At 60.4% G+C, this 56,467-nt stretch carries 59 protein-coding genes and 1 riboswitch (1 of these 60 only partly in view); of the genes, 11 read left to right on the top strand and 48 right to left on the bottom strand.

What is annotated here, in order from left to right:
• From AAA069_RS02050 to AAA069_RS02110, 13 genes are all read right to left on the bottom strand, one after another.
• A protein-coding gene (locus AAA069_RS02050) for an RNB domain-containing ribonuclease (protein ID WP_349127427.1) crosses the window boundary here: on the bottom strand, nt 1–76 show its 5' portion. Its footprint begins 2,060 nt before the window's first position; 76 of the gene's 2,136 nt are visible here — the first part of the coding sequence; its start codon is at nt 74–76; its stop codon lies off the left edge, out of view.
• Between the two features lie 139 nt (nt 77–215).
• Nucleotides 216–1,136, bottom strand: coding sequence for a permease-like cell division protein FtsX (ftsX, locus tag AAA069_RS02055; protein ID WP_217108032.1), 921 nt, complete (start codon nt 1,134–1,136; stop codon nt 216–218).
• Nucleotides 1,123–2,343 carry a cell division ATP-binding protein FtsE gene (gene ftsE, locus AAA069_RS02060; protein WP_349127428.1) on the bottom strand — a complete coding sequence of 407 codons (1,221 nt, stop codon included), beginning with the start codon at nt 2,341–2,343 and terminating at the stop codon, nt 1,123–1,125. The genes ftsX and ftsE overlap by 14 nt, the downstream gene beginning before the upstream one ends.
• A 504-nt stretch (nt 2,344–2,847) precedes the next feature.
• Nucleotides 2,848–3,789 (bottom strand): transketolase family protein, encoded by a 942-nt coding sequence (locus AAA069_RS02065; RefSeq protein WP_349127429.1) that lies wholly within the window; start codon nt 3,787–3,789, stop codon nt 2,848–2,850.
• Between the two features lies 1 nt (nt 3,790).
• Complete coding sequence (locus AAA069_RS02070; RefSeq protein ID WP_099432020.1) at nt 3,791–4,621, bottom strand: transketolase; 831 nt, start codon at nt 4,619–4,621, stop codon at nt 3,791–3,793.
• A gap of 207 nt (nt 4,622–4,828) precedes the next feature.
• Nucleotides 4,829–5,719: a YitT family protein gene (locus AAA069_RS02075; protein ID WP_349127430.1), complete on the bottom strand. Its 891-nt coding sequence runs from the start codon at nt 5,717–5,719 to the stop codon at nt 4,829–4,831.
• A gap of 130 nt (nt 5,720–5,849) precedes the next feature.
• Complete coding sequence (gene prfB / locus AAA069_RS02080; protein ID WP_349127431.1) at nt 5,850–6,998, bottom strand: peptide chain release factor 2; 1,149 nt, start codon at nt 6,996–6,998, stop codon at nt 5,850–5,852.
• Nucleotides 6,998–9,805: a preprotein translocase subunit SecA gene (secA, locus tag AAA069_RS02085; RefSeq protein ID WP_195569048.1), complete on the bottom strand. Its 2,808-nt coding sequence runs from the start codon at nt 9,803–9,805 to the stop codon at nt 6,998–7,000. Before secA ends, prfB begins: the two co-directional genes overlap by 1 nt.
• Before the next feature lie 308 nt (nt 9,806–10,113).
• Nucleotides 10,114–10,539, bottom strand: coding sequence for a 50S ribosomal protein L31 (gene rpmE / locus AAA069_RS02090; RefSeq protein ID WP_006235303.1), 426 nt, complete (start codon nt 10,537–10,539; stop codon nt 10,114–10,116).
• A gap of 368 nt (nt 10,540–10,907) precedes the next feature.
• Complete coding sequence (locus tag AAA069_RS02095) at nt 10,908–11,252, bottom strand: hypothetical protein (protein WP_118266514.1); 345 nt, start codon at nt 11,250–11,252, stop codon at nt 10,908–10,910.
• A 1-nt stretch (nt 11,253) separates the two neighbouring features.
• Nucleotides 11,254–12,942, bottom strand: a complete 1,689-nt coding sequence (locus AAA069_RS02100; protein ID WP_349127432.1) for an ABC transporter ATP-binding protein — start codon at nt 12,940–12,942, stop codon at nt 11,254–11,256.
• Nucleotides 12,943–13,221: 279 nt separating this feature from the next.
• A complete protein-coding gene (locus AAA069_RS02105) occupies nt 13,222–13,962 on the bottom strand; it encodes an ABC transporter ATP-binding protein (RefSeq protein ID WP_349127433.1) in 741 nt (246 codons plus the stop codon).
• A gap of 5 nt (nt 13,963–13,967) precedes the next feature.
• The gene (locus tag AAA069_RS02110; RefSeq protein ID WP_349127434.1) at nt 13,968–16,190 is read right to left on the bottom strand and encodes a hypothetical protein; all 2,223 of its coding nucleotides are present in this window, start codon (nt 16,188–16,190) and stop codon (nt 13,968–13,970) included.
• A gap of 135 nt (nt 16,191–16,325) precedes the next feature.
• On the opposite strand from AAA069_RS02110, the gene AAA069_RS02115 reads away from it, so the two are divergent.
• The 6 genes from AAA069_RS02115 to AAA069_RS02140 all read left to right on the top strand — a co-directional run bounded on the left by AAA069_RS02115 (nt 16,326) and on the right by AAA069_RS02140 (nt 20,936).
• On the top strand, nt 16,326–16,838 hold the full coding sequence (locus AAA069_RS02115; RefSeq protein ID WP_349127435.1) for a hypothetical protein: 513 nt from the start codon (nt 16,326–16,328) through the stop codon (nt 16,836–16,838).
• A 9-nt stretch (nt 16,839–16,847) separates the two neighbouring features.
• Nucleotides 16,848–17,099: a helix-turn-helix transcriptional regulator gene (locus AAA069_RS02120; RefSeq protein WP_006235292.1), complete on the top strand. Its 252-nt coding sequence runs from the start codon at nt 16,848–16,850 to the stop codon at nt 17,097–17,099.
• Nucleotides 17,100–17,117: 18 nt separating this feature from the next.
• On the top strand, nt 17,118–17,825 hold the full coding sequence (locus AAA069_RS02125; protein WP_349127488.1) for a site-specific integrase: 708 nt from the start codon (nt 17,118–17,120) through the stop codon (nt 17,823–17,825).
• A 396-nt stretch (nt 17,826–18,221) separates the two neighbouring features.
• Complete coding sequence (locus tag AAA069_RS02130; RefSeq protein ID WP_006235289.1) at nt 18,222–18,509, top strand: ACT domain-containing protein; 288 nt, start codon at nt 18,222–18,224, stop codon at nt 18,507–18,509.
• A 78-nt stretch (nt 18,510–18,587) separates the two neighbouring features.
• Complete coding sequence (locus tag AAA069_RS02135) at nt 18,588–20,006, top strand: citrate synthase (protein WP_349127436.1); 1,419 nt, start codon at nt 18,588–18,590, stop codon at nt 20,004–20,006.
• An 87-nt stretch (nt 20,007–20,093) separates the two neighbouring features.
• Entirely contained in the window at nt 20,094–20,936 is an 843-nt protein-coding gene (locus AAA069_RS02140; protein WP_349127437.1) for a Cof-type HAD-IIB family hydrolase, read from the top strand.
• 119 nt (nt 20,937–21,055) lie between these two features.
• On the opposite strand, the gene AAA069_RS02145 is transcribed toward AAA069_RS02140, so the two are convergent.
• The 4 genes from AAA069_RS02145 to AAA069_RS02160 all read right to left on the bottom strand — a co-directional run bounded on the left by AAA069_RS02145 (nt 21,056) and on the right by AAA069_RS02160 (nt 27,360).
• Nucleotides 21,056–21,850 (bottom strand): HAD family hydrolase, encoded by a 795-nt coding sequence (locus AAA069_RS02145; protein WP_349127438.1) that lies wholly within the window; start codon nt 21,848–21,850, stop codon nt 21,056–21,058.
• A gap of 198 nt (nt 21,851–22,048) precedes the next feature.
• Nucleotides 22,049–23,869 carry an adenine deaminase C-terminal domain-containing protein gene (locus tag AAA069_RS02150; protein ID WP_349127439.1) on the bottom strand — a complete coding sequence of 607 codons (1,821 nt, stop codon included), beginning with the start codon at nt 23,867–23,869 and terminating at the stop codon, nt 22,049–22,051.
• A gap of 224 nt (nt 23,870–24,093) precedes the next feature.
• Nucleotides 24,094–25,305 carry a tyrosine--tRNA ligase gene (gene tyrS, locus AAA069_RS02155; protein ID WP_349127440.1) on the bottom strand — a complete coding sequence of 404 codons (1,212 nt, stop codon included), beginning with the start codon at nt 25,303–25,305 and terminating at the stop codon, nt 24,094–24,096.
• Between the two features lie 96 nt (nt 25,306–25,401).
• Nucleotides 25,402–27,360, bottom strand: a complete 1,959-nt coding sequence (locus AAA069_RS02160; protein WP_195520863.1) for a U32 family peptidase — start codon at nt 27,358–27,360, stop codon at nt 25,402–25,404.
• Between the two features lie 162 nt (nt 27,361–27,522).
• On the opposite strand from AAA069_RS02160, the gene AAA069_RS02165 reads away from it, so the two are divergent.
• A complete protein-coding gene (locus AAA069_RS02165) occupies nt 27,523–29,736 on the top strand; it encodes a PBP1A family penicillin-binding protein (protein WP_217108041.1) in 2,214 nt (737 codons plus the stop codon).
• 188 nt (nt 29,737–29,924) lie between these two features.
• On the opposite strand, the gene AAA069_RS02170 is transcribed toward AAA069_RS02165, so the two are convergent.
• The 23 genes from AAA069_RS02170 to yqeB all read right to left on the bottom strand — a co-directional run bounded on the left by AAA069_RS02170 (nt 29,925) and on the right by yqeB (nt 44,497).
• Nucleotides 29,925–30,362, bottom strand: coding sequence for an ArgR family transcriptional regulator (locus AAA069_RS02170; protein ID WP_006235280.1), 438 nt, complete (start codon nt 30,360–30,362; stop codon nt 29,925–29,927).
• Between the two features lie 132 nt (nt 30,363–30,494).
• The gene (locus tag AAA069_RS02175; protein ID WP_349127489.1) at nt 30,495–31,502 is read right to left on the bottom strand and encodes a glycosyltransferase; all 1,008 of its coding nucleotides are present in this window, start codon (nt 31,500–31,502) and stop codon (nt 30,495–30,497) included.
• A gap of 194 nt (nt 31,503–31,696) precedes the next feature.
• Entirely contained in the window at nt 31,697–32,521 is an 825-nt protein-coding gene (gene truA, locus AAA069_RS02180) for a tRNA pseudouridine(38-40) synthase TruA (RefSeq protein ID WP_217108043.1), read from the bottom strand.
• 92 nt (nt 32,522–32,613) lie between these two features.
• A complete protein-coding gene (gene rplQ, locus AAA069_RS02185; protein ID WP_006235277.1) occupies nt 32,614–33,081 on the bottom strand; it encodes a 50S ribosomal protein L17 in 468 nt (155 codons plus the stop codon).
• Between the two features lie 30 nt (nt 33,082–33,111).
• Nucleotides 33,112–34,053 carry a DNA-directed RNA polymerase subunit alpha gene (locus AAA069_RS02190; RefSeq protein ID WP_006235276.1) on the bottom strand — a complete coding sequence of 314 codons (942 nt, stop codon included), beginning with the start codon at nt 34,051–34,053 and terminating at the stop codon, nt 33,112–33,114.
• A 32-nt stretch (nt 34,054–34,085) separates the two neighbouring features.
• Nucleotides 34,086–34,682, bottom strand: coding sequence for a 30S ribosomal protein S4 (gene rpsD, locus AAA069_RS02195; RefSeq protein WP_006235275.1), 597 nt, complete (start codon nt 34,680–34,682; stop codon nt 34,086–34,088).
• A gap of 19 nt (nt 34,683–34,701) precedes the next feature.
• Entirely contained in the window at nt 34,702–35,106 is a 405-nt protein-coding gene (rpsK, locus tag AAA069_RS02200) for a 30S ribosomal protein S11 (protein WP_006235274.1), read from the bottom strand.
• A gap of 14 nt (nt 35,107–35,120) precedes the next feature.
• Complete coding sequence (gene rpsM / locus AAA069_RS02205) at nt 35,121–35,495, bottom strand: 30S ribosomal protein S13 (protein ID WP_022094275.1); 375 nt, start codon at nt 35,493–35,495, stop codon at nt 35,121–35,123.
• A gap of 14 nt (nt 35,496–35,509) precedes the next feature.
• Nucleotides 35,510–35,623, bottom strand: coding sequence for a 50S ribosomal protein L36 (gene rpmJ / locus AAA069_RS02210; RefSeq protein WP_006363204.1), 114 nt, complete (start codon nt 35,621–35,623; stop codon nt 35,510–35,512).
• A 150-nt stretch (nt 35,624–35,773) separates the two neighbouring features.
• Nucleotides 35,774–35,992 (bottom strand): translation initiation factor IF-1, encoded by a 219-nt coding sequence (gene infA, locus AAA069_RS02215; RefSeq protein WP_035137443.1) that lies wholly within the window; start codon nt 35,990–35,992, stop codon nt 35,774–35,776.
• 104 nt (nt 35,993–36,096) lie between these two features.
• A complete protein-coding gene (map, locus tag AAA069_RS02220) occupies nt 36,097–36,885 on the bottom strand; it encodes a type I methionyl aminopeptidase (protein WP_217108045.1) in 789 nt (262 codons plus the stop codon).
• Nucleotides 36,882–37,508 (bottom strand): adenylate kinase, encoded by a 627-nt coding sequence (locus AAA069_RS02225; RefSeq protein ID WP_055252238.1) that lies wholly within the window; start codon nt 37,506–37,508, stop codon nt 36,882–36,884. The genes map and AAA069_RS02225 overlap by 4 nt, the downstream gene beginning before the upstream one ends.
• Before the next feature lie 18 nt (nt 37,509–37,526).
• The gene (gene secY, locus AAA069_RS02230; protein ID WP_035137447.1) at nt 37,527–38,813 is read right to left on the bottom strand and encodes a preprotein translocase subunit SecY; all 1,287 of its coding nucleotides are present in this window, start codon (nt 38,811–38,813) and stop codon (nt 37,527–37,529) included.
• Nucleotides 38,807–39,256, bottom strand: a complete 450-nt coding sequence (rplO, locus tag AAA069_RS02235) for a 50S ribosomal protein L15 (RefSeq protein ID WP_006235267.1) — start codon at nt 39,254–39,256, stop codon at nt 38,807–38,809. Before rplO ends, secY begins: the two co-directional genes overlap by 7 nt.
• 3 nt (nt 39,257–39,259) lie before the next feature.
• Nucleotides 39,260–39,442, bottom strand: a complete 183-nt coding sequence (rpmD, locus tag AAA069_RS02240; protein ID WP_006235266.1) for a 50S ribosomal protein L30 — start codon at nt 39,440–39,442, stop codon at nt 39,260–39,262.
• A 2-nt stretch (nt 39,443–39,444) separates the two neighbouring features.
• Nucleotides 39,445–39,969 (bottom strand): 30S ribosomal protein S5, encoded by a 525-nt coding sequence (rpsE, locus tag AAA069_RS02245; protein ID WP_022094279.1) that lies wholly within the window; start codon nt 39,967–39,969, stop codon nt 39,445–39,447.
• Nucleotides 39,970–39,983: 14 nt separating this feature from the next.
• Nucleotides 39,984–40,352 (bottom strand): 50S ribosomal protein L18, encoded by a 369-nt coding sequence (gene rplR / locus AAA069_RS02250; protein ID WP_006235264.1) that lies wholly within the window; start codon nt 40,350–40,352, stop codon nt 39,984–39,986.
• Nucleotides 40,353–40,427: 75 nt separating this feature from the next.
• Entirely contained in the window at nt 40,428–40,964 is a 537-nt protein-coding gene (gene rplF, locus AAA069_RS02255; RefSeq protein ID WP_006235263.1) for a 50S ribosomal protein L6, read from the bottom strand.
• Between the two features lie 33 nt (nt 40,965–40,997).
• Nucleotides 40,998–41,396, bottom strand: coding sequence for a 30S ribosomal protein S8 (gene rpsH / locus AAA069_RS02260; protein ID WP_006235262.1), 399 nt, complete (start codon nt 41,394–41,396; stop codon nt 40,998–41,000).
• 119 nt (nt 41,397–41,515) lie between these two features.
• Nucleotides 41,516–41,701 carry a type Z 30S ribosomal protein S14 gene (locus tag AAA069_RS02265; RefSeq protein WP_022094280.1) on the bottom strand — a complete coding sequence of 62 codons (186 nt, stop codon included), beginning with the start codon at nt 41,699–41,701 and terminating at the stop codon, nt 41,516–41,518.
• Nucleotides 41,702–41,780: 79 nt separating this feature from the next.
• A complete protein-coding gene (gene rplE, locus AAA069_RS02270) occupies nt 41,781–42,338 on the bottom strand; it encodes a 50S ribosomal protein L5 (protein WP_006235260.1) in 558 nt (185 codons plus the stop codon).
• A 311-nt stretch (nt 42,339–42,649) separates the two neighbouring features.
• Nucleotides 42,650–43,693, bottom strand: a complete 1,044-nt coding sequence (locus AAA069_RS02275; protein ID WP_349127441.1) for an XdhC family protein — start codon at nt 43,691–43,693, stop codon at nt 42,650–42,652.
• A 9-nt stretch (nt 43,694–43,702) separates the two neighbouring features.
• Nucleotides 43,703–44,497, bottom strand: a complete 795-nt coding sequence (gene yqeB, locus AAA069_RS02280; protein ID WP_035137452.1) for a selenium-dependent molybdenum cofactor biosynthesis protein YqeB — start codon at nt 44,495–44,497, stop codon at nt 43,703–43,705.
• A 102-nt stretch (nt 44,498–44,599) separates the two neighbouring features.
• Here yqeB and yqeC point away from each other — a divergent pair, with 102 nt between their 5' ends.
• The gene (gene yqeC / locus AAA069_RS02285; RefSeq protein ID WP_349127442.1) at nt 44,600–45,334 is read left to right on the top strand and encodes a selenium cofactor biosynthesis protein YqeC; all 735 of its coding nucleotides are present in this window, start codon (nt 44,600–44,602) and stop codon (nt 45,332–45,334) included.
• Between the two features lie 110 nt (nt 45,335–45,444).
• Here the strand turns inward: yqeC and hydA are convergent, their stop codons facing one another.
• From hydA to dpaL, 5 genes are all read right to left on the bottom strand, one after another.
• Nucleotides 45,445–46,812, bottom strand: a complete 1,368-nt coding sequence (gene hydA / locus AAA069_RS02290; protein WP_349127443.1) for a dihydropyrimidinase — start codon at nt 46,810–46,812, stop codon at nt 45,445–45,447.
• 9 nt (nt 46,813–46,821) lie between these two features.
• Nucleotides 46,822–47,436 carry a nucleotidyltransferase family protein gene (locus AAA069_RS02295; protein ID WP_148331871.1) on the bottom strand — a complete coding sequence of 205 codons (615 nt, stop codon included), beginning with the start codon at nt 47,434–47,436 and terminating at the stop codon, nt 46,822–46,824.
• A gap of 150 nt (nt 47,437–47,586) precedes the next feature.
• Entirely contained in the window at nt 47,587–48,789 is a 1,203-nt protein-coding gene (gene ygeW, locus AAA069_RS02300; RefSeq protein WP_349127444.1) for a knotted carbamoyltransferase YgeW, read from the bottom strand.
• Nucleotides 48,790–48,990: 201 nt separating this feature from the next.
• Complete coding sequence (locus AAA069_RS02305) at nt 48,991–50,376, bottom strand: YgeY family selenium metabolism-linked hydrolase (protein WP_195232234.1); 1,386 nt, start codon at nt 50,374–50,376, stop codon at nt 48,991–48,993.
• A gap of 74 nt (nt 50,377–50,450) precedes the next feature.
• Nucleotides 50,451–51,665, bottom strand: coding sequence for a diaminopropionate ammonia-lyase (dpaL, locus tag AAA069_RS02310; RefSeq protein WP_118266260.1), 1,215 nt, complete (start codon nt 51,663–51,665; stop codon nt 50,451–50,453).
• A gap of 277 nt (nt 51,666–51,942) precedes the next feature.
• Between dpaL and AAA069_RS02315 the strand changes: the two genes are divergently transcribed.
• The 3 genes from AAA069_RS02315 to AAA069_RS02325 all read left to right on the top strand — a co-directional run bounded on the left by AAA069_RS02315 (nt 51,943) and on the right by AAA069_RS02325 (nt 54,493).
• Nucleotides 51,943–52,596 (top strand): helix-turn-helix transcriptional regulator, encoded by a 654-nt coding sequence (locus AAA069_RS02315; RefSeq protein ID WP_035137462.1) that lies wholly within the window; start codon nt 51,943–51,945, stop codon nt 52,594–52,596.
• 123 nt (nt 52,597–52,719) lie between these two features.
• Nucleotides 52,720–53,706 (top strand): hypothetical protein, encoded by a 987-nt coding sequence (locus tag AAA069_RS02320; protein ID WP_349127445.1) that lies wholly within the window; start codon nt 52,720–52,722, stop codon nt 53,704–53,706.
• 265 nt (nt 53,707–53,971) lie between these two features.
• Nucleotides 53,972–54,062, top strand: a riboswitch (SAM riboswitch).
• Between the two features lie 8 nt (nt 54,063–54,070).
• A complete protein-coding gene (locus AAA069_RS02325) occupies nt 54,071–54,493 on the top strand; it encodes a hypothetical protein (RefSeq protein WP_349127446.1) in 423 nt (140 codons plus the stop codon).
• A gap of 22 nt (nt 54,494–54,515) precedes the next feature.
• Here the strand turns inward: AAA069_RS02325 and AAA069_RS02330 are convergent, their stop codons facing one another.
• The 3 genes from AAA069_RS02330 to AAA069_RS02340 form a co-directional block, all read right to left on the bottom strand.
• Nucleotides 54,516–55,349 (bottom strand): nucleotidyl transferase AbiEii/AbiGii toxin family protein, encoded by an 834-nt coding sequence (locus tag AAA069_RS02330; RefSeq protein ID WP_349127447.1) that lies wholly within the window; start codon nt 55,347–55,349, stop codon nt 54,516–54,518.
• Nucleotides 55,346–55,873: a type IV toxin-antitoxin system AbiEi family antitoxin domain-containing protein gene (locus tag AAA069_RS02335; RefSeq protein WP_118259134.1), complete on the bottom strand. Its 528-nt coding sequence runs from the start codon at nt 55,871–55,873 to the stop codon at nt 55,346–55,348. The genes AAA069_RS02330 and AAA069_RS02335 overlap by 4 nt, the downstream gene beginning before the upstream one ends.
• Before the next feature lie 65 nt (nt 55,874–55,938).
• Complete coding sequence (locus AAA069_RS02340) at nt 55,939–56,199, bottom strand: hypothetical protein (protein WP_349127448.1); 261 nt, start codon at nt 56,197–56,199, stop codon at nt 55,939–55,941.
• Nucleotides 56,200–56,467: the final 268 nt, after the last annotated feature.

Consider the following 56,467-nt stretch of genomic DNA (forward strand, 5'->3'; position numbering starts at 1 on the left):
GGCTCGGACGGCGTTCGCTGCGCACCGGCCCGCGCTTATTGCGAGCTCCACGCTTATGCTTGTTATTGCGCCCCATGGCGCCTCCTTGCTATCAATTGCCGTTTACATCCCAAGAGTCTACCCAAATGATTCGCTTTCCTGCCGTCCCCTAGGGATCAAAAAACGGGCCGCCCCATAAGAGACGACCCGTTGGAAGGGGTGAATTCCAGGCATGCCTACACGCGCAGGTAGCGACGCATGGCGATGGCAGAACCAAAGAGACCGATAACCACACCGACCAGGATCAGCGCAGCATAGGTCACCAGGTAGTACTGCATCGGCAGGGCAAACGACATCCAGCCGATGCTCTCCTGCAGACGCGGAATCATCAGATTGCGCAGCAGCTCCAGAACGCCGATGGAAAGCAGCGAGCCCAAAATGGCCTGCAGTACGCCCTCGGTGATAAACGGGCCGCGAATGAAGCCGTTGCTGGCGCCGACCAGACGCATAATCGCAATCTCACGACGACGCGCCGTGATGGATAGGCGAATCGTGTTGTTGATGAAGATGAATGCGATAAAGGTCAGAAGGCCAACGAGCACCACGGCGGCGATGCGGATGTAGTTGGTCACCTGGAACAGGCGGCTCACTTCCTCTTGGCCGTACAGCACGCTCGCGTTGACGTCGCCGTCATCCGCGATCTTCTGGAAGTCGGCGTTCTTCTTGAGCTTCTCTGCCGTGCTTTCGACCTTGGACGGATCGTCCATCTCAATTGCAAACGAAGCCGGCAGCGGGTTCTGGCCATCGAGCGCGCTCATGGTGGCGTCGGCGTTGCCCGACATCTTGCTCGTATACTCGGCCAGCGCGTCGTCCTTGTCCTTATAGGTCACGGACTTGACGTTATTCCACGTCTTAAGCTCGGCCTCAAAAGCCTGAACATCGGCCTGATCGGCGTCATCGCTAATGAACGCGTTGATGACAACCTGATCCTCGACGGTGCCGATCACGGAGTTCAGCATCGCGGAGCCCATGATGAACAGGCCGATGATAAACAGCGAAAGGAAGATCGTGATGACGGCGCCGAGCGAGGTAGTCCAGTTACGGAAGAAGTGGCTGATTGCCTCTTTGAAGGAGTAGCCCACGTTAGTTGGTGCCATAGTTGCCGTAACCTCCCCTCTCCTGGTCGCGGATAACGTGGCCGCCCTCGAGGGCGATCACGCGACGGTGCATGCTATCGACCATCTCGCGGTCGTGCGTGGCGACGATCACGGTGGTGCCGGTGCGGTTAATGCGCTCGAGCAGCTTCATGATGCCCAGCGAGATCGCCGGGTCGAGGTTACCCGTGGGCTCGTCGCAGATCAGCAGCGGCGGACGGTTGACCATAGCGCGGGCGACAGCAACGCGCTGCTGCTCGCCACCGGAAAGCTGGTCGGGCAGCGAGTCCATCTGATCGGCTAGACCGACCAGACGCAGTACCTCGGGCACCTGGCTGCGAATGACGCCCTTGGGCTTGCCGATGCACTGCAGAGCAAACGCCACGTTTTCGTAGGCGGTTTTTTGCGGCAGGAGCTTAAAGTCCTGGAACACGGCGCCAATCTGGCGGCGCAGGAACGGAACCTTGCGGTTCTTGATCTTCATGAGGTCCTGACCGGCAACCAGGATGCGGCCGCTCGTCGGCTTGACGTCACGGTTGAGCGTCGACAGCAGCGTGGTCTTACCCGAGCCGGAGTGACCGACCAGAAAGACGAACTCGCCCGGATAGATCTCGATGTTGATGTCGTCGAGTGCAGGCTTGTTGGGCTGTGCCGGATAGATCTTGGTGACATGCTCCATAAGGATGACGGGCTCGACACCGGCCTGCTTGGCCATCTTCTTGCGGCTGGCCTGCGGATCGATGGGCGCAAACACCGACGTAAAATCGGGGTTGTTGAGCGCGTTATCGAGGCTTGCGACCTCGGCTGCCTGATCGCTCTCGACCACCGGGGCAGCAGGCTGCGTGGGATCGGGAATAGCGGCAAAGAGGCCAGACTGCGCAGGCTGAGGAGCCGGTGTCGCAGGAGCCATGGGGTCGGGAATGCCGGCCATGCTAGGCTGCGGCGCGGCGGCGCCAGCCTGAGGCTGCTCCACGCGAGCGGTCACAGCCTGAACGGGCTCAAAACCCGCCGTGCCGGAAAGCGCAACATCGCTGATGGGATTGTAGGCAAAGGGATCGGATGCCGGCTGTGCCTGATCTGCCGGCTGAGCGGGGGCCTGAGCAACAGGCTGGCCCTCTGAATCCGGAGTGGCGAAACGACTGCCCTGGACGCCTGCCTGCGTCTTGGGGGCATCATCGCCCGCACCGGAGGTACGGAAGTGGTTACCCACTGGTGCTCCTTATCGTCGTGCGTTTAAACTACATGAGCGCTTTGTATTTTAGCAGCATTAGCTTTGCTGCACATAAGAAGCATGGCGTGCTTAGGGATCCCGTCGGCCGTGCACAGGGTTACTCTCCAAATCGTCCTCGGACATGTCGGAGCCCCCGCTGCGCACTACGTGCGGCGGGGGCTCCTCCGTCCTGCGGAAAGATTTGGAGAGTAACCCTGTGTCCGGCCTGCGATAACTAAGGGGTCGCTGCGTTTATCTTGAGGTGCTGCATATACAAAGCTGGAAGGGTCTGAATTGCGCTTTGTCGATATATGCCCTTTTTCCTGATGGGACCGTGCTTGAGGGGCGTCTTCATGAGTTGCGGTGAAATAGGGACTGTTTTACCAGTTAAAAGGTCTAATCAGTCCCTATTTCACCGCAACTGAAACAGGGGCGCTCTCCAAGAGAGCGCCCCTGCCGGGTTTCCATAGTTCTGGCGAAGCAGTCCTTGAGATCCGCCTTGCCTTATGCCAAGAACTCCTTGGTGGTCGCCACGATGTTGGCGGCGTCCAGGCCATACTTGTGCAAGAGCTCGGCACCCGGGCCAGACTCACCGAAGGTGTCGTTGACGCCGATCTTCTTGAGCGGCGTCGGGCACTGCTCGCATAGGACGTCGGCAACGGCGCTGCCCAGGCCACCGATCACAGAGTGCTCCTCGACGGTCACGACGTGGCCGGTCTTGGTGGCGCTCTTGACGATCAGGTCGGCATCGATGGGCTTGATGGTGTGCATGTTGATGACCTCGGCGTCGATGCCCTCGGCAGCGAGCTGCTCGGCGGCCTCGAGAGCCTCGCCGACCATCAGGCCGCAGGCGATGATGGTCACATCGGAGCCCTCGCGCATGACAATGCCCTTACCCAACTCGAACTTGTAGGTCTCGGGGTCGTTGATAACCGGCGAGGCCAAACGGGCGAAGCGCATGTACACGGGGCCGTCGCACTCGTAGGCGGCGCGCGTCACGGCACGGGCCTCGATGTCGTCGGCGGGAACGATCACGGTCATGCCGGGGATGACACGCATCAGGGCGATATCCTCGCAGCACTGGTGCGTGGCGCCATCCTCGCCCACCGAGATACCGGCGTGCGTGGCACCGATCTTAACGTTAAGGTGCGGATAGCCGATGGAGTTGCGGACCTGCTCAAAGGCGCGGCCGGCGGCAAACATGGCAAAGCTGCTCGCGAAGGCGACACGGCCGGTGGTTGCGATACCGGCGGCAACACCCATCAGGTTGCTCTCGGCGATGCCCACATCGAAGAAGCGGTCGGGGCGGGCGGCCTTAAACTTGCCGGTCTGCGTGGCGGCGGCCAGGTCGGCGTCGAGGACCACAAAGTCATCGTGCTCGTTGGCGAGCTCGACGAGGGCCTCGCCGTAGCTTACGCGCGTGGCGATTTTCTTGACGTCTGCCATCCTAGAGCTCCTCTCCGGCGGCCGTGAGCTCTGCCATGGCCTGCTCAAACTGTTCATCGTTGGGGGCCTTACCGTGCCAACCCACCTGGTTCTCCATAAAGGAGACGCCCTTGCCCTTCGTGGTCTCGGCGATAATGGCGGTCGGCTGACCCTTGGTGGCGCGGGCCTCGGCAAAGGCAGCGCGGATCTGGTCGAAGTCGTTGCCGTCGGCGAGCTCCACCACATGGAACTTGAAGGCGCGGAACTTGTCGGCGAGCGGCATGGGGTCGTTGACCTCCTCGACGGGGCCGTCGATCTGCAGGCCGTTATGGTCGACGATCACGCAGAGGTTGTCGAGCTGCTGGTTGCCGGCAAACATGGCGGCCTCCCAGACCTGGCCCTCCTCGCTCTCGCCGTCGCCCAGCAGGGCGTAGGTGCGATAGTCGTCGCCCCAGTGCTTGGCGGCAACGGCCATGCCCACGGCGGCGGAGATGCCCTGGCCGAGCGAGCCGGTGGACATGTCGACGCCCGGGGTGTCGTTCATGTTGGGATGGCCCTGCAGGTGGCTGCCGATGTGGCGCAGCGTCTCGAGATCCTCCTTGGGGAAGAACCCACGCTCGGCGAGCACGGCGTACAGACCAGGCGCGCAGTGACCCTTGGAAAGCACGAAGCGGTCGCGGTCGGCCTTGCGGGGGTCGGCAGGGTCGACGTTCATTTCCTCAAAGTACAGATAGGTCATGATGTCGGCAGCGCCGAGCGAACCGCCCGGATGGCCGGACTTGGCAGCGTGCACGCCGGTGACGATGCCCTTCCTTACCTCGTTGGCAACCTTTTTGAGCTCTTCGTCGCTCATTGTGCCTTCCTTTCATCCTCATTAGACAAAATGCGCACGGCACCGAAGGTAATCCCAACACAGCCGCAATGCACGTACGTCATTCATTATGCTGGAAACTGATGGCTTTACCAGAGTTTTTATCATTATTTGAACAATTTAGCAGGCAGAACCGCTGATGAAACGGTTTATCAATGTGAACGTCTTTTGGATGGAACGCGATCGACCCTACGCGCTAATGTCCTTGAATCCCTCGCCGAAGGCTTCCGTAACATCAGCGACCGTCACAATGGCGTGAGGATCGCGCTCGCGCACGATCGTCTTGAGGGTATTGAGCTCTCGACGGCTCACGATGACCATAATCACCGGCTTCTCGGCACCCGAATACATGCCAGTCGCCTTAAACTTGGTACAACCACGACCCAGGCCATACATGATATCGGCAGCGATATCAGGGAACTTGTCCGAGATGATGAGTACCATACGGCGCTTGTTGCCACCATCGACCACGGCATCGATCACGTAGCCGCTAATGACCATCGAAAGGCCTGCATATAGTGCGTTTTCGACTGAAAAGACCGGAGCCGACAGCGCGCACACGGCAACGTCGATTGCCATGACGGTCGAACCTACCGGCAGCGAGGTGTTACGCGAGATGATTTGGCCAATCGTGTCCGAGCCACCGGTGTTGGCGCCGGCGCGCAACACCATGCCGTAACCGATGCCCGTAATAATGCCGCCCCACATAGCGGGAAGCATCAGGTCCGCATCCGCCAGAGGTGCTACAAACGGGGCGAACAGATCGGTGAAGAAGCCCAGCAGCACAAAGCCCGTCGCGGTCTGCACCACGTAGAACATGCCGCCCTCGCGCATAACGACCAGCAACAGCAAGGCGTTCATCACGATCGTCTGAATACCAACGGGAAGCGATAGGCCGCGCGACGCACCGACCGCCTGGATAATGGTGGCAAGGCCCGTAACGCCACCGGCAGCAAGGCCGTTGGGAATCAAAAACAGGTCGGTCGCAATAGCGGCCAGAGCGCACCCCAACATAATCTGGGGCAGGTCGTGAAAAAAGTTCATCGAAAGAATGCGCTTGATGTCCAGACGATATGCCATGCTGCCTCCCTCAAAAAAGCGCACCCCATCGGATGCGCTTTGAACTTCTTCTTGTATTCGATTCTACCGATTCGCCGAACAAAAACCACCCCTGCGAAGTGTTTGCATCGACCCGGAGCCAACCATGTGCCTAGGCGTCCGAGCCTTCCGCATCGGCGTTGCCGGTAGCCCAGCGATGGTAGCCAATAACAAACGGGTCCAAGTCGCCATCGTCAAGAACGGCCTCGACATTGCTGGTCTCCACGCCCGAGCGTAGGTCCTTGACCATCTGGTACGGGTAGAGCACGTAGCTGCGAATCTGGTTGCCAAAACCAATCGTGGTCTTGGGTCCGCGGATCTCATCGAGCGCCTCGGCGCGCTTCTCGAGCTCAATCTCGTACAGACGAGCCTTGAGGATCTGCATGCACGCGGCCTTGTTCTGGATCTGGCTGCGCTCGTTTTGGCAGGTAACCACAATGCCGCTGGGGAAATGCGTCACGCGCACGGCGGAGTCGGTGGTGTTGACGCCCTGACCGCCCGGGCCGCTCGCGTGGTACACGTCCACGCGGATGTCATCGGGACTGATCTCGATGTCGATATCATCGGGTAGCACGGGGATGACCTCGACGCCGGCAAACGTGGTCTGGCGGCGCTTCTTGTCGTCGGTGGGGCTAATGCGAACCAAGCGGTGGACACCGGCCTCGGCGCGCAGCATGCCAAATGCGTCCTTGCCCTCGACGGTAAAGGTCGCGCGGTCGATGCCGATGACCTCGGCCGCGGGACAGTCATTGATGGTGACCTTCCAGCCGCGACGCTGGCAGTACTTCATGTACATCTTAAAGAGCATGAAGGTCCAGTCCTGGGCCTCCAGACCACCCTGTCCGGGTTTGATGGTCACAATGGCATCGCCGTGATCGAACTCACCGGTAAACCAGCTCGAAAGCTCAAGCTCATCGATGGCACGGGCCAGGCGCTCAGCCGTGGCTGCAGCCTCCTCGCGAAGGGCGGCGGCGTCGGGGTCATCCCCCATCTCCTCGGCAAGCTCCAGCGCGGCGCGGGCATCGGAAAGCTCGCCGCGCGCGGTGTCCACGGCAGCGATATCTTCCTTGGTGCGCGCAATCTCCTCCATGGTGGCACGGGCGGCGTCGGCGTCATCCCAAAAGCCAGGGGCAACACTTTTGGCCTCGAGCTCGATCACGCGAGTACGCTTCTCGTCCAAGTGGAGATACGACTCGACCTCGCCGAGCCGGTCCGCAAACGCGTCCAGCTCGGCGGGCGTTACCTCAAAAGCCTCAGCCATTAACGATTCCTGCCGTGGCAGTACTTAAACTTCTTGCCGCTACCGCAGGGGCACGGGTCGTTGCGGCCCACGTTGACGTACGGATCGTCGCTCTCGGACTTGCGGTAGGTCGTCACCTTGCCACCGTTGTTAACGGCAGCCGGACCACCCTGGACAGCCGTGCGGGCCTGCACCTGTGCCTGCTTGCGCAGTACCGAGTCGCCGTTGTCGCCATCGACCTCGGCAGGACCGGAGAAGCGCGCACCCTCGAGCGCGGGCTCCTCCTTGTGCTCCACGGCACGCGGGGCAGCCTTGATCTCGATGCGCAGAACCGTGCGCAGGTAATCCTCGTACATGGTGTCGACGAGTATCTGGAACGCGCCGTAGGCCTCGGTCTTGTACTCGACCAGCGGGTCGCGCTGGCCAAAGCCGCGCAGGCCGATGCCGGTCTTGAGGTAGTCCATCTCCTGCAGGTAGTTCATCCAGCGGGTATCGATGACGCGCAGCATGACCTGGGTGTTGAGCTCGCGCATCAGGTCCTCGCCCAAGCGCTCGGCCTTCATGTTGTAGCACTTCTCTACGTAAGCCAGGACATCGGCAGCCAGGGCCTCATAATCCTCGTCGGGGAACTTCGGCGTATCGATGTGGCCGGTGAGCTCCACAACCCACTTGCGCAGACCCTCCAGGTCGCGCTCGCCATCGTGACTGTCCTTGGTGCAGAACTCCTGCACGCAGCGGTACACGGTGTCGTGCATGACCTCGGTGATGTGGTCGGTCAGGTCCTTGCCGTCCAGAATCTTATTGCGCTCGGCGTAGATGACCTGGCGCTGCTTGTTCATGACGTCGTCGTACTCAAGGACGCTCTTGCGCATGGAGAAGTTGATGCTCTCGACCTTGTGCTGGGCGCTCTCGACGGCCTTGGAGATGATCTTGTGCTGGATGGGCATGTCGTCGCCCATGTCGGCCGTGACCATCATCTTGGAGACGCGGTCCATCTTGTCGCCGCCAAACAGGCGCATGAGGTCGTCCTCGAGCGACAGGTAGAACTGGGTCTCGCCCGGATCGCCCTGACGGCCGGAGCGGCCGCGCAGCTGGTTGTCGATACGACGGGACTCGTGGCGCTCGGTGCCGATGACGGTCAGGCCGCCGGCGGCAAGCACGCGCTCGCGCTCGGCCTTGCAAGTCTCCTTGGCCTCGGCGTTAAACTGCTCGAGCTGTTCGGGCGTCACGTCCTCCATGGTCAGGCCCTCGTACTCCAGGCGCTCGCGCACCAGCTCGTCGGGATTGCCGCCCAGCAGGATGTCGGTACCACGACCGGCCATGTTGGTGGCGATGGTCACGGCGCCGTAGCGTCCGGCCTGTGCCACGATGTGGGCCTCGCGCTCATGGTGCTTGGCGTTGAGGACCTCGTGAGCGATGCCGCGCTTGGTAAGGGCGGCGGACAGCTTCTCGGAGCTCTCGATGGAGACGGTGCCCACCAGGACCGGCTGGCCCTTGGCATGACGCTGCTCGACATCGTCGGCGACGGCGTTGTACTTGGCCTGAATGGTGCGGTACACCAGGTCCTCGTGGTCCACGCGCTGCACGGGCTTGTTGGAGGGGATGACCTCGACGGGCAGCTTGTAGATCTCGCGGAACTCGGCATCCTCGGTAAGTGCCGTGCCGGTCATGCCGGAAAGCTTGTCATACAGACGGAAGTAGTTCTGCAGGGTGATGGTGGCCAGCGTCTGGTTCTCCTCGCGCACGAGCACGCCCTCTTTGGCCTCGATGGCCTGGTGCAGGCCCTCGGAGTAACGGCGGCCTTCCATAATGCGGCCGGTGAACTCGTCGACGATCTTGACCTCGCCGTTGGTGACCACGTACTGCTTGTCGCGGTGGAACATGTACTGGGCCTTCAGCGCCTGCTGCAGGTGGTTGACCAGCTGACCGGAGAGATCGGCATAGATATCATCGATACCCAGGCGGCGCTCGATCTTCTTAAGGCCGCGCTCGGTGGCGGCAATGGTGTGCTTGGCCTCGTCCATGACGAAGTCGCCCGTGGGCTCAACGTCCTCGGTGGCGGTGAGCATGTCGTGCGACACGTCCTCGCCGCGCTCAAGGCCACGCACGGCACGCGCGAAGTCCTTGTAGGTGCTGGCGGACTTGGTGCCAGCGCCCGAGATGATCAGCGGGGTGCGAGCCTCATCGATCAGGATGGAGTCAACCTCGTCGACGATGGCGTAGTTGTGGCCACGTTGCACGCGCTGCTCGGGACGGGTAACCATGTTGTCGCGCAGGTAATCAAAGCCGAACTCGGAGTTGGTGCCGTAGGTGACGTCGGCCTGGTAGGCCGGGCGCTTGAGCTCGAGCGGCATGTTGTTCTGGAGCAGACCGACGGTCATGCCCAGGTACTTATAGATGCGGCCCATCCACTCGGAGTCGCGCTTGGCAAGGTAATCATTGACAGTAACGACGTGCACGCCCTTGCCGGCAATAGCGTTGAGATAGCCGGCCAACGTGGAGACGAGGGTCTTACCTTCGCCGGTCTTCATCTCGGCGATGTGGCCCTCGTGCAGTGCCATGGCGCCAATAAGCTGCACGTCAAAGTGGCGCATACCCATGGTGCGCTTGGAAGCCTCACGCACGGTGGCAAAGGCCTCGGGGAGCATGTCGTCGAGCGACTCGCCGTTGGCGTAACGCTCGCGGAACTTATCGGTCTGGCCGCGGAGTTCCTCCTCGGTCATCTTCTCAAACTGGGGCTCAAGACCGTTGATCTGGTCGACGATCTTGTAGTAGCGCTTAAGGTCCTTATCGGATCCAAAGGACAGCAGCTTTGACATGAATCCCATGTGGTTTTCCTTTTTGGCCATCGCCCACGCCGTGCAGCTGCGGGCGAGTTAAACACAGATGATTGTACTTTAGCCAAACAAGGCGCGGCCTATACGGTCGACCTCGACCGCCACGTAATAACTATGACCAACCTGCCAAAAAAGGACAGGTTTATTTTGACAGGTTTTATCTGGGCAAACGCCGCCTCTCTGTCATTTGGTGCCATGGGGACAGGTTAGTTTGCACTAATTAAAAAGAAAAGGGCCGCGCACCCAAATGGATACGCGGCCCTTTAGCCACGAATGCGAGCGATTCCTCGGCGAGCTATTTACTCAGCAGCCTCGGTGGTCTCGGCCTCGGCAGCGGCCTCCTCGACGGGAGCCTCTGCGGGAGCCTCGGCGGCCTGCTTGGCAGCCTCCTCGGCAAACTTAGCAGCACGCTTGGCCTTCTCGGCAGCCTTAGCCTCAGCGGCGGCCTTGCGAGCGGCCTCGGCCTCAGCAGCCTTGGCAGCCTTGGCAGCCTTGGCCTCCTCGGCCTTCTTGAGCTGGGCGGCAGCGGCGCCACCGAACTTGTCGGCGAAGCGCTGGACGCGTCCACCGGTGTCGACGAACTTCTGCTGGCCGGTGTAGAACGGGTGGCACTCGTTGCAAAGCTCAACCTTCATCTCGGACACGGTAGCGTGCGTCTTGAAGGTGTTGCCGCAGGAGCACGTCACCGTGCACTCGACATACTGGGGATGGATACCCTGCTTCATGGTAGGACTCCTTATTGGTCAGGCGCTGGTTACCGATCAGCGCATAAGGCGTCTTGGTTTCCGACCAAGACAACAAACTCGGCTATGGTACCACGGCGCCGCGTGTCCCACAAAAGGTTCACGGTCTTTTCGGAACGACACGAATCTGACCCATCGAAACACATCTCCACCGTTCCTTCAACTGGGAAAATACCGTCCCCGGGGCCTGAGAAGGGCCCCGGGGACGTTCGACTGACTGCGGGAACGGCCTTTCCGCTCAATGTGTTCGGCTGAGATCGGAAATCAACCAAACTGAACTAGGTTCAGTTGACATGGTTAAAAACGAGGGGCGACGCTTTTGCGTCACCCCTCGTCCCGGCCGGGTTGCTTTAGTTGTACACACGGTAGTTACACTTGAACTGGGTTATGTGTCCATAGCTGGAGCGGTACCAACCCGATGTATAGCTGATTACTTCTGGGCCTAGATATTCGTATCTCTTGTTGTAGCGAAGCTGACGGTAGGTCGTGTCGTACTCTGCTACGTAAAACGTGTCTCCAGAGAAGGCTTTGTACCGGTCTTTAACCGTCGAAGCCATGTACGCGGGTTCGACATCGCCTTTCTCCCCGTTGAGCGCATAGACGGGTGCCGCGATTCCGCATAAAGCCGTTGCCACGAGGATGGCGTAGACAGCCATGCGCGACGCATTGGACTTCAGCTGTTCAAATAGTTTCATGTCATTCACCTCGCTCGTATGTATCGAGGTATTCCTGCTTGAGCGTCTGCGAGGACGACTTGATCTTTTCCACGAGCGTGCCGGCCTCGATGAAGTAGAACGAGTCGGTGAGGTCTGCCAGGTCGTCGAGCAGATGGCTTGAGATGAGCACGCTGCGTCCCCGCGCCACCTCGCTGCGCATCGCGTCGCAGGAGGTTTTCCGCTTTCCCGGATCGAGGCCGTTCAGCGGTTCATCGAGGATGAGGTACGGGCAATCGGTCGCTATCGCCATGGCAAGCTTTACCTGCTGCTTCATTCCTGTCGAGAGTTTACGGGTCGGCTTGTCGAGATATGGGGAGATTCCGAGGGAGCTGCAGAGCGAGTCGATGTCGGTGGCCGATTTCCACGCCTCCCTAACGAAAGAGAGGTGCTCGCGGGCCGATAGCGTGGGGTAGAGATCCGCGCCGCCCGAAGAGCTCAGGTAGACGAGTTCTGCGAATTCGGCTGATTGACGTTGGCAGATTCCGTCTGCCGCCAGGCTTCCCGAGCGGATGCGGGTGGGAAATTGGCCCGACAGCGCTTCAAGAAGGGTGGTTTTCCCCGAGCCGTTGGGAGCGACGAGCCCCGCCGCCGTTCCCGGGCCCAAGGAAAGCGATCCGATCGAAAGTATCGTCGTGCTTCCGTATCCCACGCTCGCGTCCAGAAGCTCGAGCCCATGGTGCTTTTTAGCGGGTCCAGCCTGTTTGGGCGAACGCGTCGCAACGGCGCCGACCGCAAAAAAGACCGCGACGTATGCCAGGGCCACGGCAAGCATCGATGCGCTGCCTGAACCGGAGCCAATGAATTCTGTCGGGAAGCATCCTACGTAACCCGTTGCCTCGATAGGCGAGAACACGGCCAGCGGCAGGAGCTCGAGCGCGGCATTATGCCCCAGTGCCGAATCGGACAATAACGGGAATGCCGGGGCCGCGACAAGCAACGCGGAGGTAAGGGGGCCCGCGAAGACGCGCCTCGTTGCGGTCGATAGGACGACGGAACAAACGGATATCAAGGTTCCACCCGCGAGCAGCGCGAGAAGTATGGTCGTGAAGACGTTTCCCGCGGTCGTGGTAGTGAGCGCGCCGTTATGGAAGAAGGCGATCGGGTACCCGATCTGCCCGAAGCCGTTTAGGGCCAAGGCGTAAATGCCCCCGGGCGCAAGGCCGGCGAGGAGCATCGCGGTCCCCGCGCCAATTATCGAAAACACGGTTTGGATAAGGCGCCGGAATTTGGGCACGGGCGCCTTTGCCGCCAGGGTCCCGGGCCTTGTGGCGCCGAGCACGAGTATCGACGAGAGAAGGAAGGGGATGAAGGGAAGGAAGGACGGCGCCTGGGCAATGGCGTAGGGCAGGAAGGAGAGGAACGGCAGGTCGTTTGCGGAGGCCGGGATATCCGCGATGCCGGAGCTGCTCAGAGCGCGGCAATATGCGAGCTCTGCGTCATTGGTCTCCTGGTCCCCCACGATGGACCCGGATTGGAAGCCCTCGTCCATGAGCGCGTAGTAGCTCTCGGCAGAGTCGAGAAAGGCGGCGTCGGTTTGAGCGGCGAGGGCGGCGTTCGCGTATCTTGCAAGCTCAGCGTCATCTTGCTGCTCTGGCGATAGGTCTGTGCCGCTGGCCTGGGGCTCGCGCGTATTGAATGCGTCGACAAAGCCCTGCATGCCCTGTTTCATAAAGAAGGGCCCGTAGATGGGTGAATTGAACGCAATGGGGACGGAAAAGGCTGCAGCGAGAACGAGCGTGGAAATCCATACGGCCTTGTCTCTTAGGATTAGTTTGAGAAGAAGTCGACAGTACATTCAGAAGCACCTGCATTCCTCAAAGAATTGTTAGATTAAAAGTAACAGACCGGATGAAGATGCGTAAGATGGGGGCGAGGCGAATGGCTGAACGGTATCGATACGCGGGTTCAACGGTATTATATTGACCACATAGATTATTAACTTGCATTTCTACCCGCCCTTTTCGTAGAGTCGCCGATACGTGCTTAGCGCACCCTCGGCGCGTCCGGCAGGCTTTGCGAAATGGGATCCAGGAGACTTCGGCGCAGCATCATCTTGCGGAATGCCTCTAATGAGCCTCCCATCCTTCAAAAACAGAATCTCATCGCACAGCCTATCGACCGAATCCAAGATGTGGGATGACATGATGATGCACGTACCAGAATCGGCCAGCTTCCTGAGAATCTCGGAATGCAAGTCCACCCTGCTGGGGTCGAGCGCGTTCATGGGCTCATCTAATAGAAGGTACCGCGCGCCCGTCGCATACGCAATCGCCAGGGTAAGCTGCTGCTTCATGCCCTGGCTCAGAGTGCGGATCCTCATCTTCGCGAACTCGCCTATCTGCGTTTGTTCCACTATCTCTTCGATATCGCGAGCATGCGGCCACATATCGCAAACCATCTTGAGGTGATCTTCCGCACACAATCCGGGATACAGCAGCGTCCCCTCACCAGGTGCATAGAAGATCATAGAACGGACCTCTCTCGCACCCGTACCCTGCACCTCATCCAGAACGATGCTCCCGTCCACGCGAGGACCCGGCAAACCTGCCATCGCACGCAGCAACGTCGTCTTTCCATGCCCGTTCGGAGCGACGAGACCGTAGACCGTACCCGGGGCAAACTCAGCGTTCACCGAATCTACGAGCACCTTCTTTCCATAAGAGATCGTCAGCGTTTGAAGGTCAATCATCGAGATCATCCCCTTTCGATCTTTGGAACACTCAGGCGCACCATCAACGGAGATACGGCGCCCAAGACCACCAGCAGAGCGCCCGATGCGCCGACGACCTCTCCAAAAGGCATCGCGTTCGTCCCTCGCCCAAGGAACCCAATCGTCCCCACCTGGGAAGCGGGATCAAACGAGGCGAATGGAGCCAGCAGCGCGACGCCCATGCCCACGCTTTCAACATGAGCGCTCAACGAACCCAACACCAAGAGAACCGCGCAAACCATTCCGGTGACAACGGGGTTGCAGCTAATCGCTGCTGTCAACGCAGCGACGACGGAAATCACGCCGTATGCCATGACCAGCAACGGAATACTGCACAACACCGCCTCCCCCACCATGGACGTTGTCGAAGCTCCCGCCCGAATGAGAGCGACGGGATACTCCGATCCACCCGCACCGTTCTTAATCACGGACACAACGACAGCGGGAACCATCGACACCAAAAGCAGCACCAAGCCAAGCAGGAGAGCCAGCGCAACAGCCGTCAGAAAACGCACATGCGCTGTTGCGGGGATCTGGAGAACCAGAAGGGAACGACACTGCAGGTGGGTGCACGCGAGCGATGTGACAACCACGGGCAACAGCAAAAATAAGGAGGGAAGCGCTGCCTGGAGATACGAAAGGAGGATTAATGGGGGCATCTTCGTACTTAACTCGTAAACCTTGGGGTCCGGCAAGCTCGCGATCGACTCAAGCAGAAGGGCGCGCGCCTCCGCACGAGAAGGAGTCTCCGGCTCGATTCCGATCGATTGCAGGAGAGTCGCATCTGCCGCGCCCAGCTCACCTCGAGCGCGCTCGTACGTCGCAAGGCTTCGAAACCCCTCCGCAGGCATAGGCGCGTACACGAAACCCGAAAGAGCATCCCGCATGTCTTCCAGGGCCGCTTTGCCCTCGACGTCCATATTCGCAGCGTTCTGCTCTAGATACCGATCTATTGAACGGAGCTCCCCATCCCTATACCGAACAGCGGAAACGTTATCAGCGTCAGGAAACATCTCGACCAGAGCCGGGGCCAGCATCGTCGTCGACATTGCAATCGCGCATACGGCGAGGGTAGGAGAACGCAGGAGCAGTTTCCCCATCGTTCTTACGTATGCAACGGCGGAGGCACAAGCGCTCGAACGAGTTGCCGTTCTCGATGCAGTGAAGGAACCTCTCTCAAGACAAATCGGGGATATCGGGCACGCGCAGCCGCTCTTTCCAGCAACGCAAAGCAGGCTAATTGCCAGCACCTCGATCCCGATTGCGCATACGAGGGCAATCGCGCCACGCTCGAAGCAAAGTCCAGGCAGATTCACTATCTGCGTTGTCGGGTACGGGCTATAGGCGCCGACGGTCAACTCAGTGTTCGCATACGTAAGGGGATTCAACAGGGCGAACTCACGTAAAGCGATGGATCTTCCGTAATACCCGGGAACCATCGTCACCCCCATCAGGGCACATACGAACACGATTCCAAGCGTAGGGTTATTGGCAATCTTCACGGCAAGGTGAACGACAAGCGAGATGAACGCTGCCACCAAGAATTGCAAGATGGCCGTCTGCGCGAACACCAGCCAAGCCGGTTTGATAACCGGAGTCGCATATTGAATGTAGCCTATCGGATAGAACGGCGAGCCCGGGCCATTCTTCACAAGCGCGGCGATTATCCCTGAAAGATTGATGGCGAGGACGGCAAGCATTGCAAAAACACTCGCCCATACGCTCGATGCAACAAGTCTACCCAGCTCGCCCATCGGTGCCTGGATGATGAGCTTTTCACGTTTGTTAAGACGCGCGGCAAGGAACGAGACGGCAACGGCCGTTGCGACCCATAGCAAGTACTCCTTCGATCCGTCATAATAGGTGTACTCTCCATCCGATATCTGCAGAAACGGAAGTAGGGGAGAGAGCGGTGCCAAGATAAGACGTCCCGCGGCAAGAGGGTACAGAAGCGCGGGCATGCTTGATGAAGAGGTATAGACACCGTCCTCCCCCGCATTCACAAGCGCATCCGCATAGGATGCTGACAATTCCTGCTCAACACGGGTTATTCCCGACTCGAGGTATTCGACCCGTCCGTCGATGCCAGCCGCGCTCCTGAAGACGGGCAGAGCACAAAGAACCATCAACGCAACAACGACAACACAGAGCGACCTGGAGGAGAGAAGCGACCTAAAGATCGCCTTCGAGATTTTGAGCATATTCATCGCCAACCTTAACCTCATCCAGTCGGAACAGAGGGGCCGAACAAAATGCTCGGCCCTTATTACTTGCCGGCAAAGTCAATTTAACATAAACTGTTAAAAAGTAGCCTGAGTTTTTTAAATTCTTCGGAGGTTATTATGAGTTCCGACAATCGCACTCCCCGGCTTCATTCCTTCCGCATCGCATGTGCGATAGCCTCTGCGACCCTTTGCGCCACCGCCATCGCACAAGTGGCGTTCTCCTTAAAGCCAGCAATCGAAGTGCTCGACAACCCTGTAATTGCAGACTCCCCCGCGTATCCAGCCCTTGCGATCTCGACATTGGTCCCTGCCGTCATCGGTATCGCTACGACCATCCTCAGCGCCGTTCTCGTGTGGACGATCAAGAGCGGAAACCCCTTCAAGAAAGGGTCTGCGACATGCTTGAAGGTGCTCGGCATTCTCTTCGTTGTTCAAGCTGCCACCAGCCTCTACGCCGGCTCACTCAAAACCTCCGTTTCGATGTTTGGCGGCGAGGGGGCCGTCGGCGCCCAAGAGATCGCTTCATCATTCGATTGGACCTCTCTGGTTCTCGGCATCGTCCTGTTCATGCTTTCCCAGCTCTTCTTGTACGCCCGAGAGCTGTACCTCGACTCCGACGAGATTGCGTAAGGAAACGCCATGCCCGTAATTGTTCGCCTCGACAAGATCATGGCCGAGCGAAAGATTTCCTCGAACGAACTTGCCGAAAGGATTGGAACCACGCCCGTGAACCTGTCCCGTATTAAAAAAGGGCATATTCGCGGCATTCGCTTCAACACACTCGAGCAGCTATGCCTCGCCCTTCGTTGCCAACCCGGAGACCTTCTCGAAGTCATGAGCGAAGAGGATGCCCGAAAGGAGTTCGGACTCGATTGGTCCGCCGAGGATTAGAGGGCGGTCGTACTCGCCCTGCACACGGGGATGCGAATCGGCGAGGTCTGCGACCTTCGGTGGTGCGATGTGGATTTCGAGACGGGCCTGATCTCGATCAGACACTCGGTGGCGTACGCGAAGGGAATGGGTTCGTTTATCAAGGACACCAAGACCCATGACGCCAGGGGTATCCCCATCGACCCGGTCGGCCTACTCCCCTTCCTGAAGGAGACCCACGAGATCGACTGCGGAAAGCTGCGCTTGCGCGGCCTTACCGGGGCGGTCGAGATCGGGGACTGCTACATCCTGTCGGAGCCGGGCGCGACCTTCGCGACGACAAGCTATATCCGCAGGGCGTTCAAGACGTTCTCGGAGACCAACGGCCTCATGGGCACCAACGACGAGCTGATCACGTTCCACGGCCTTCGCCACACGTTCGCAACGCAGTGGATCCGCCAAGGCGGCGATATCAAGGCGCTCCAATCGATCCTCGGCCACAAGGACGCCATGGCGACGCTCAACGTCTACGCCGACATCGAGCCCATCTCCAAAATCCATAACATGCTGCGCGCCACGCCGTGCCTTTGGCGCGGGCACCTCGGGCCGAGGGTCGATCCGGGTCCCATGCTCCAACAGAGGATCCAGGAGTCCATCGAGACGCTCCAGGCGTTCGGCTACGGCATCACCGAGCCGGACGACCGAAATATCGCCATACGCGACGTGAAGACGAACAGTTGGCTCTAGCTCACCGAGTACGCGGCAGTGCTGGGCCCATCCCAACTGAGGTCACGGTGGTCCGATAGGGGCGCCGCCCGCGGCATGCGCCGCGGAGCGGTATCCCCTACCGAAGGGCGGGGATGCCCTCCGCTTCCAGTTCGGAATCAGCCGTCGGAGGCGTTCGGCTGACTGCGGGAACGGCCTGTCCGCTCAATGTGTTCGGCTGAGATCGGAAATCAACCCAACACGAGCCGGACACGCGCCAGACGGCTCTTCCCCGTACGGCCTTCCCCCTTACGCTCATGTTGCAGGCATGTAACGCCGCAGCGAGCGCGCCTTTTTTGCGCCAGACAGGTACAATGATGAACACTGTACCGTAGCGGAGCGCCCCGCGCGCGCCGCAATCACGCGAAAGGGTTTCCCATGGCCGAGATCTCGTCCTCCCGTATCGTCATCACCGTCCTTGGCAAGAACCGCCCCGGCATCGTCGCCGGCGTCACCCGTGTCCTAGGCGAGGCCAACGTCGACATCCGCGACATCACGCAGTCCATTATCGAGGACATCTTCACCATGACCATGCTGGCCGATACCGCCGAGTCCAAGCTCGACTTCGCCGAGCTGCAGAAGGCGCTGGCCGAGGCCGGCGAGCTTTCGGGCGTCAACGTGTCCATCCAGCGCGAGGACGTCTTCAACTTTATGTACCGCCTGTAGCGAACAGGCCGTGCGGGAACAGGCCGGCGCATCTGCACCCAAGCACGCCGCCCCCACACGGCCCCGAGAGGAGCGCGCATGGCTTACGACGCCAAGAAAATCTACTACCGCTTCGATGACCATCTGAGCCGCCTGGTCTTGGATTATGAGGCGAGCCGCCAGATTTCGCCCGAAAGCGAAAACCTCTACCACGGCATGCCGACTAATCCGTATGACGAGGGTCTGTTCGTCGAGCATAACGTCAAGCGCGGCCTACGCAATGCCGACGGCTCGGGCGTGGTCGCGGGCCTTACCCGCATCTCGGACGTGCACGGCTACAACAAGGTCGACGGCAAAGTCGTGCCCGACCAGGGCAAGCTCACGCTTCGCGGCTACAGCATCGAGGATCTGGTCAACAATGCCCAGGCCGAGAATCGCTACGGCTACGAGGAAGTCGCCTATCTGCTTATCACGGGTTCGCTGCCCAACAAGGAAGAGCTCGACGGCTTTTGCGAGCGCCTGGGCGCCTTTAGACATCTGAGCGACGAGTACGTTAAAGAGTTCCCTATGACCACGGTGTCGTCGAGCATCATGAATGTGCTCCAGCGCGCCGTGTTGCTGCTTTACGCCTTCGACGCCGAGCCCGACGTAATTACGCCCGAGCATGAGATCGACGTCGCCATCTCCATGCTCGCCCGTCTCCCCCGCATCGCCGCCTTCGCACACATGGCCTCGGTCGCCAAGCTTCGCGGCTCCGAGGTTCATGTACCGCACCCCACACCCGGCCTCTCCACCGCCGAGACCATCCTGCAGGTGTTGCGCGGCGGCATGGCATTCACCCGCGACGAAGCCATGCTGCTCGACGTTATGCTCATGCTGCATGCCGAGCACGGCGGCGGCAACAACTCCACCTTCGCCTGCCGCGTGCTGTCCTCTTCAGCCACCGACCCGTATTCCGCCTACGCCGCGGCTATCGGCTCGCTCAAGGGTCCGCGCCACGGTGGTGCCAATGCCAAGGTCGTGTCTATGCACGAGGACATCCGCGCGCATGTCTCCAATTGGGAGGACGAGGACGAGGTCGCAGCCTACCTGGGCAAGATCCTCGACAAGCAGGCCTTCGACGGCACGGGCCTCATCTACGGCATGGGCCACGCCGTCTATACGCTCAGCGACCCGCGCGCCGAGGTCTGCCGCCGTTACGCGCGCTCGCTTGCCGCCAAGAAGGACTTGGGCGAGGAGTTCGCGCTCATCGAGCGCATCGAGCGCCTGGCCCCGCAGGTGATGCGCGACCACGGCATGACCAAGCCTATCTGCGCCAACATCGACCTATACACGGGCTTTATCTACAAGATGCTCGGCGTGCCCGAGACGCTCTTTACGCCGCTGTTCGCCGTCGCCCGTATGGCCGGCTGGTCGGCGCACCGCATGGAAGAGCTCTTCTGCGCGCATCGTATTATTCGCCCGGCATACCGTCCGGTGATCGAGCCGCTGGAGTACAAGCCGCTCGCCGATCGCTAGGACGCGGGCCGTTATAGAACCCGAGCGTGGCCAGGGCATCACCGCCCTCGGCCACGCTTTTTATGCCAGCAGAAAGGGCTGCATCAAATGATTGTATTTTCCGATATGGACGGAACGCTGCTGACGAGCGATAAGCAGATGAGCGATGCCACCTGGGCGATGCTCGACGAACTCGCTCGACGCGGGATTGAATTTGTGCCCTGCACGGGACGTCCGCTGTCGGGCGTCTTTGAGCCCATCCTCGCCCATCCCGCCGTGCACTATGCCGTCTGCGCCAACGGTGCCAGCGTCTGGCAGCTCGACGACGATGTGCCCACCGATACCTCACGTGCTACGCGCATTTTGAGCCGACCGCTCGACCGCGCCATCGCCCACCGCGTCCAGTGCATTGCCGCCGGCCATGACGTCACCTTCGATATCTTCGCGGACGGGCAGTGCTTCCTCCCCCGCTCGCTCTACACGCGCCTGGACGAATTCTGCGGCGGCGACCCCCACATCGCGGCTTCGCTCAAGCGCACACGAACACCGATCGAGATAGATATCGACAGCAAGATCGACGAAGTCGAGACGCTCGAACGCATCGCCATGTACTGGCACGACCCAGCCGATCGCGACGCCATCGCGGCGGAGCTCGACACGCTCGGAGGCATTGAGGTCACGCGTTCGTACGCCATGAATATCGAGGTCATGGGCGCGGGCACCACCAAGGGAACGGCCCTCACGTGGCTATGCGAGCACCTGGGCGAGCGTCTCGCCGACGCCTGGGCGTTCGGCGACAACATCAACGACATCCCCATGCTGCAGGCAGCGGGCCACGGCATGGCCATGATCAACGCCGAGCCCGAGGACCGCGAGGCCGCCGACGCCATCACCGAATACGATAACGACCACGACGGCGTCGCCCGCACCATCATGGCAACCCTCGCCTAGTCATCGGCTAGTCATTGGGGACGTTCTTAAACGACTAGTCGTTGGGGACACTCTTCGCGAAAAAGTTGCAAGGACTGTCCCCCACTGCCGGCGGAAAAGGAACGTCCCCAACTGCCGGATCAGGCGAGGCTCTCCAAAACGTGGCGGAGCTCCTGCTGGACGGCGTGGTCGCGGTTGCGCCCCACCACGCGATCGGCAACGGCCTTGAGCGCGGGGCGTGCATTTTCCATCGCACAACCCGTGCCGACAAAGCGAATGATCTCGTAGTCGTTCATCGAGTCGCCAAACGCCATAACCTCATCGCGCCCAATGCCATAATGCTCCGCGAGCTGTGCGATACCCGAAGCCTTCGACACGCCGGGCTGCATAGCATCGATCCACGCGTTACCCGAAGGCGCAAAAGTAAAGAGCTGACCGAGTTCGCGCTGCAGCACGTACGCACTGTCCATAACGGCACCGTCGTCGCAAAAGATACTCGCTTTGATGATATTTACGCTGGGATCGGGCAGCTCCCAAATGCGCTCGGCATTGGGAAGGTCCTTATCGACCTCACGCACGAACTTGCACTCGTCATCGAGCAGGAAGGACTTGGTTCGGTCAAAAAGCGCAAGATGCAGATTGGGAAACGTCGCGACAGCCTGGGCGAGCCTTCGAATCGCCAGGTGTGAATACACCTCACGGTCTACCATTTTGCCGTCGGCGAAGACCTGGGCGCCGTTGGCGGCGACAAAGTCCATCTTGTCGCGAACGGGCGCAAAGAACTCGCACAGGCGATCGTAGCGACGACCTGACGATGCGGCGAAATGCACGCCATGCTCGTGTAGCGCCAGAATCAGTTCGTAGGTCTCGGGAGGCACCTGGCCGTTTTCGTCAAGCAGCGTGCCGTCCATATCGGATGCAATCAGTTTAAACATAGAAAAGCTCCCTTCGGGCTTGATGGAATCGGATGTATATCCAAAATCACCGTACCCAAAGGGAGCTCAAATAAGACTCCGCGGACGCAAACGTTACAAGGACCTGGCAAATAGCTCACGCGCGCCAGAGGCCCTACGGTCGCGGCGTCAGGCGACACGCCACCCCGACGGCCAGTCGTTTAAAAACGTCCCCGATGACTAGTCGGCGTAGGTGAAGGTTGTGACGTCGAACATGCCCTCGGGGCGGATGCGGAGCGTCGGGATGACCGGCAGGGGCAGGAAGATGATGCCCATGATGGGGTCGAGCGGCGGCTCAATACCCATGGCGCGCGCCTTGACCATAAAGTCGTCGTGCTGCGCCGCAACGTCTTCGGCAGCGCCCTCGCTCATCAGGCCGCCGAGCGCCAGCGGAATGCGCGCCACGACCTCGCCGTTGCGCACCAGCACGTGGCCGCCCTGGCCCACGGCCTCAACGGCAGCCATCATATCCGCCGCATTGTCGCCCACCACGCACACGTTGTGCGAGTCGTGGCCGATCGTGGAGGCAATGGCGCCGCCCGTGATGGTAAAGCCGCGCACCCAACCACGGCCGATATGCTTGCCGACCAAGCCCAGACCCGCGGGGCCGTCGCCGTCGGCGCCCTCGGCCTGCAGCGACACGCCACGGCCATGGCGCTCAATCAGCATAATGCGGCGCAAGTCCTCGTCAGTCTCAGGACGAACCATACCCGTGATGGCCTTACCCGGCACCACGTCAATCACAGCCTCGCCCGGCTTAAAGGCATAGTCGAACACGTCGAGCGATAGCTTCGGCAGTTTAACGGAAGCACGCAGCTCATCGGCAAGGGCCGCAACCTCGGCCATCTCGGGTGCAATCTCGCCCACAAAGGTGCCGTCCTGCGCCACCAGGGCACCGGCGGCATATACGCGATGCGGAGCCTTAGCAAACGTCAGGTCATCGAGCAACAGCAGGTCAGCGCGCTTGCCCGGGGCGATTGCGCCGCGGAGCTCGTGCGGGTCGCGACAACCGTGGTCCAGACCAAACGCCTCGGCCGTAGAAAGGGACGCCATAGAGATGGCAACCACGGGGTCAATACCGGCCTCGATAGCCACGCGGCAGGCGTTGTCGATCATACCGGTCGAAAGCGCATCGGAGGGAGCACGGTCGTCAGTCGCAAAACAGCAGCGGCGGGCGCGCGCGGGATTCTCCAGCAGCATCGGGGACAAATTGGCCAGGTCGTGGCTGCACGTGCCCTCACGCAGCATCACATACATGCCGCGGGATAGCTTGTCGAGCGCCTCCTCGGGAATCGTCGACTCGTGGTCGGCGATAATGCCCGCTGCGGCATAGGCGTTGAGGTCCTTACCGGCAACGAGCGGCGCATGGCCGTCGACCTGCTTGGACGGCGTCTGGTTGGCAGCATCGATGCGAGCACAGGTCTCGGGGTCGGCCATAAAGACGCCCGGCAGGTTCATCATTTCGCCCAGGCCAAAGACATCGCCTGGATGCTCGGCAAAAAACTCCTGCATATCGGCGGCGGTAATCACGGCACCGGCCTGCTCGTCGGGCAGCGCGGGCACGCACGAAGGCATCATGTACTTGATGGAGATGGGCGCGCGGCGGCCATCCTCGATCATAAAGCGCAAGCCGTCGAGACCGGCAACATTGGCAATCTCGTGGCTGTCGGCAATGGCGGTGGTAGTACCGCGCGTCGCCGCCATGCGCGCATACTCGGCGGGACGGATGTTCGAAGACTCGATATGCAGATGCCCGTCAATAAAACCGGGAGCGAGATAGCGACCCTGGCAGTCGATGACCTCAGTTGCCTCGTAGGTGCCAGCGGCATCGTCGCGACCATCGTAGAGCACGCCGACGATCACGCCATCCTTAACGGCAACGCTACCGGGCGCCACGCGCTGGCCGTACACATCGACGATCTGCGCGTTGGCAAACAGCGTGTCGACGGGAACACGCCCCTCGGCGGCCTCGATCACAGACCTCATGACCTCAACGGACATACATACTCCTTTAACCGTAGAAAAAAGCTGCGGAGCGGACAGGCCTTCACCGCAGCAAACCAATAGCCATTGTATGCCCAAAAGAAGGCCGCCGATAACACCCCTTCCGCTTAACGGCACCGCCAAATGATCCCTCCGTCCCCAAGGGATCGTCGTAACCAAAAAAGGCCGCGGCCGGAAATCCCGGCTGCGGCCTTATTGCACTTGTGAGGTCAACTCGCTCGTTAGACCAACTTGAAGCCCTTGCGCTTGCCTACGGAGAGGGTGTCGCCCAGCTTGAGGGCGCTGGGATCGATGTTATAGCTCTTGGGAGCCACGGCCTTGCCGTTGATCTTGACGCCGCCGCCGTCGATGTCGCGACGGGCCTGACCGGCGCTCGCCGAAAGACCCAAATCCTTGAGCAGGCCGGCGAGGTAGATCTGGCCCTCGTCGTTGACGGTCAGCTCGACATGCTTCTCGGGGAAGTCGGCGAGCTGGCCCTCCTTGAATACGCGGTCGAACTCGGCCTGGGCCTCGTCGCCGGCGCCGGCGCCGTGGTAGGTGTCGCACAGGTCGCGGCCCAGAGCGCGCTTGAGCTCATAGGGATTGGCGGAACCGTCGGCCAGGGCGGCGTCGATCTTGTCGACCTCGGCCGGGGTGAGCGAGCTCGCCAGACGATAGTACTTGCCGATCATCTCGTCGGGGATGGACATGGTCTTGCCGAACATATCCTTGGGCGCGTCGGTCAGGCCGATGTAGTTACCGTAGGACTTGGACATCTTACGGACGCCATCGGTGCCCTCGAGCAGCGGCATGGTGAGCGCGATCTGCGGCTCCATGCCCATCTTCTCCATGAGCTCGCGACCAGCGAGCAGGTTGAAGAGCTGGTCGGTGCCGCCCATCTCCACGTCAGCCTTAATCATGACCGAATCGTATGCCTGCATCACGGGGTACAGGAACTCGTGCAGGGCGATCGGCGTCTGGGACTGGTAGCGCTTGGTAAAGTCATCGCGCTCGAGGATACGGGCAACGGTGAACTTGGAGCATACCTGCAGCAGGCCGGCCAGGTCCATCGAAAGGATCCAGTCACCGTTGTGCACGATGGTGGTCTTCTCGGGATCCAGGATCTTCATGGCCTGGCTCACGTAGGTCTCGGCGTTGGCCTCGATCTGCTCCTGCGAAAGCTGCGGACGCGTGGAGTTCTTGCCCGAGGGATCGCCGATCAGCGCGGTGCCGTTGCCGATGATGAGGGTGACGTTGTGGCCCAGGTCCTGGAACTGGCGCATCTTGCGCAGCGGCACGGCATGGCCCAGGTGCAGGTCGGGGCTGGTGGGGTCGACGCCGAGCTTGATGTTGAGGGGCTCGCCCTTCTCAAGCTTCTTGCGAAGGTCGGCCTCGGGAACGATCTGCGCGGCGCCCGAGGTGATGATACGCATTTGCTCGTCAACAGACAGCATTGGGTATCCTCCTTTTGCTATAGCACCCTCACCGGATACGGCGGTGCTGGAAGTCCATAAACTCTCATATGATAACAAACTGACGCGACGCGGCACCTACGACAGGAAAATCCTCGTCCTGCCGCATGCGTCAATGGCAACTGGCAAACGTGTACCGTCACGCTCGACCAGATAGCGTACCTGCCGACGGCGCAAGCAGTCGCGGCAACGGACCTGTCCCGTCGCATCGGTAGCGCAGACGCCCTCGGCGGTCAGCAGGCAGTGCTCGCACACCATAAGCTCGGGACGGTCGGCGTCGACCGGACCCCAGACGCCGGGTTCAGCAGCCAGTTCGGCAATACGCTCCGCATCATTGCCGAGCAACTCGGCCGGCAAGTACACCCGCCCCGCACCGAGTCCGCGCAGCCAGGTAAGCGTGGCCCGATTCGCGCAGAACACCGGCGCCGCCACGTCAAACGTCACGCCCAGCTCGCGAGCGATCACCACCTGTCCCAGGTTGCGGCAGACAACGCGCCCGGCACGCTGCATCAGTGAGCGGGTCCAGTCAGCGTCACACGTGCGGCACACCTCGTCAAGCACCACAACAGCGTCGGACAAATCGAGTTCTCCGCGCGGGTCGGCATCCATCAGCTGCCAAGCAAAAACCATGCGAGCGGGAACCGCGCACTCCACCAACTCCGTCGACGCACCGCCATCCACCGTAACGCCCTCAAAGGGCAGTACCTCAACGGCACGCGCAACGGGCGCAATCGCATCCGCCTCGGCCCGCATGCGCTCCAACACCGCCGCCGTCTGATCCAACACGCCGGCGCTGCGAATCAGGTACACCTCGCAGCCCGTGTCAACCTTACGCTTGCAATGCACGACGACGCGCTCCCCCGCCGCGGCATCCACCGGACAGGGCACCTGCGGCCAGCGCTTGGGCACATCGGGACGCGCGTCGGCACCCGGATAGAACCGAATCTCGAGCGTGTCACCCGCCGCCACGGCGGCATCGAGCTCAACGGTCACCTCTTCGTGGCCAACGGCCACCAGGCGTCCCACGCGCACACCTTGGTTGATCGCACGCTCAAAGCTCATAAGCTCGGCACCCGAACGTCCTCGCAGGTACGCATCGGTAAACCCACGGTTAAACGACCTTCCCAGCTCGCGCTCGAGCTCTTCCACGGCACCGGGGTCCCACGCGCCGTCGCACAGCATATCGAGTGCCCGGCGCCACACCCGCACCACGTTGAATACGTAATCAGGGTTCTTCATGCGCCCCTCGATCTTGAGCGACGCCACGCCGGCATCTACAAGCTCGGGCAGATGCGCAATACCCAGATAGTCACGCGGGCACAGCAGGCGATCTCCCTCGACGGCGACAACGCTCTGTCCAGCCTCGTCCACCAGGTCGTACGCCAAACGGCACGGCTGCGTGCAGTCGCCGCGCATCGCCGAGCGCCCACGCCGCAGGGCCGAGAACTCGCACGCCCCCGAATAGCCGATGCAAATCGCACCGTGGCAGAATACCTCGATGGGCACGCCCGTGGCACATAGCGCCGCAATCTCGTCGACCGTCAGCTCGCGTGCCGTCGTCACGCGCTCGACCCCAAGCTCATCGGCGGCAAGCCGCACGGCGCTCTCGCTATGAGCGCCCGCCTGCGTGGACAGGTGAATCTCGACCCCGGGAATCGCCGCGCGCAGCGCGCAGGCCAACCCGGCATCGGCGACAATCAGAGCATCGGCGCCCAACTCCAGTGCATGAGCTCCCAACGCCACCGCGTCGGACAACTCATCGTCAAACACGAACACGTTGAGCGTTACGTACACACGCACGCCATGGGCATGCGCCACGGCGCAGCCGCGCGCAAACTCGTCATCCGTAAAGCCATGGGCGCTCACACGGGCGTTAAAGCCGCCCAACCCCGCATAGATGGCATCGGCACCCGCGGCGATGGCCGCAAGCATCTGGTCGAGTCCGCCCGCCGGCGCCAGCAGCTCGGGCAGCGCCGCACCGGCAGCATCCAATCCAGTCTCGTATTGTCCGCTCGGCCCCATCGTCCGAATCGCCATCGACATACTCCTTACCAAGGTATGCATTCACTCTGAAAAATGCCGTCTTCCAGCATACACGAGGCCTCGCGCGCCCCGTTTGGTTTATCGTGTAATAACTTATGTCCATCCTGCCCCGACGGCACATCCACCGTCCGGCACGACATACCTGGAGGTCAATATATGGGTCCTCGCCAACGACAGGGACGCAGCCGTTCAAAGACGCATGCTCTGCCCATAATCCTGCTCTCGTTTTTGGGCTTTTTGCTTATCGCGGGCGTGGCGTTTGGCATCGGCATGGTCGGCAACGTCAACCGCTGGCTGTCCGATCTGCCCGACTACACCGACGCCAACGCGTATCTGGTGAGCGAGCCCACCGAGATCGTCGACTGCAACGGCAACAAGATTGCGAGCTTCTACACGCAAAACCGCAAGTCCATCACCAAGGACGAGGTCTCCCCCTACGTGCTGCAGGGCACCGTTGACGTCGAGGACGAGCGCTTCTACGAGCACGGCGGTATCGACCTGTGGGGTATCGCGCGTGCTGCGGTGGCAACCCTCGGCGGCGGGCACGAAGGCGCCTCGACTATCACCCAGCAGCTGGTGCGCAACACCATCCTGCAGGAGGAGCAGTTCGACTCGACCATCGAGCGTAAGGTGCGCGAGGCCTACATCGCCGTCAAGATGGAGGACATGTACTCCAAAGACGAGATCCTCATGATGTACCTCAACACCATCTACTACGGTCACGGCGCCTACGGCATCGAGGCCGCAGCCGAAACCTATCTGTCCAAGAGCGCCGCCGACCTCACCCTGAGCGAGGCCGCACTGCTCATCGGCCTTCCCAACTCGCCCTCGCAGTACGACCCCACGGTCAACCCCGACCTGGCGCTGTCCCGTCGCAACAAGGTCCTTGACAACATGTTGCGCCTGGGCCACATCACGCAGGAGGAGCATGATGCCGCACAGGCCGAGCCCATCACCCTCAACGTGACCGAGATTTCGGGCAGCGGCGTCGACGTATACTCACAGCCCTACTTTGTCGCCTATGTTAAGCAGCTGCTGGAGCAGGAGTTCTCGACCGACGTGCTCTTTAAGGGCGGCCTGACCGTCAAGACCACCATCGACCCCACGATGCAGCAGGTGGCAGAGAATGCCGTCCGAGAGCAGCTCGACACGCTCTCGCTCGACGGCCTGGACATGGGCATGGTCGTCGTCGACCCCAAGACCGGCTACATCAAGTGCATGGTGGGCGGCTACGACTACAACGCCGACGAGAACCACGTAAACCATGCCACGGCCAAGCGTCCCGTCGGCTCCACCTTTAAGGCCTTTACGCTGGCAACTGCCATCCAAAACGGCATGAACCCCAACGTCACCCTCAACTGCAACTCGCCGCTCAAGGCCAAGGGCACCACGACCGAGGTCCAAAACTACGCCAACCATAGCTATGGCAACATCACGCTTAAGCAGGCGACGGCATACTCCTCCAACACCGGCTACATCCAGGTGGCGGAAGCCGTCGGCAACAGCAAGATCATCTCGCTCGTCAAAAAGCTCGGCATCGATCCCGCCAAGGACAACATCGAGGACGTTCCCGTCATGACCCTCGGCACCGGCTCGATCTCGCCGCTCGAGATGGCCGCCGCCTACGCGACGTTTGCCAACGGCGGCTACTATCGCCAGCCGATCGCCATCACCGAGATTGACTCTCGTACCGGTTCGGTGCTGTACCAGCACACCGACAATCCCTCACAGGTGCTTACCGAGGGCGAGGCCGCCGCGGTCACCGATGTTCTGTCCGGCGTCATGCAGGGCGGCGGTACGGGTGCTGCCGGTGCCCTGAGCGTCAACCAGCCCTATGCCGGCAAAACGGGCACCACCGACAACACCACCAACCTGTGGTTCTGCGGCTATACCCCGCAGCTGGCGTGCGCCCTGTGGACCGGCTATTCCGCGGGCGAGATCCCCATCCAAAAATACGGCACAGACCTGCTGGGCGACAGCACCAACCTGCCTGTCTTTAAGCGGTTTATGAACACCGTTCTGACCGGTACCGAGCGCGAGGAGTTTGCGACCGGAACGGCGCCCACCTATAAGAACAACAGCGTCTGGAAGTTCTACGGCACCAACAACACCAAGAAGACGGAGAACGACGACAAGGACAAGGACAAGGACGAGAACGAGGACGAAGAGGAAACCACCACTACAACGACTACCACGACGACCACGACCACCGAGACCACGGGCGGCGACACCACCGGCGGCACCGGTACGACCGGTGGCTCGACGGGCGGCTCCACCGGTGGTTCGACCGGCGGCGATGGCGGCACGCCTACGCCCACGCCCACGCCCACTCCCGACCCCTCGCCCACGCCTGACGATACGGTCGGCTAGAAATCATCCGGCCATAAGCAACAAGGCCCCCGAACAGCTTATTCAACTGCTCGGGGGCCTTTTAGTTTAAAGCGACCTGGCAGGCGGTCTTTATACCGGCAAACAAAAAGGGGGTACCGACCCTCGTCGATACCCCCTTACAGGCAACTATGTCAGCGCGCGCAGGGCCGAGCGCACGACCCGCACGCCTACTTGCGAGAATTGCTCAGCTTATTGATCAGCGCCTCGAGACGCTCGCCGTCCTCGGCCGTCTGGGCAATAACCAAAATCGTATCGTTGCCGGCAAGCGAGCCAAGCACATCGGGCAGCTCTGCCGCATCAACAGCGGCGGCGATGCCGGAAGCCGTGCCAGGCTGAGCCTTAATCATAACCAGATTATCGGTGCGCAGAACGCCCGTTACGAGCTCGGAAACCATACGCTGCAGGTGCAGGTCCTCTGCCAGAACATAGATGCCCTCAGGGAGCTTACGCAGCCCCATATCGGCAATATCGCGAGAGACAGTCGCCTGCGTGCAATCAAAGCCCATAGCGCGGAGCTCATCGACCAGCACGCGCTGCGTGCGGACGTCCTTATTGCGCACAATATCTCTAATGGCATCCTGGCGCCCATTGCGTTTTTTAGCCATACAAACCCTCTCTCCAAAAGATGGCGGAGACAATCAATCAGTGATTGAATAGTTTAACGCTATTTGAAGGCTTTTGTGTATAAGAACGCATTTCGAAACAATTCTATGCAAATTTGTTTCGAAATGAGCCGTTTAGGAGGTTTTTGCGCCCGTCCGGTTAAGAAAAGCTGCCAGATGCGTACACATCACGCAGCGCGCGGGCTTGGCGCTGGCGATCGGCCCAAACAACAGACCAAGTCCCCGATGGTTATCCTTGAGCGCGGCGACCATCTGACGGGTTCGAGGCGCCTCGAGCATATCACGCATGCGGGCGGAACGCTCGATTGACGACACTCCATGCGGGCTCAGACACAAGTTCTCGATGCAGGCGACCAGTCCGGCAAAGTAGAACTTTTGGCTTGCCAGCTTGAGCCGACCACCGCTATCTGCTTCCGAGAGTGAGTCCGCAAGCTCGTCGAGCGCTCGAGTGTCATCGGATATTCTGGCATACATGGTGGGATCAAAGGCATCTGTAAGCTTAGGTGCCACCGCGTGGAAACAAGCGTCGCCGCAGCCGGACACGAATCGTGCCTGCGAGAGCGCATAAGCCATAAACTCAACCGTACGGTACGCCTTGCCACGCGACAGGCATGCTTCAAACAGCGGACGGCTATACATCACGCCAGAGGTCTGAGCGACTAGGCCGCCCAAAATCAACTGAGGCAGCCCGGCCACCATCGAAGATTTGCCATCAATGGAAATATGAGTAGCATCCAAGACGCGCGAATGACGCTCGCGATGCGCATCGTATCGATCGAGCGACACCGAGGGGAGCACAATGTCTGCCGCAGTATCGCACGCGATATCGACCATCTTGGAAAGGGCCTGCGGAGCAAACCACTCATCGGCGTTCATGGCGATGATGTGAGAGCCGCGCGAGGCATCAAAACCGGCACGAAGACAAGCGCCGCGCTTCGCGTCCTCGACATCAATCAAATCAATATGGATGTCCCTGTCGGCAGCAACTTGAAGCGAATGGCGCACACCGGGCGCAGCATCGCGGCAGACAACGACAATCTGCAAATCATAGAGGTCTTGGTTCTGGATACTCTCGAGCGCACGCATCGCATAGCTGGGCGAACCTTCTACTACAAGGATCACCGAAAGTCGCGGATGCGAGCCACGTCGAACCAAGTTATCCGTCCTCTCGACAGCAATGAATCAAACTGTCGTTCATGGTACACCCCGGCAATAAAAGCAATGAGACACCGGTTGCACTGCACGCCAAGAACAGATGTTGCACACGCGCAGCCCACAGATGACAGGTGCCGACGAACGGCGCGTCGAGCCCTCCCCTAGTCGAGCACGACAAGCTCGGCGGGATCGTAATCCACGCCCATAAACGTAAGGCCGCAGGCAGGAGCCGTGGGGCCCGCAGCGGTACGATCGCAAGCATCGATGACCTCGCGCATCCACTCGGGTTCACGGCGATGCATGCCAATCTCGACAAGCGTGCCCACGATCGTGCGGACCATCGAATGCAGAAACGCATTGCCCTCGATGGTAAACGTCAGGATGTCCTCGCCAAACGCAACCTCATGGCCAAACTCGGCACGCATCACGCAGCGGTGCGTGGGCTTGCCCACGGCAGACGCCACCTTGCAAAAGCTCTTGAAGTCCTGCTCGCCCAGCAGCGCGGGACAGGCCGCAGACATCGCCTCAACATCCAATGGGTAGCGATGCCACCACACCGCACCGCGCGAAAGCACAGGGCGCGCGTCGCGATCGGCAATACGGTACGTATACGTACGGGAACGCGCGTCAAAACGTGCAGAAAAGCCTTTACGGGCCCTGTAAACCTCGTTTATGGCGATATCTTTGGGCAGCAGGGCATCCATGGCCCTCAGCCACCTACGGCGCGTACACGCGAGCTCAGCGTCCGTTACGGGCACACTAATGTACTGCGCCACCGCATGCACGCCGGCATCGGTGCGCCCTGCGCACGTCAGGTCGATCGGACGGCGCAGGAGCGTCTCGATAGCGCGGCGCAGCTCGCCCGCAACCGTCGTCTGGCCAGGCTGCTCGGCAAAGCCGCTATAGGACGAGCCATCGTAGGCCACGCGGAAAACGAGCGTGGCATCGAGCTCAGGAATCGAATTGAAATCAGACGGCGCGGTCATGGGCGCTCCCTACAAACAAGCAACGGTATTGCGACAAAAAAAGAGGGGTACGCGAACGTACCCCTCGAATATAGCCTATGCAGACGGAATGTCTACTCAGCGGTCTCCTCAGCAGGAGCCTCCTCCACGGCCTCGACCTTCTTGGGAGCAGCGGCCTTCTTGGGGGCCGGAGCAGCCTTCTTGGCCTTAGGCGTGCAAGGCTCGGTGACGAGCTCCATGATAACGATGGGAGCGTTGTCGCCCTTACGGTTACCGAGCTTCATGATGCGGGTGTAACCGCCGTTGCGGTCCTGCCACATACCCTGAGCAGCCTTGTCGAAGATCTCGGCAACGAGCTGCTTATCGCCGAGCTTGGCGATAGCCAGACGACGAGAGTGCAGGTCGCCCTTCTTGGCCCAGGTGATGATCGGATCGACGACCGAACGCAGCGCCTTAGCGCGAGTCTCGGTGGTCTTGATGCGGTCGTTCTCGAAGAGGGCCTTAGCAAGGCTCTTCTTCATGGCCTTGGTGTGGCTCGCATCGGTGCCGAGCTTCAGGCCCTTCTTAACGTTGTGACGCATGGTCTAGTTTCTCCTCAAATATGCGAAGCATTAAGCCTTCAGGCTCAGGCCCATGGACTCAAGCTTGTCCTTCACTTCCTCGATCGACTTAACACCGAAGTTACGGATGTTGAGCAGATCGTTCTCCGAGAACTCAACGAGCTGACGGACCGAGTGAATGCTGGCGCGCTTAAGGCAGTTGTAGGAACGGACGGAAAGGTCCAGATCCTCGATCTGCTTGTCCAGCTCGGCGTTGTCGTTGGTGACCTCGGGAGCGAAGATCGAAGCCTCCTCCTCGACCTCGGGGGTCTCGGCAAGGTTCATAAAGGCGGCCATATGCTGGTTGATGATATTGGCAGCCTGGACCACGGCGTCGCGCGGGGCGATGGAGCCGTTGGTCTCGATCTCGAGGACAAGGCGGTCGTAGTCGGTGTGCTGACCGACACGGCAAGCCTCAACGAGCTTGGCGCAACGGGAAACCGGCGAGTACAGCGAGTCGACGTGGATCACACCGATGGGATCGTTGTCGCGCTTGTTTGCCTCGCCAGAAACATAGCCGCGGCCATAGCCGATGCGCATGCTCATGGTGAGATGGCCACCCTCGGTGAGCGTAGCAATGTGCTGCTCGGGGTTGACCAGCTCAAACTCGGACGGAATAAAGAAGTCCGCACCGGTGACCTCGCAGGGGCCGTCAACCGAGATGGTGGCGGTCGCCTCGTCGGTCGTGCCGAGAGCCCTGAAGACAAGACCCTTGACATTCAGGACGATGTCGGTGACATCCTCGACCATGTTAGGGATGGTCATGAACTCGTGCTGCGCACCATCGATCTGAATAGCCTCGACGGCGGCACCCTCGAGCGAGGACAGAAGAACGCGACGAAGGGAGTTACCCAGCGTATCGCCGTAACCACGCTCGAGCGGCTCGACGGAGACACGAGCAGACGTCTCGTTGATCTCTTCGACCTGAACCTGAGGCCTAATGAATTCTGACATGTATTACCTCCAGCCTCAGCAGCCCGGATGGACTACTTAGAGTAGAGCTCGACGATGAGCTGCTCGTTGATATCACCGCTGATCTGCTCACGCGTCGGCAGAGCGAGCACGTTACCAGACAGCTTCTCGATATCGACCTCGAGCCAGCCAGGGACCTCAAAGCGCTCGGAGGAAATCAGGGCCTCCTTGATGGGGAGGAGGTCACGGAACTTCTCGCCGACAGCGACGACGTCGCCGGCCTTGACGCGGTAGGACGGGATGTCCACGCGCTTGCCGTTCACGGTGAAGTGACCGTGACGGACGGACTGACGAGCCTCTTTGCGGGTGCGGGCGAAGCCAAGACGGAAGACGACGTTGTCGAGGCGAGACTCAAGGATGATCATGAGGTTCTCACCGGTGACGCCGTTCATCTTGCGGGCCTTGTTGAAGTAGCCGTGGAACTGCTTCTCCAGAACGCCATAGATGAACTTGACCTTCTGCTTCTCGCGCAGCTGCATGCCGTACTCAGATTCCTTGCGACGGCGCTTGGGCTGACGGATAGATTCCTTCTTGCTGCTGTAACCGAGCTCAGCGGGATCGATCCCGAGCTGACGGCAGCGCTTAAGAACAGGAGTCCTGTCGATTGCCATATTGATACGATCCTTTCAGTTACACGCGGCGACGCTTCTTGGGGCGGCAGCCGTTGTGCGGAATGGGGGTCTTGTCCTGGATGCTCGAGACCTCGAGGCCAGCAGCCTGGAGGGAGCGGATGGCGGTCTCACGACCGGAGCCGGGGCCCTTGACGAAGACGGAAACCTTCTTCATACCGTGCTCCATGGCCTGCTTGGCAGCAGCCTCGGCAGCCATCTGGGCAGCGAACGGCGTGGACTTACGGGAGCCCTTGAAGCCCACCTGGCCAGCCGACTTCCAGGAAATGACGTTGCCCTGGGGATCGGTGATCGAAACGATCGTGTTGTTGAACGTAGAACGAATGTGAGCCTGGCCCACGGAAATGTTCTTACGGTCCGCGCGCTTCAGACGGGCAGCGCGAACGTTCTTCTTAGCAGTAGCCATCTATCTAGCGCTCCTTATTTCTTCTTCTTAGCACCGATCTGACGCTTCGGGCCCTTGCGGGTACGAGCGTTAGTGTGGGTGCGCTGGCCGCGGACCGGGAGGCCCTTGCGGTGACGAAGGCCGCGGTTGCAGCCGATGTCCATAAGGCGCTTGACGTTCTGGTTGCGCTCACGGCGGAGGTCGCCCTCAACCATGATCTGGTTCTTATCGATATAATCGCGGATGGCGTTAACCTCATCCTCGGTGAGGTCCTTAACGCGCGTATCCACGTTAACGTTGCACTCGACGCAGATCTTCGTCGCAGTGGTGCGGCCGATGCCGTAAATGTAGGTCAGACCGATCTCAACGCGCTTCTCACGCGGGAGGTCGACACCATTAATACGGGCCAACGTAGTCTCCTCTCTTAACCCTGACGCTGCTTATGACGGGGGTTCTCGCAAATGACGAGGACCTTGCCATGGCGCCTAATGATTTTGCACTTATCGCACATCTTCTTGACCGAAGGACGTACCTTCATCGTTCTTCCTTTCGGTAGCGCTCAAACTACTTCCCTACTATCTACTCGCCCAGCCGCAGGCGTTTAAAACTATGGCTGGTCTTCACACACAATCCGACCGTAGGTTGAGCTAAGCCTACAGCCGGAAATGGAGTGCGTGTATGCGTGCCGCTATTTATAGCGATAGGTGATGCGGCCGCGGGTCAGGTCGTACGGGGAAAGCTCCACGACAACCCTGTCACCGGGGAGAATGCGGATGTAATTCATTCGGATCTTGCCAGAAATGTTGCACAGAACCGAATGACCGTTCTCGAGCTCGACCTTAAACATGGCATTAGGCAGCGGTTCCTTTACCGTACCCTCGAGCTCAATTGCGTCTTCCTTCTTCACAAGCAATCATCTTTCTCTAGAAAACGACAGCGATTGAGTATTCTACAACACGTATGCACGCATCGTAATAACTTCGTAATGGCTCCACAACTAAGTGGAACTTGTTACATTTCTCCGCCCCGCAAGGAACACCAGGCACCTTGCGCATCCGTGGTGAGAATCACCGGACCGTCATTGGTAATGGCGACGGTGTTCTCGTAGTGCGCGGCGGGCAGGTGGTCGTTGGTCGTAACAATCCAACCGTCGGAGCCCGTGCTCACATGGTTGGAACCCATCGTAACCATCGGCTCAATGGCAATGACCATGCCGGCCTGGAGGCGAACGCCCCTCCCCTTCTTTCCATAGTTAGGAACGTTGGGGTCCTCGTGCATCACGCGACCAATGCCATGGCCCACATAATCACGAAGTACGCCGTAACCGTGAGACTCGGCGAGGGACTGAACGGCATAACCGACGTCCCCGATATGGTTACCGGGAACAGCCTGCTCGATGGCAGCCTTAAGGCAATCGCGCGTGACCTCGCACAAAGCCTTGGCTTCGGGCGTGGGGGTGCCGACGAAAAACGTCCAAGCGTTATCGCCGACCCAACCGTCGACAACGGCTCCCGTATCGATGGAGATGATATCGCCATCGCGCAGGATCATGTCGGGGTTGGGAATACCGTGGACCACGGCATCGTTGATCGATGCACAAATGGTCCCCGGGAACCCGCCGTAACCCTTAAAGGCCGGGGTGCCGCCATGCATGCGGATAATCTGCTCCGCGAGCTGATCGAGCTCAAAAGTCGAAACGCCGGGGCGCACCATGGCTCCAACGTGGCGGAGCGCCATCTTAGATAGCGCTCCTGCCTTCTTCATCTGCTCGATTTGCGTTGCAGACTTAATCTTGATCATAGACCGAGAGCCTCTTTGACATCCCCGTACACGGTCTCGCGAGCCTGGTCACCGTTGACCGACTTGAGCAGACCCTGGCCACGATAGTAGTCGACGAGCGGACTCGTGGACTTCTCGTAGACGTCGAGACGGTTCTTGATGGTCTCGGGCTTGTCGTCGTCGCGCTGATACATCTCGCCTGCGCACTTGGGGCAGGTAGCATCGGCAGCGGTGCCGGTGTAACCGCAGGCGCGGCAGGTGCGACGCGAAGACAGACGATCGATAATGACCTCGGGGGCCACATCGACCAGAAGGGCACAGTCGATCTCGCGACCCATGGCGGAAAGCTCGGAATCGAGCGTCACAGCCTGGGCGGTGTTGCGCGGGAAGCCGTCGAGGATGAAGCCCTGTTGGGCGTCATCGGCGGCAAGGCGCTCCTTGACAAGGTCGATCACGAGCTGGTCGGGAACGAGCTCGCCAGCGTCCATGTACTTCTTAGCCTGAATACCAAGCTCGGTGCCACCCTTGACGGCAGCACGCAGCAGGTCGCCCGTGGAAATATGGGCGACGCCAAACTCGGCGACGAGCTCCTGTGCGACGGTGCCCTTACCGGCACCCGGAGCTCCGAGCAATACGAGGTTCATGAGCAATCCTCCTCTAGCCTATTTAAAGAATCCATCGTAATCATACATCTTGATCTGGCCTTCGAGCTTATCGACCGTGTCGAGCACGACGCCGACCATGATGAGGATGGACGTGCCGCCAAATGCCTGGATCAGATGGTTACCCGTGAAGGAGAAGATGATCGAAGGCACGATGGCGATGAGCGCCAAAAAGACAGCGCTGGGAAGCGTAATCTTGTTGAGCGCGTTCTTGATGTAGGCCGCGGTAGCCCTACCCGGACGCACGCCCGGAATAAAGCCGCCCTGCTTCTTAAGGTTGTCGGCCGTGTCATCGGGGTTAAACACCATGGAGGTGTAGAAGTACGCGAAGAACACGATGAGGACAACATTAAGCACCCAGTTGAGCCAACCGGTCGAAAGCGCAGAGGCAACTGCCTGGATCCAGCCGATGCCGGGGAAGAACACGGCAATCTGAGCCGGGAAGTACAGCAGCGCCGAAGCGAAGATAATCGGCACGACACCCGCGGTGTTGACCTTGATGGGCAGGTAGGTGGTCTGGCCACCCATCATGCGACGGCCCACGACGCGTTTGGCGTAGGAGACCGGGATGCGGCGCTGGCCGCGCTCAAGGAAAACAATCAGCGGGATAACCAGCAGGATGATGGCGCAGATGATCACCATGGTGATGATGCCACCGGCATTGCCCTCGGTGCTGGAGAAGATAGCCTGCGGCAGACCGGCCATGATGTTCGCAAAGATGATCAGCGACATGCCATTGCCGATACCGCGCTGGGTGATGAGCTCACCAATCCACATGATCAGCATGGCGCCCGCAGTGAGCGTACCGACGATCATGAGGTCGAAGATGATCTCGGGAGCGCCGGCGCCATTAAAGCTGATGCCGAAGCTCTTAAAGAGGAAGAGGTAACCCACGGAGTTGAGGATTGCCAGAGCCAAGGTGAGGTAACGCGAATACTGCGTAATCTTGGTCTGACCGACCTCGCCCTCGCGGGCAAGCTCATGCAGGGAAGGCACGACGGCCTGGAGCATCTGGAGGATGATCGAGCTGGTGATGTAAGGCATGATGCCCAGCGAAAACACCGACACATAGCTCAAAGCGCCGCCAGAGAAAAGATTCAGGAGGGCCATAGCACCTGCGGCGACCGAATTGTTATCGGTCGAGAAAAGGCCCAGCATCCCCTGGAAGGGAATGCCGGGCACAGGAACGTGCGCACCAATGCGGTACACGACGAGCATAGCTATGGTAAAAAGAATCTTTTCGCGCAATTCTTTGATGCGGAAAGCATTCTTAAGACCATTTAGCACGGCAGCTCGACCTTTCCGCCGGCGGCCTCGATCTTGGCCTGCGCAGAAGCACTGACCTTGTCGACCTTGACCGTGAACTTCTTGGTGAGCTCACCATTGCCGAGCACCTTGACGGGCTCGAACTCGCTCTTGGTGATGCGAGCGGCCTTAAGAGCGGCACCGTCGATCACAGCGCCGTCCTCGAACTTGCGCTCGAGACGCTCAACGTTAACAGCGGTGTACTCGATACGACGGGGGTTGCGGAAGCCCGGAAGCTTGGGCAGGCGCATAGCCAGCGGAGTCTGGCCACCCTCGAAGCCGGCACCCTTGGTGCCACCAGAGCGAGAGCCCTGGCCCTTCTGACCGCGGCCAGAAGTGGTGCCGTGACCCGAAGAATTGCCACGGCCGACGCGCTTGCGGTTCTTGGTGGAACCGGGCGCGGGAGTAAGATCGTGAAGCTGCATTTGCTACTCCTCTACAATCTCGACAAGGTGCTTGACCTTGAAGATCATGCCGCGGACGGACTCGTTGTCAGCAATCTCGCGAACCTCGCGGATCCTGTGGAGACCGAGGGCACGGACAGTACGGACCTGGTCCTGCTTGCAACCGTTGGTGCTGCGGACCTGCTTGATCTTGATGGTGTCAGCCATGCTTAGTTCTCCTTACCGACGAACATCTCGGAGACCGTCAGGCCACGGCGAGCCGCGACGTCCTCAGGGCTGGAGAGCTCCTTGAGGCCCTCGACGGCAGCCTTGATGATGTTGAGGCCGTTGTCGGTACCGAGGGACTTGGACAGGACGTTCTTGATGCCAGCAAGCTCAAAGAGGGGACGCACAGCGCCGCCGGCGATAACGCCGGTACCCTCGACAGCGGGCTTGATGATGATGCGGCCGGCACCAAAGTGACCGAGAACCTCGTGCGGAATGGTACCCTGATCGGTCACCGGCACGTGGAACATGTTCTTCTTGGCATCGAGAGACGCCTTGGAGATGGCCATGGGCACCTCAGCGGACTTGCCCATGCCAACGCCGACGTTGCCCTTGCCGTCGCCAACGACGACGAGAGCGACGAGGCTCATGCGACGACCGCCCTTGACGGTCTTCGACACGCGGTTGATGTAAACGACGCGCTCCTCGAACTCGGAGGCCTCGCGCTGCTGCTTCTGATTACGAGCCATGTGCTACATACCTCCTAGAACTCGAGACCGGCGGCACGAGCACCGTCGGCGAGGGCCTTGACGCGGCCATGGTAGATACGGCCACCGCGATCGAAGGCGACCTTGGTGATGCCGGCCTCGATGGCGCGCTTGCCAACGAGCTGACCGACCTTCTCCGCAGCCTCCTTGTTCGAGGTGTGGGTGCCCTTGAACTCGGCCTCGAGGGTCGAGGCAGAGACGAGCGTCAGGCTGGAACCCTTGCTGTCGTCGATGATCTGGGCATAGATGTTGGCGTTAGTACGGGTCACGCGAAGACGCGGACGCTCGGAGGTACCCGAGACCTTGCCGCGAACACGACGCTGACGACGCTTGAGGCCTTCCAGCTTCGCCTTATGCTTGTTCATACGTAAACTCCTAAAAAGGTTGATCTTGCCAGCACCTGACGGGGTGCTGGTCTTATGCGAGTGAGTCGGTTACGACTACTTGGCGGCCTTACCCAGCTTGCGGCGGATGTGCTCGCCAACGTAGTGGATACCCTTGCCCTTGTAAGGCTCGGGAGGACGATGGCCGCGGATCTCAGCGGCGATCTGACCGACCTGCTGCTTGTTGATACCCTTGACGTTCACGTGGGTGTTGTCAGGAACCTCGAAGGTGATGCCCTCGGGAGCCTCGACGATCACGGGGTGCGAGAAGCCCAGGGAGAACTCGAGGTTCTTGCCCTTCTGCTGCACGCGGTAACCGACGCCGGCGAGCTCGAGCTTCTTCTCGAAGCCCTCGGAAACGCCAACAACCATGTTGTGGATGAGGGCACGGGTGAGGCCGTGGCGGGCACGGGTCTCACGCTCGTCGTCGGGACGGGAAACGGTGAGGACGTTGTCCTCGACGTTGATAGCGAGCTTCTCAAAGACATCGAGCTCGAGCTGGCCCTTGGGGCCCTTGACGACAACGTTGTTGCCGTTGACTGCCACTTCGACTCCGGCGGGAATCTGGACAGGCTTATTACCGATACGAGACACGGTGATCTCCTTTCCTTCTACCTACCGAGCGAATTACCAGACGTAAGCGATGATCTCGCCGCCGACGTTGTGCTTGCGAGCATCGCGGTCGGTCATGACGCCATGGCTGGTGGAAATAATGGCGGTACCAAGGCCACCGCGGACGCGGGGCATGTCGGCAACGCCGGTGTACTTACGCAGGCCCGGCTTGGAAATGCGGCGGATGCCGTTGATGACCTTAGCCTTCTTGGGACCATACTTAAGCGTGATGTGCAGAGTCTTCTGGGGAACGGTGTCCTCGACATCGTAGCCCTCGATGTAGCCCTCCTCGTGCAGAACACGAGCGATCTCGACGAGCTTCTTGCTGCTCGGCATGGAGACCGTGGCCTTGTTCACAGAGTTAGCGTTACGGATGCGCGTAAGCATATCTGCGATCGGGTCTGTAAGGTTCATACAGATTCTCCTTCGTTCTTGATGAACACGTGCTCTTGGTTCTTCGCCGCCCTTAACGGCAAAGCCTTTTTAGCGCGTTTTCCCTGTTCCAAACTGATGCTTGAAACGCCGGTAGTGACTTACCAGCTGGCCTTCTTAACGCCGGGAAGCTCGCCCTTGAGTGCAAGCTCGCGGAAGCAGACACGGCACAGGCCGAACTTGCGGTACACAGAGTGCGGACGGCCGCAGCGCTGGCAGCGCGTGTACTCACGAGTAGAGAACTTCTGCTTGCGATTGCACTTGACGATCATCGATGTCTTAGCCACTTATATCCTCCTCACATAGAGTATTGTTCGCCCCAAGCGCCGCCCCCTTGTGGGAACGGCGCTTATAGGGCAGGTGAACCTATTTCTTGAACGGGAAACCGAAGGCGTCCAGAAGGGCCTTGGCCTCCTCATCGGTGTTGGCGGTGGTCACGAAAGTGATGTCCATACCACGCTGGTGATCGACGGAGTCGAAGTCGATCTCGGGGAAGATGAGCTGCTCGGTGACGCCCATGGAGAAGTTACCACGGCCGTCGAAGCTCTTGGCGGAGATGCCGCGGAAGTCGCGGATACGGGGGATCGCGACGGAGGTCAGACGATCGAAGAACTCCCACATACGGTCGCCACGCAGGGTAACCTTGCAGCCGATCGGCATACCAGCGCGCAGGCGGAAGGTAGCGATGGACTTGCGGGCACGGGTGATCATCGGCTGCTGGCCGGTGATGGCGCGCAGGTCGCGCACGGCACCGTCGATGGCCTTGGAATCGGTAGCGGCCTCGCCGACACCCATGTTCACGACGATCTTCTCAAACTTGGGGATCATCATGACGTTCTCGTACTGGAACTTGTCCTGAAGCTGCTGCTTGACCTCGTTGTTGTACTTGGTCTTCAGACGCGGCACATACTTCTCTTCTGCCATTGTTCACTCCTTCTTGGGGTTTTAAGCACGGGGCGTGGCCACGATGGGTTGTCCTCGTGCCTCCTGGCTGCATCCGCGCCGCTCATGGCATTTCGCGGTTTGGACTCGACGCAGCAGGAGCCGACAAAACAATCGGTACTATACGCGCATCGGGAGCGTATTTCCAGAAAAACCTCGTCTGCCTGCACAACTCCACAACTCCCCCGCACAAATGGGTCCCAAAAAGCAGTTGCGGTGAAATAGTTCCTGGCTGACCGCCCGTCAGGCTTATCTAGGAACTATTTCACCGCAACTTATTGATGGGGATGCGACTAGCGCTTGCGGGGGACGAGCTTGGTGCGGCGCAGGTGGATCATCTCGGCGGCAATGGAGATAGCGATCTCTTCGGGATCCTCGGCCTCGATGGCAACGCCGATCGGCAGGTGCAGCTCGTCGATCTGGTCCTGCGTAAAGCCCTCCTGCTCCAGGCGGGCGCGCACAAAGGCCGTCTTGCGACGCGAGCCCAGGCAGCCCAGATAGGCGGGTTTGGCACGCATGGCCTGAATCACCACGTCGATATCGGACTTGTGACCCGCCGTGGCGACGACCACCAGGTCGCGCGGGCCGATGGGGCACTGCTTGCTCAGGCTCTTGTAGTCGACCAGACGACGGTCGTAGACACCGGGCACCCAATCGGGGGTCAGCGTGCCGGGGCGGTCGTCGCACGCCACGACGGCAAAGCCCGCCGCCGTAAGCACCCGCGCCGTCGCGGCGCCCACGTGGCCGCAGCCAAAGATATAGGTCAGGCCCTCGGGGCAGAGCGTCTCGATGTGCGCCGCGGGAATCTCAGAGGCCGCGTTGGTGTAGGTGACCTTACTCCCCTCCTCCACCAGCGAAAGCCCGGGGCAGCCCGCAATGGTGCGGCGCGATTCCTCGCCATGGTACTCGGCCACATCGCCCTCGAGCGCGCTCGCGATAAACGGTTCAAAGTCGATGACGAAGTCGCCGATGCGCCGATAGGCCAAGACGTCGGCAACCGACTGGAGCAACGGTACCTTGGTCGCGTCCAGGTGCAGATAGCACAGGCAGATGGCTCCGCCGCAGATCATGCCGGTATCGGAGTTCTCGCCGCCCATGGTGTAGCGGACCAGACGCGACTGTCCCGCGCTCAGGAGTTCGCGCGCCTCATCCAGCGCAAAGAGCTCAATCTTGCCGCCGCCGATAGTGCCCGCCTGGCTGCCGTCGGCAAAGACGGCCATCCATGCGCCCACACCGCGCGGTGACGACCCCGCCGTGCCGGCCACGACCGCCAGCTCGCACGTCTCGCCAGCACGCAGGGCGGCAAGCGCCGCATTCACAACATCGAGCTTTTCCATTGCCGCCTTCTATCCTCTAAAGATATCGGTGAGCATAGCGAGTGCCTCGAGCACGCCGCCGCCGACCGACGTCGCCTTGTCCGAAATGTAGTTGATATAGCTGGCATCGCCGCGCGGATCGACATCGGCGCATTTAAAGCCCTCAGTCACCTGCACGCCGTTCGCCAAAAGCCCGCGCAGGCAGCCATCGATCTGTGTGCACATGGGCGTATCGTCCGCGTAGCCAATCACGTCTCCGGCGCTCACGATGTCGCCGATTGCGCGGTCGGACCGAAACACGCCGGCGGCGGGGCTGTGGATAACGCGCTCCTTGCCATAGCCGGCGATCACGCCCGGCACGCCCGTGTTGGGCTGGGGCGAGCCCTGGGTAATGACACGGCCCAAAAAATGCCCGCGCATGGTCTCGACCACGGCGTCGCAATCGACCGGCGCGGTAAAGCCCGGCCCCACGGCGATGACGGTAGGCGCCATGTCGCGCGTGGTGCCCAGGTTGCGCTTGGCCAGAATCGCGTCGACCACAGCCGCGGGTTTAAGCTCATCGAGCATCTTGGCCTGAGGGTCCACCACGACGGCAACATCCCCCGCTTGGGTAATCTCGAGCGCCTCTGCCGGCGTCTGCGCCAAGCGAGCGCGAATGCCCTCGACCTGGACCTCGCCCAGGCGAATAGCCTCGCAAAAACTGATTGTGCGGCGGATGCACGTGGGAACCGCGATATCGGCCATAACGACCGACACGCCGGCGCGCACCAAGCGAGCGGCGACACCCGTGGCGATATCGCCGGCGCCGCGAACATAAACGAGCATTCCCGGGGCACCTCCCTGTGCTACGGTTTGAGCAGAGCAAAAGCGGTTCGACCGCTACTCTGATGATTATTTATTATCACAGTATTATACGGCGGTGAACAGATGGAAACGGTTAGCGGCAATCTTGCCTCGGCGCTCAGGATCGAGCCGGGCATTACCGCGATTATCGGCAGCGGCGGCAAGTCGACGTTGCTCAAAACGCTGGGTCTTGAGCTCATGCGCGCTGGCGGCCGCGTGCTCCTCTGCACCACCACGCATATGCTTCCCGTTGCCGGCGTGCCATGGGACGGGTCGAATCGTCGCCTGGACGCCGCGCCTTGGAAGCCGGGCGCCTCGCATGTCCTCGGTTGCACCTGCGAGGCATGCGCGGGCATGAGCCGCGGAAGTATCTGCCAGGCGGGTGTTTTGGACCCGGAGACAGGCAAGCTCTCCGCCCCCGCCGAGCCACTCGGCGGGCTGGCACAGCGCTTTGACTATGTGTTGGCCGAGGCAGACGGTAGCAAGCGACTCCCGCTCAAGGCGCATGCCGCCTGGGAGCCGGTAATTCCCGCCGGCACGGCAAACGTTGTCTGGGTCGTCGGCGCCTCGGGACTCAGCAAGCCCATCAACGAAGCCGTCCACCGCCCCGAGCTCTTTTGCGAGCGTTGCGGCTGCGAGCTCACCGACATCGCCACGCCCGAGCGCGTCGCCCAGGTGCTCAATGCCGAGATGCGGGCGATGGAACTCAGCACCGCACGCGTCATGCTCAACCAAGTCGACACGCTCAACGACCCCACGATGGCCGACCGCTTCGAGGCAGCCCTCGGCCGCCCCCTCATCGCCACCAGCCTCAAGTAGCCGGCCCCATCTCGTCAGTTGCGGTGAAATACGGACTGTTTGGCCGCCAAACGGCCGCAAACAGTCCGTATTTCACCGCAACTGCGGAGGGGAATCCGGTGATCTTCCTGCTAGCGGGGAACGTAGCGGCCGGGTTGGGCTCCGGTGGGCTCGCCATCGCGCGCCACCAGCACACCGTTGACGTAGACGGCCTTGGCGCGGCCATGTGCCTCAAAGCCCTCGAGCGGCGTGTAGTCCACGGCCTGATGCTGTGTCGCCGCGCGAATGGTCCAGCACGCCTGGGGATCCCACACGCACACGTCGGCATCGGAGCCCTCGGCAAGACAGCCCTTGCGCGGATACATGCCAAAGACGCGCGCCGGGTTCTCGCTCATCAAGCGGCAGAGGTCCTCGGGGCCCAGCTGGCCCTCAAAGCTCGTGGCGATCGCGACGGGACGATGCTCCACGCCGGGCCCGCCGTTGGGAATCGCGCGGAAATCGTCGCGCCCGCGGTCCTTTTGCCCGTGCAGGTTAAAGCTGCAATGATCGGTTGCAATAGTATCGATCTCGCCGGCCACAAGCGCCTCGCGCAACGCGGCACGGTCACCGGCATGGCGCAGCGGCGGGCTCATCACATACTTGGCACCCGCAAAGCCGTCCTCGCCCTGCTCCAGATAGCAGGTGTCGTCGAGCATCAGATACTGGGGGCAGGTCTCGACATAGATATTCTTCTGCCCGCGCGCTTTGGCAGCACGGATGGCCTCGAGCCCCAGCTTGGTCGAAAGGTGCACCACGTTGACCGGAGCGTCCCCGGCCAAGTGCGCCAGATACAGCAGGCGGCTCACGGCCTCACCCTCGCACACGTCCGGACGGCTGAGCGCATGTCCCTCGGGCCCATGAATCCCCTGCTCGTACACGCGCTTCTGCAGCTCGTTCACGAGCGTGCCGTTCTCGCAATGCACGCACAGGATACCGCCCACGCGCTTGAGCTCCTCCAGCACCTCGAGCGTCTCGGCATCATCCAAGCGCAGGTGGTCATAGGCAAAGTAGGTCTTAAACGACGACACGCCCGCCTCGCGCATGGCCGAAAGATCGGCGCGGTTGCGCTCATTCCACTCGGCGAGTGCCATATGAAAGGCGTAGTTGGCGGTGCAGGTGCCGTCGGCGCGATGATGCCACTCGGCCAAGGCATCGGGCATGGTCACGCCGCGATCGGCCGTCGCGTAGTCCACGATGGTCGTCGTACCGCCGCAGGCAGCCGCGCGCGTGCCGGTCTCAAAGCTATCGGCTGTCCAATCCATGCCGGTCCAGCACTGCATGTGCGTGTGGCCGTCGATAAAGCCGGGGAACACCCAACAGTCCGTGGCGTCCTGGACGGTATCGCCCTCGGCCGGCTCAATCGCTGCGGCGATCCGCACGATCTTGTCGCCCTCCATGGCAAGGTCGGCGCGGCGAAGCCCCTGGGGCGTCACGAGCGCGCCGTTTTTGATGATGATCATAATTGCTCCTTATTGATTGATGCAGTTGGCCACGCGATCAAAATACGAGCAGGCGGCAATATGCTCTGTTATGCAGCGCTGTCCCTTGACGGTATCGACGTCCCACAGCTCGTAGGCACGCGCCTCGACCAGCACCACGTCGGTACGGTCCTTGAGGATCGAGCCCCCGCCGTCCTTGCCCTCAAGACGTATGAGCGCATCGAACAGTTCCGCCGGAAAGAGCACCGGACTCGAAGGCTCACCGTTGCACGCAAGACGTACCGGATGCTTGCGGCCACGCTCATCAAACGTGCGAACCATGGCCTCAAAAGAATCCGAACTCACGAGCGGCTGGTCGCCCGGCAAAAAGAGGCAACCTTTCCAGTTGCGTTCGACTCCCCATGAAAGGCCCGCACGGACGCTTTCGCTGCGCAGCTCGCCATCGTGCAGCACGCACGGGCAATGCTTGTCCTCGCAAATCTGGGCGACCTCGGGCCAACGCGTCGAAACCACGACGTCAAAGCCCCGGGGAACCGAATCGATGGTCCGGGCAATCAGCGGCTCGCCATAGATATCGGCAAGCATCTTGTTAGAGCCAAACCGCTTGCCCTCGCCCGAAGCCATAATGACGCATCCAAGTTTCATGGTGATACCTCCCCTGAAACCATCGTACCCATAACTCGCGCCGCGGGCATCCACATCGAAAGCGCTTATCCCGCACGCCCGCGATGCAAAAAGGGGGCACCCCGCCGGTTGGCAGAGCGCCCCCTTTACATAGCTTACCTCAGCCCAGCTTTAGGCCTGGAACCAACGGGCGGTGTTGCGCTCGTCGAGGGCCTTGAGGGTAGCGGCGGGATCGGCAACCTTCTGCAGGAACATCATGGCAGCGATGGCGTACGGCTTGTAGCTGGCCTCCTTGTACATGCCCACGCGGTGCATGTCGAAGACGTCGGCGTTGACCTCGCCGTGCTCGCAGGAGACACCGGAAATATCGGCGGGCAGCGGATGCATAAAGATGGTGTCCTGGCCGTTGGCAGTCTTCTCCATGAGCTCGGTCGTGGAGCACCAATCCTGATGCGTAGCGTTCTGAGCGAGCAGCTCCTTCTCGAGCGCAGCGATGCCGGCGTCGTCGCCCTCGGCGTACAGGTTGGTACGCTTCTCCATGGCGGCAAACGGAGCCCAGCTCTTGGGGATCACGATGTCGGCGCCCTCGAAGGCCTCGGCCATGGTGCTGACCTGCTTAAAGGTGGTGCCGGACTCGGCGGCATAGCCGCGGGCGCGCTCGACGACCTCGGGCATGAGATCGTAGCCCTCGGGGTGAGCCAGGGTGACGTCCATGCCAAAGCGGGGCAGCAGGCTGATCAGCGACTGCGGGCAGGACAGCGGCTTGCCGTAAGAGGGCGAATAGGCCCAGGTGACGGCAACCTTCTTGCCCTTGAGGTTCTCGAGGCCGCCAAACTCGTTGATGAGGTAGAGCATGTCAGCAGAGGACTGCGTGGGATGGTCGGAATCGGACTGCAGGGAGATGAGCGTGGGACGGTGATCCAGAACGCCGTCCTCGTAAGCCTGCTGGACAGACTCGGAGACCTCGGCCATGTAGGCGTCGCCCTTGCCGATGTACATGTCGTCGCGGATGCCGATGACGTCGGCCATGAAGGAAATCATGGTAGCGGTCTCACGGACGGTCTCGCCGTGAGCGATCTGGGACTTCTTCTCGTCCAGGTCCTGCAGCTCAAGGCCGAGCAGGTTGGCAGCCTTAGAGAAGGAGAAGCGCGTACGGGTGGAGTTGTCGCGGAACAGGGAGACGGCCAGGCCGGAGTCGAAGATCTTGGACGAAACGTTGTTCTCACGCAGCTCGCGCAGGGCGTCGGCGACGATGTAGAGCGCCTTGAGCTCATCGGTGGTCTTGTCCCAGGTGTGCAGGAAGTCGCTGCCGTACATACCCTTAAAATCGAGGCCGTTCAGCTGCTCGACGAGCTCGGTAAACTTGGCGTCCATGTAAATGTCCTTTCTAAAGGTGAAACGATCGCAATGAGTAGATGCGCTCCGGCATGCGCGTGTGGCTAGAACATGCAGAGCGCTATGACGAGGACCCGCCACCGTCGAGGAAGCATGGGAGATAACGACCGCGGGCCCCAAGTCAACAGGAGGCGCCGGGGGCATAAACTGCCCCCGGTTCAACAAGATCGAGGAATGGGACTAGTCGATCTTGTTGTTGGTCAGACCGGCGCGGAACACGGTGGCATCGCCATCGGCCTGGCTCGGATCGTAGAGGTTCAGGGCAGCCACGTACATGGCGGCAGCGGTGACCAGGTCGTCCTTGTAGGTGACCTCGTTGGGAGCGTGTGCCTGAGACTCGGCACCCGGGCCAAAGCCCACGCAGGGGATGCCATAGCGGCCCTGGATGGAGACGCAGTTCGTGGAGAAGGTCCACTTGTCGCACAGCGGACGACCGGTGCGCTTGTCCATGCTGGGCTCGCAGCCGATGCGCTCGTCACCGAACATGGCCTTGTGGGCGTCGACGAGGGCCTTGACGTGCGGAGCGGTCTCCTTGTTGATCCACGTGGGGAAGTAAGCCTCGGTCTCGTAGACCTCGCCGGTCCAGGACGGACGGTCGTACATGTACATGGAGACCTTCACGTCGTCGCCGTACTTCTTGGCGGCCGGCAGGTTACGGATCTCGTCCAGGCAGGACTCCCAGGTCTCACCGGCGGTCATGCGACGGTCGATGGAGATGGCGCAGGAGTCAGCGACAGCGCAGCGGCTGGGGCTGGTGTAGAAGATCTGGCTGACGGTGCAGGTGCCGCGGCCCAGGAAGCGGGCGTCCTCGAAGTGCTCGGGGTTGTACTTGGGGTCGAGCATCTTGACGAGGCCCTTGATGTCGGTCGACTCGTCGCAGCCGTTGTTGTTGAGAGCGCGGACGTCGGCGATGATGTCGGCCATCTTGTAGATGGCGTTGTCGCCGCGGTCGGGAGCGGAGCCGTGGCAGGAGGTGCCGTGAACGTCGACGCGGATCTCCATGCGGCCGCGGTGACCGCGATAGATGCCACCGTCGGTGGGCTCGGTGGAAATGACGAACTCGGGCTTAATGCCGTCCTTGTTGTAGATGTACTGCCAGCACATGCCGTCGCAGTCCTCTTCCTGGACGGTACCGACGACCATGATCTTGTAGCCCTCGGGGATGAGGCCCATGTCCTTCATCATCTTGGCAGCGTAGGTAGCAGAAGCCATGCCACCCTCCTGGTCGGAGCCGCCGCGGCCGTAGATGATCTCGTCGGTCTCGTAGCCCTCATAGGGATCGGCATCCCAGTTATCGATGTTGCCGATGCCGACGGTGTCGATGTGGGAGTCGATGGCGATGATCTTGTCGCCCTCGCCCATAAAGCCCATAACGTTGCCCAGGCCGTCGACCTTGACCTCGTCATAGCCAAGGCTCTCCATCTCGGCCTTGATGCAGGCGACAACCTCGCCCTCCTCGCAAGACTCAGAGGGATGGCTAATCATTGCGCGAAGAAAACGCGTCATATCAGCACGATGAGACTCCGCAGCAGCCTTGATAGCGTCGAAATCGAGTTCTTTAGCCATTGTTCATAACCTTTCAAACGAAGGAATCTACCTGTGAGGTGGCGGAGCGATACCTATTTACTCCGCCCCAACGATTAGCAAGTGGGATATTCGCCTTCCCAAACAATGCGGCGATACTGGTCGGGATCGGTGTCGCCCTCGGTGGAGAAGCAGAGCACGGAGCTCGTCTTGTCCAGGCCGATGAGTTCCTTGAGCTCGGCGTACTCGGGATCGAGCATGAGAGTCTCGACCAGGCCGGTGGTCACAGCGCCGGACTCGCCGGAGATGACGCGCGGGTCGCCCTTCTCGGGAGCGCCCAGGGTGCGCATGCCGCGAGCGGTGACCCAGTCGGGGCAGGACACGAAGGCGGTGGCGTGGTTGCGCAGGATATCCCAACCCAGGATGTTGGGCTCGCCGCAGCACAGACCGGCCATGATGGAGGGCATGTCGCCGTCCACGATGCGCGGATCGCCGTCGCCGGCGGCAGCGCCCTTGTACAGGCAGGCGGCCGGAGCGCACTCGACCACGACGAAGGTGGGCGGGTTATCGGGATACAGGTTGGTGAAGTAGCCCACCACGGCGCCGGCGAGCGAACCCACGCCAGCCTGGACAAACACGTGCGTCGGGCGGTTGATGGCCATCTCGCGCAGCTGCTCGGCAGCCTCGGAAGCCATGGTGCCGTAGCCCTCCATGATCCAAGACGGGATCTTCTCGTAGCCCTCCCAGGCGGTGTCCTGAACGATGACGCCGCGCTCGCAGGCGTCGGCCTCGGCGGCGGCCATGCGCACGCACTCGTCGTAGTTGACCTCTTCGATGGTCACCGTTGCGCCCTCGGCGGCGATGTTATCGAAGCGGGGCTTGGTGGAACCCTTGGGCATGTGAACGACGGCCTTCTGGCCCAGCTTGTTGGCAGCCCATGCCACGCCGCGGCCATGATTGCCGTCGGTAGCGGTAAAGAAGGTGGCCTGGCCAAAGTCCTTGGCAAGCTGATCGGAGGTCAGGTAATCGAAGGTGCACTCGGCAACGTCCTTGCCGGTCTCGTCGGCAATGTAGTTGGCCATGGCAAACGATCCGCCCAGAACCTTAAAGGCGTTGAGGCCAAAGCGATAGCTCTCGTCCTTAACGCACAGGTTGGACAGACCCAAGCGCGCAGCCTGACCGTCCAGGCGGGCAAGCGGGGTGACGGTATATTGAGGGAACGACTGGTGGAAGGCGCGGGCCTTCTTCACGTGGTCGAGGCTCATGATTCCCAAGTGCTTGTCATCGCTCTTGGGCATCGTGTTGCCCGCCCACTGGATCTTATCGGCCATACGGTGAACTCCTTAAGTCCTCTCTTGCCGGCCCCCGCATACGCGTTTCAGCCCATTCCCATTCATGCGACTGAACTTTTATGTGGATGCCAAACAAAAAGTTTGTTAGCACTGTTCTATCACACTTTTTGATTGGCAAACCTAACAAATTGTTTGTTGCCGTAATCGGTACTTTTTCGCCGCCGAACGGTCATGAATTGCCTTGTTGATGGATTTGTTTGCGAACAGATGTGGTTTATGGCAAAGTGTGCCCAAACTAATTTTTAGGAAGGCACCCATGACCCCCGCACAGATTGAGTTTTACAAGCGCCTCGCACACGGCCTGGCGCTCCAATTTGGCCCCAACTGCGAAGTCGTCGTCCACGATCTGGAGACCGAGGACGTGGACCACTCCATCGTAGTGATCGAAAACGGCCACGTCAGCGGGCGCAAACTGGGTGACGGCCCCAGCCATATTGTGTTTGAGTCCATGCACGAGGGCAGCACCGACGTACACGACCGCGAGCCGTACCTCACTAAAACCACCGATGGCAAGCTGCTCAAGTCCTCGACCATCTTTATCCGCAACGACGAAGGCAAGCCCGTCGGCATTTTGGGCATCAACTTTGACATTACGCTTATGAAGGCTTTTGAGCGCTCGCTCGACGCTTTCACCGGCACCGGCGGCACGGGCTATACCGAGCCCGAGCCCATTACCAAGAACATCGGCGACCTGCTCGAGGACCTGCTGCACGAGTGCGAGCAGTTTGTGGGCAAGCCCGCGGCACTCATGACCAAAGACGAGCGCATTCGTGCCATTGGCTACCTCGACCGTCGCGGTGCCTTCCTCATTTCCAAGTCGAGCGAGCGCGCCTGCGAGTTCTTTGGCATCTCCAAGTACAGCTTCTATAGCTACCTCAATGAGGCCAAGGCGGCGGCCGGCGACAAGTAGGCACTCGCCTGGATTGCCCCTCCCCTTTTGGGCGCGAGTTCTGGAAAGCACGAATCCAAGACCGAGCAGCTTGGGAAGTTCCATATAATCGATGTCATTAGTATTTCGAAAGGATGGAACAGAATGGCGTTGAGCAAGGCATCATGCACCGGTCGCGGATTGATTCCGGCAATTGGTGGACATGTGCACCGCATGTTCGATGAGAGTGAAGACGACCTGTTTTCGCTGAGCCTTGACGATGTGATGGATGATCGCCCGTGGACCGCCGACGAACTCATGGGCGGCGGCGCTCGCCCGTCAAGCCCCAATCCCGCACTTGCGCCCAAGTCCGCACCTGCGCCGACTCCTGCGCAGTCGCCTGTTTCGACGCCCGCGCCTACGCCCGCACCCACTTCGGCGCCCACGCCCGCTCCCCGCCCCGCAAGCGACCCGTCCGAGACGGCGGCATTTCTCGCTGCAGCGACGCAGGGCAAATCGGCCGACAGCACCGTTATGTACAGCGCCCAGCAGTTGCCTGTTCCTGCGGCACGCAAGCCTCCGGTCGCAAGGCTCGATGAGCCCGTTGCCCATCAGGTTGCCTACGATTCCTGGGCTGCAGCCGATCTGGATGAGACCTCTACCGGCATGCCGGCGCTCGACGTTCCAGTTAACCCGCTTTTTGCCGCCAACACGAGCGCCGCAGACTATGAGGGCGGCACGGCATATTCCGATTATTCCGATGGCTATGCTGACAACGGTCGCATCGAGACCGAGGATTATGGCACCGCATCGAGCGATTATCTCAACGATTCGTACGCTGCCACGCCCGCACCGGAATATGGCCCGGAGGCCGCGTCCGCGCCGGCGTATACCAAAAGCACGGGCGAAGAGCGCTTCGCCGATTATTACGCCGAGGAAAAGGCGCTGCGTTTCTCGGAATTTCCGCAGGCAGTCAAGGTTGCCTTTATCGCCATTATCATTGCCCTGCTCGGCGTCATTGCGTTTGAGGGATTCCAGCTGTTCCGCGGCCCCACCCAAGCGGAGTCGGAGACCCAGCAAAAAGAGGACGATAACCAGTACCTGGACATCAACACCCTCAAGGGCGACCCCAACGACGGAGACGACGAGTAGCGAGGGCTGAAGGCAGCCGCAGGATCCCGCATCCAGCATCGGCTTCTAAGTGCTGTTTTGTCATCCAACTACACTTTTCCGAAGTTTTAAGGTGCCTATTTCGACACTTTTCCGTACTTTTACACGGCTGATTTCGACACTTTTCCGGATGAAAGCCGAATAATCACTTGGGAAACCAACGCCATCCGCGCGTCATTTCGCGGATGGCGCTGGTTTCTGTCCGTACACGTTGATAGACTCCATCGTGCCTGCAAGGAGCGGGCGCGTTTTATCCAGAGTCGGGGTAGAGAGTTGGCTCCACGATCCCGACGCCAACCGGCCAAGAGGCACGGTGGCCCTGCCAACATCGATGAAAGGAGTCCGTATGGACAATTTCTCCGTGCGCAGCGAGCGCAACTTCCACAACCTGGCAGCCAAGCCAAAACAAATGCATCTTCTGGATAAGCCAAATGGCTACGCCTCGGCCATGGTCAAGAGCAGCCTCTCCCACCAGATGCGCTTTACGGTACAGAAGCTCGAGGAAGAGCTCTGTGCTGTTGGCAATCCACATGTGTTGCAGATCAAGCTGCTCGGAGACGACTCGCGTGAGCCGTCCAGCTGGAAGCTCTTCGCCGACGGCGTGTGCGTTGCGGACGGATCTGGCACCTTTGCCCGTGAGTGCTTCTGCGAGGGAGCCGAGGTGTTCCTGGATCTGTGTCGCGATGCCGTCGAGACTGTCGAACTGCGCCAGTGGAGCCAGAGGGAGTATGAGCTGTTGAGTGCGGCCCGCGGGATTGCTATGGCGTAAGCGAGAGATCTCAGCAGTGTCACTAACGAGCAGAATCGATTTTTGCAATCAAGTCGTTCGCCCATGCCACGGCATCATCGACAGTCGGCAAAACGTTAAGTCCTTCCGCCTGGGAGAAATACAGTGAGTCCCAGCCCACTCCCCTCGAGATCATTGGAGGCCACTCCTGCTCCGCACGATACGCAAAGAGTCTGATACAGACCTCTCGAGTTTTTAGGTAATCAATTTCCCCGTTGGAAATTGCAATCTGGAGATCTATCAGATCATGGGCGCGCTCGCTGCCGGGGCCGCTCGCAGCATGAAGTTTCTGGGCAATCTGATGCTCGAGCCTCATGCACGGAACCGGCCCCGGTTCGGGAAACCCGAGACCTTTCAATATTGCCGCAGCTTCAGGCGAGGAAACCATATCGGGATCGTCGGCGTCGCCGATTTCGTTATGACCGACCTCAAGCGGCAGCGTCATCCACGATTTACCATTGTAGGCAATCTTGATTTCGAACGGACGCATGACGTAAGCAGTTGGAATTCCCTTCGGAGATGCGGGCTCCCTCGGAACAATGGCACCCGAGAATCCGTTCCAGCCCATAGTGAGCGAATCTTCAAGCTTCGTCATGTAATCGTTCAGTGAGGATGCCCTGGCGGTATCGAGGTCGCGCGAGAACCGCGTGGCATCCTTCCCAAAGCGAATCTTCAGGGCATTTCCACCCTTTGCGGCTCCATCGGGTAGCATTTGTCCAACAACAACGGCCGCAATGAGCCTTTTAACGCGGCCCGGTTCTTCGCCCAAATCAGTGCAGAGTCGGTCTATCGCTATGTCAAGGTTACGTCTGCTGGTTGGCTTCTTGACTTCCTTCACGACAGCTCCTTCATCAGTCTCTCATGCTCATTGGAGGTAATAAGGCCCTCGGCTTGAGCGTGCTTGGTTGCCTCGATGAGGCGTTCGGTCATAACGGACCCCTTACAAGCCTCAATCGCATCGGCAACGCATTGAGAAGGGATTCCTTCATAGAACGTCGTTTTCGCATTCTCTGGAGCGGGCACTGTTTTTACCCAAGCTGGCAGTTTGCGGCGAATACGCTTTGGTGTTGCCACGGTCACGGCACGAGGATCAACAAGTGCAAGTGCGTGCATAGACAGCACTGATTCGCCCCACAGGAAACCCTCGTCACCAACAAGAGCCACTGCCTCCGCAAAGACGTCCCGGGGCGTCGGAACCCATTGGGTGAGCTTGTACACCCCATGTCCTCGGCGCATCAATTTCCCAGTGGCACACCATCGGCTCAGTTCTCCGGTGGTTACGCCAATCTCGCGTGCCTGCGCAGCAGTCACGATGCCGTAGCCATCTGCCGCCAGTTCGAATATTTCATCAAAGTGTTTCATGTCAAAAGGCTAACACTTTTGTATGTCTTTTGACATAGACATGGTCTTAATTAAGCATTAGAGATCTATTTAAATTCGTATAGCATTGCAATCGCCCTCTCTGAATTCGAAGTCCGCGCCGACAGCATGCGGAAGTAAAAAGTACCGGCAAGAACGATATCGAATGAAATCGCTCCCGCTGGCATATATCTTACCATATAAACGAACACGTGTTCGTTCTCATCAATTATCGATTTATCACACGCCTGCTTTAGCCGCTGCCCGCGCGAATCGTCTAGCCGATAGCTCTTCACCGACAGCGCGTGCATCGCAAGCGGCTCGGGCATCTTTGCCCGCGAGTGCTTCTGCGAGGGAGCCGAGGTGTTCCTGGACCTGTGCCGCGACGCCGCGCGCGCGGCCGAGCTGCGCCAGTGGAGCCAGAGGGAGTGCGAGCTGTTGAGTGCCACGCGTAGGATTGCGGGGTGCAGACGAAAGCAATTTAGAATAAGCATTCATATGCAGTCATCGAGTTCCTCCGCTGAAGCGCACTGCGAATAGTAACCTTGCCGCCGGCAATGGGCTTGTTGGCAAATCTGCACCGCTGAAGAAGGTAGT

This window comes from Collinsella sp. CLA-SR-H006 (genome assembly GCF_040097075.1).
Lineage (GTDB): Bacteria > Actinomycetota > Coriobacteriia > Coriobacteriales > Coriobacteriaceae > Collinsella.

What these genes read in the sequence shown, in the direction of transcription:
- ftsX (WP_217108032.1), bottom strand. Translation starts at nt 1,136, where the DNA reads ATGGCACCAACTAACGTGGGCTACTCCTTCAAAGAGGCAATCAGCCAC.
- dpaL (WP_118266260.1), bottom strand. Translation starts at nt 51,665, where the DNA reads ATGGCCGATAAGATCCAGTGGGCGGGCAACACGATGCCCAAGAGCGAT.
- yqeB (WP_035137452.1), bottom strand. Translation starts at nt 44,497, where the DNA reads ATGCTCGTTTATGTTCGCGGCGCCGGCGATATCGCCACGGGTGTCGCC.
- AAA069_RS02110 (WP_349127434.1), bottom strand. Translation starts at nt 16,190, where the DNA reads ATGAATATGCTCAAAATCTCGAAGGCGATCTTTAGGTCGCTTCTCTCC.
- rplR (WP_006235264.1), bottom strand. Translation starts at nt 40,352, where the DNA reads ATGAACAAGCATAAGGCGAAGCTGGAAGGCCTCAAGCGTCGTCAGCGT.
- AAA069_RS02160 (WP_195520863.1), bottom strand. Translation starts at nt 27,360, where the DNA reads ATGGCGATTCGGACGATGGGGCCGAGCGGACAATACGAGACTGGATTG.
- AAA069_RS02075 (WP_349127430.1), bottom strand. Translation starts at nt 5,719, where the DNA reads ATGGCATATCGTCTGGACATCAAGCGCATTCTTTCGATGAACTTTTTT.
- rplQ (WP_006235277.1), bottom strand. Translation starts at nt 33,081, where the DNA reads ATGCGTCACAACGTTAAGAAGGGCCTGAAGCTCGGCACCGATGCGAGC.
- rpsD (WP_006235275.1), bottom strand. Translation starts at nt 34,682, where the DNA reads ATGGCAATCGACAGGACTCCTGTTCTTAAGCGCTGCCGTCAGCTCGGG.
- AAA069_RS02325 (WP_349127446.1), top strand. Translation starts at nt 54,071, where the DNA reads ATGGACAATTTCTCCGTGCGCAGCGAGCGCAACTTCCACAACCTGGCA.
- AAA069_RS02070 (WP_099432020.1), bottom strand. Translation starts at nt 4,621, where the DNA reads ATGAGCGACGAAGAGCTCAAAAAGGTTGCCAACGAGGTAAGGAAGGGC.
- truA (WP_217108043.1), bottom strand. Translation starts at nt 32,521, where the DNA reads ATGACCGCGCCGTCTGATTTCAATTCGATTCCTGAGCTCGATGCCACG.
- AAA069_RS02105 (WP_349127433.1), bottom strand. Translation starts at nt 13,962, where the DNA reads ATGATTGACCTTCAAACGCTGACGATCTCTTATGGAAAGAAGGTGCTC.
- AAA069_RS02320 (WP_349127445.1), top strand. Translation starts at nt 52,720, where the DNA reads ATGGCGTTGAGCAAGGCATCATGCACCGGTCGCGGATTGATTCCGGCA.
- secA (WP_195569048.1), bottom strand. Translation starts at nt 9,805, where the DNA reads ATGGGATTCATGTCAAAGCTGCTGTCCTTTGGATCCGATAAGGACCTT.
- rpmJ (WP_006363204.1), bottom strand. Translation starts at nt 35,623, where the DNA reads ATGAAGGTACGTCCTTCGGTCAAGAAGATGTGCGATAAGTGCAAAATC.
- AAA069_RS02115 (WP_349127435.1), top strand. Translation starts at nt 16,326, where the DNA reads ATGAGTTCCGACAATCGCACTCCCCGGCTTCATTCCTTCCGCATCGCA.
- AAA069_RS02150 (WP_349127439.1), bottom strand. Translation starts at nt 23,869, where the DNA reads ATGTCCGTTGAGGTCATGAGGTCTGTGATCGAGGCCGCCGAGGGGCGT.
- AAA069_RS02100 (WP_349127432.1), bottom strand. Translation starts at nt 12,942, where the DNA reads ATGAAACAGGGCATGCAGGGCTTTGTCGACGCATTCAATACGCGCGAG.
- AAA069_RS02225 (WP_055252238.1), bottom strand. Translation starts at nt 37,508, where the DNA reads ATGAACCTCGTATTGCTCGGAGCTCCGGGTGCCGGTAAGGGCACCGTC.
- rpsK (WP_006235274.1), bottom strand. Translation starts at nt 35,106, where the DNA reads ATGGCTACTGCTAAGAAGAACGTTCGCGCTGCCCGTCTGAAGCGCGCG.
- map (WP_217108045.1), bottom strand. Translation starts at nt 36,885, where the DNA reads ATGATCAAGATTAAGTCTGCAACGCAAATCGAGCAGATGAAGAAGGCA.
- AAA069_RS02275 (WP_349127441.1), bottom strand. Translation starts at nt 43,693, where the DNA reads ATGGAAAAGCTCGATGTTGTGAATGCGGCGCTTGCCGCCCTGCGTGCT.
- yqeC (WP_349127442.1), top strand. Translation starts at nt 44,600, where the DNA reads ATGGAAACGGTTAGCGGCAATCTTGCCTCGGCGCTCAGGATCGAGCCG.
- rpsE (WP_022094279.1), bottom strand. Translation starts at nt 39,969, where the DNA reads ATGGCTCGTAATCAGAAGCAGCAGCGCGAGGCCTCCGAGTTCGAGGAG.
- rplO (WP_006235267.1), bottom strand. Translation starts at nt 39,256, where the DNA reads ATGCAGCTTCACGATCTTACTCCCGCGCCCGGTTCCACCAAGAACCGC.
- rpmD (WP_006235266.1), bottom strand. Translation starts at nt 39,442, where the DNA reads ATGGCTGACACCATCAAGATCAAGCAGGTCCGCAGCACCAACGGTTGC.
- AAA069_RS02335 (WP_118259134.1), bottom strand. Translation starts at nt 55,873, where the DNA reads ATGAAACACTTTGATGAAATATTCGAACTGGCGGCAGATGGCTACGGC.
- AAA069_RS02170 (WP_006235280.1), bottom strand. Translation starts at nt 30,362, where the DNA reads ATGGCTAAAAAACGCAATGGGCGCCAGGATGCCATTAGAGATATTGTG.
- AAA069_RS02190 (WP_006235276.1), bottom strand. Translation starts at nt 34,053, where the DNA reads ATGTCAGAATTCATTAGGCCTCAGGTTCAGGTCGAAGAGATCAACGAG.
- rpsH (WP_006235262.1), bottom strand. Translation starts at nt 41,396, where the DNA reads ATGAACCTTACAGACCCGATCGCAGATATGCTTACGCGCATCCGTAAC.
- AAA069_RS02295 (WP_148331871.1), bottom strand. Translation starts at nt 47,436, where the DNA reads ATGAAACTTGGATGCGTCATTATGGCTTCGGGCGAGGGCAAGCGGTTT.
- AAA069_RS02145 (WP_349127438.1), bottom strand. Translation starts at nt 21,850, where the DNA reads ATGTTTAAACTGATTGCATCCGATATGGACGGCACGCTGCTTGACGAA.
- AAA069_RS02130 (WP_006235289.1), top strand. Translation starts at nt 18,222, where the DNA reads ATGGCCGAGATCTCGTCCTCCCGTATCGTCATCACCGTCCTTGGCAAG.
- rpmE (WP_006235303.1), bottom strand. Translation starts at nt 10,539, where the DNA reads ATGAAGCAGGGTATCCATCCCCAGTATGTCGAGTGCACGGTGACGTGC.
- hydA (WP_349127443.1), bottom strand. Translation starts at nt 46,812, where the DNA reads ATGATCATCATCAAAAACGGCGCGCTCGTGACGCCCCAGGGGCTTCGC.
- AAA069_RS02135 (WP_349127436.1), top strand. Translation starts at nt 18,588, where the DNA reads ATGGCTTACGACGCCAAGAAAATCTACTACCGCTTCGATGACCATCTG.
- tyrS (WP_349127440.1), bottom strand. Translation starts at nt 25,305, where the DNA reads ATGCTGTCTGTTGACGAGCAAATGCGTATCATCACCTCGGGCGCCGCG.
- rplE (WP_006235260.1), bottom strand. Translation starts at nt 42,338, where the DNA reads ATGGCAGAAGAGAAGTATGTGCCGCGTCTGAAGACCAAGTACAACAAC.
- AAA069_RS02165 (WP_217108041.1), top strand. Translation starts at nt 27,523, where the DNA reads ATGGGTCCTCGCCAACGACAGGGACGCAGCCGTTCAAAGACGCATGCT.
- AAA069_RS02315 (WP_035137462.1), top strand. Translation starts at nt 51,943, where the DNA reads ATGACCCCCGCACAGATTGAGTTTTACAAGCGCCTCGCACACGGCCTG.
- AAA069_RS02340 (WP_349127448.1), bottom strand. Translation starts at nt 56,199, where the DNA reads ATGCCCGAGCCGCTTGCGATGCACGCGCTGTCGGTGAAGAGCTATCGG.
- AAA069_RS02120 (WP_006235292.1), top strand. Translation starts at nt 16,848, where the DNA reads ATGCCCGTAATTGTTCGCCTCGACAAGATCATGGCCGAGCGAAAGATT.
- ygeW (WP_349127444.1), bottom strand. Translation starts at nt 48,789, where the DNA reads ATGGACGCCAAGTTTACCGAGCTCGTCGAGCAGCTGAACGGCCTCGAT.
- AAA069_RS02095 (WP_118266514.1), bottom strand. Translation starts at nt 11,252, where the DNA reads ATGAAACTATTTGAACAGCTGAAGTCCAATGCGTCGCGCATGGCTGTC.
- prfB (WP_349127431.1), bottom strand. Translation starts at nt 6,998, where the DNA reads ATGGCTGAGGCTTTTGAGGTAACGCCCGCCGAGCTGGACGCGTTTGCG.
- AAA069_RS02305 (WP_195232234.1), bottom strand. Translation starts at nt 50,376, where the DNA reads ATGGCTAAAGAACTCGATTTCGACGCTATCAAGGCTGCTGCGGAGTCT.
- AAA069_RS02140 (WP_349127437.1), top strand. Translation starts at nt 20,094, where the DNA reads ATGATTGTATTTTCCGATATGGACGGAACGCTGCTGACGAGCGATAAG.
- AAA069_RS02065 (WP_349127429.1), bottom strand. Translation starts at nt 3,789, where the DNA reads ATGGCAGACGTCAAGAAAATCGCCACGCGCGTAAGCTACGGCGAGGCC.